This window comes from Salinisphaera sp. T5B8 (genome assembly GCF_040361255.1).
Lineage (GTDB): Bacteria > Pseudomonadota > Gammaproteobacteria > Nevskiales > Salinisphaeraceae > Salinisphaera.
In genome coordinates, this window is sequence record NZ_APNG01000013.1 from 1 (window position 1) to 57,671 (window position 57,671).

Consider the following 57,671-nt stretch of genomic DNA (forward strand, 5'->3'; position numbering starts at 1 on the left):
CTCCCACCGGCTCCGCTAAACGCGGCGGCCGTTGCAGCGGTATACAGACCTGCCTTTAGGTTTCCTCCACTCGCAGCAAACCCCGCACCAAAACCAACGCCCGTGGACGCGACCGCGCCCCACGGTGCGGCCGCTACTGTCATGAGCGACGCCGCGACCGCAGCCACCTCATCCTGATTCGTTCTCTTGGCAGTCACGAATACAGTCGTCAGCGCCCAAATAGTCGTGAAAGGATCATGGCCATCCGGATCGGTATACGACAACGGATTGTTGTAGACGTAGGTATAGCGGTTATACCCCTGGGTTGTCTCCGGCGAGGGTATGAGCGTGTCAGCGGATATAAACCGCCCGATTAGCGGGTCGTAATGGCGGCCTTGCATATTGACCAGACCGACGTTGTCCAACTGCTCGTGGCCGGTAAAGCCGATCTCGGTCAGGTAATCGCTGTTGTAAAGCAGATCCTCCTTTGCGTTATCGGCTTGCCAATCGATATTCCGGCGCTTACCGAAGGCGTCGTATGCCAATTGCTCGATCAACGCTCCGCTCGCGTCGTTAATAGCGAAAAAAAGGCGGACAAACCACGTTTTCGCAAGCACCGCGCCGCTCGGGCGCGGTCGCGCATCGCACTTGCGTCGGCGATAGAATATCTCGAATGCATCGCCTCACTCAGCACACCCGGCATCGTCGACCGTAGTCAACGATTTACCGCCGGTGTCGATCGCCCTCGACTAAAGTCGTCCGGCTACGAGAAACCGCCACGATCCACTGCCGGAGATCCCCACACTTACGGCCGCCCGTTCCGCCGGTGTACACAGAGGATCGCCGGCGATATCCCTACGCGAAGGGTTGGGCACGCAGCCAGTCCAGCAAGGGCACACGCCGAGGTTGCCAGCCGAGGGCTTGTCGTGCGTTTCGGGCCCGGACACGGCTGTTCGAGCCCAGCGCGAAGCGCGCCCAATCGCCCAGTTCCTCGATCGCTTCCTCGGCCGGCCAGGACTGGGTGCGGCCCTTGAAGCCCAGCGCGTGGCCAAGCACCGCTGCGATCTCGGCGTAACTGTTCTCGCCGTTTTCGGCATAGAAATAACTGCCCGCCGGGGCGGTTTCGATCACACGCTCATAGAGCGCGGCCAGGTCCGCGATATGCACGTTCGACCAGCGATTGACACCCGCGCCGACGTGTACGCCGGCCCCCACGGCGAGCGACTTTCTCACCAGCTTGGGCAACTGATCGCTTTCGGCGGGCAGACCCAAGGCCTCGCCATAGATCATGGCCGGCGCGATAACCGTTGCCCGTACGTCGTGCGTGGTCGCGGCCGCGCGAATCTGTGTATTGATCGCAACCCGGTCGCGACGAATAGCCATGGGTACGAACACGTCGTCGTCTTCATAAATCATGTCGGCCGTGTAATCGCCGCGGGCGTCGTCACCGACAACACTCGATCCCGACGTATGCACCAGACGCTTGCCGGTGCCCGCCAACACGCCAAGTAGCGTATCCACGGCCCCCTGGTGGTCGGAATCCGCGGCATTGATGGCGGCCTCGGCGATACCGGCCTCGCGCGCCAGCAACGCTGCGTCGTCGAGATCGCCCAGCACCGGGGTGATGCCGAGCGCCGTCAATGGCTCGACCTTGTCCGGGTTGCGGATCAAACCACGGACTGCGTGGCCACGATCGACGAGGTAACGGGCGAGCGAGCCGCCGATAAAGCCGCTGGCACCGGTGATAAATAGATTCATAACTGACCTCCTGCATATAAAAAAACATGAGTGCTGCATCCGCATCCCAGCAGGGCGTACGCTAACGACAGCAATGGTTATGATTGGCCTTGAGGCAGCCACGCGGTAGGCTCGGACGCTTCAACACGCCTGTGAACTGATTTCACATGTCGGAGCGCGGCACCAATCGGCTAATTCAGATGGACACATTCGTCCGCGTGTTCGAACTGGGCAGTTTCTCGGCAGCGGCCCGCGCACAGGGACGCACGCCGTCGACCGTAAGCAAACTGATCAAACGGCTTGAGGCGCGACTGGGCGTGCGCCTGTTTAATCGATCGACACGAGGGCTCGCCCCGACACAGGAAGCCGTCCAGTTCTACCAGCGTTCGACGCGGCTGCTGGCTGATCTCGAGGCGGCCGAGCGCGGACTCTCCGATCACGACGATGCGCGAGGCCATGTCCATATCAACACCAACGTGCCATTTGGCCATCATCGGTTGATCCCGCTCCTGCCACGCCTGCGCGAACGACATCCCGGGCTCACCGTCGCCCTGACGCTGACCGACCAGATTGTTGACCTGGTTCAGGCACAGGCCGATATCGCGGTGCGCGCTGGCCCCCTACCCAATTCAACGCTGGTCGCGCGCCACTTATGCCGCACGCCAATGCGGCTGGTGGCCTCACAAGACTATCTGCGGCGACGCGGTACGCCGCAACGCGCATCGGACCTAGCCGATCATGATCGGCTCGGGCCGACCTATATGCGGGCGACGGGCGGATGGCCAGTTGGCAACGGCCAACGAATCGACATCGTCACGCCTGATGGCCCGGTCCAGGCCAGCGACGGTGAATCACTACGCCACATGGCCTTGCACGGGCTGGGAATCACGCGCCTTGCCGCATTTCAGGTGGATGCCGATATTCGCACTGGTCGACTGGTACGAGTACTGGCAGCGGACACGGCCGAAGACTCCGAAGCCATGCACGCAGTCTATCTCGGCAAACGCCCCCTCGCACGAGTACCCGCTCGCGTCACCGCGGTTCTGGATTTCCTGACCGAAGCCCTACGCGATTGTTAATACACGCGAGCTGCGGCACCAGCGGTCATGTGACTACAAACGATACAGCCCGCCTCTTTACTATCTCGAAGCCATTGCTTTCATGAGCGACGAAAATTATCGACAACGCGACAAGTCTTTCGCGATTGCTGCTTGGGACCCAACACCGGTTCAGCGTGCTACTCGATAGCGGGGGATGGTCGGCTGGCGTGGCGCTCATTATCACTAGCCTGGTGATAATTACGGTGGCGGTCCCTTCGCGCCCGCGCTGGAGGGTGTTTCGAACCGGCAAAACCGGGTGAGTCCGCTTCTGGCCGATTGCCACCCGAAGCGGACCTATGCCGACAAGAGAACCTTAAAAGCCGCCACGCCAAAACCCAGAGCAAAAACGCCTGAGAAGAATCGACTGCTTCGTTTGTAGAACGAAGAGACTGGGGCATTCGAGAACAGCAGAGCGTAACCAAAAAAAATCAGGCTGCTTTGAAGCAGCAACGCCAATACGACAACGCCTAGTGCGACGACACCGGTGTTGGCGGGTAACGCAATCGCGTAGATCGACGCAAAGAACAGAATGGCCTTGGGGTTGGTCAGATGGATTAGTAGTCCGCGTCGGTACGCCTGCGATCCAGTCAGGCGATCCGTTCGAGCGTTGGCTGAAACGCCGCGGCCCCATATAGCGACCTGGGTTGCTTTGGCGGCCAACCAGAGTAGGTAGCCCGCCCCGAGGTATCTCACGATATCCAGTAGCCAAGGGTGCGCTTTCGTCAGCGTGCCAAGCCCGAAAGCCGCGCTGGCAGACCAAAACAACGAGCCGGTCACGATACCGGCGGCGAGTGCCAGCCCCGCACGTCGCCCCGACCCAAGCGACGTATCGGCAATCGACAACGACGCGGGCCCAGGGCTGGCCGTGACCATGAAAGCCGACGCGAGAATGAAAATAAGGTTCGATAACTGCATGGCGAAATGCGAATCGAGCGCGTCATGTCGTCACGAGCGCGACGCGATTCGGTGCCCAATCAGCTCAGATTCAGCGCATCGAGCACGTCGCCAAGCGCACGACGCTCCGCATCATCAAGCGCCTGCAATGGCCGCGGCAAACAGGCAGATCCCACAAGCCCAAGTTGTTCTGCTGCCGATGCGATCACCCGCAGGCTACCGCCGTGTTGCTTGTAGAGCGTCCAGAGTGGCGTCAGCGCATTGCAAAGTTGTGCCGCCTTGTCGACCTCGCCGGCCTGAGCGGCACGTGTGATCGCCAGTGAGGGTTCGGGAAACAGGCCGCCGATAACCGAATACCACGCGTCGCAGCCAGCGTTCAGCCCGCGTGCCGCGAAAGCATCGCCGCTGACACCGACAGTTACGTGGTTGGGGATTCGTGCTTTCAAGCGTTTGACCCGAGCAACCGACTCGGCCGGATCATCGGGAACACCCGGAATCTTGATCGACCCAATATGCGGTAGCCGAGCGATCTCGGCGTGTAGCGTGTCCGAGAACTCGAATCGCGTCGTCGTGGGATTGTCGTACACACAGAGCGGAATATCGGTCGCATGCGCGACTGTTTCGTAGAGGGTGAATACCTCTGCGTCTTGCAGCGGCTGATACGACATCGGTGGAAGGAGCAAACCCTCGGCCCCGGCGTTCTGCGCGTCTTCGACGTAGAAGAGCACCTCATCGGTTGTCAGAGCGCCCACGCCGATAATGACCGGAATGTTGTGGGCGTGCTCGACCGCCAGCCGCGTGATGCGCGCCCGCTGATCGGCATGCAGATACGCATAGTTGCCGGTTGATCCCAAAGCACAGATCGAATCGACCTCCGCGGAAACCAGGCGCGCCATCAAACGAATGAAGGCAGGCTCGTCGATGCCGTCGCTTCCGAGCGGGCTCAGTGGAAAAGCGCTTAGACCGGTAAACATAAAACTCTCTGCGTTGGTGGCGTCACTTATATCGATCAGCGATACCGCGTTGTTCATCGGGGTCATCATCGGGTCAGGTCTATCATCGTACTATTCAGCCGATTTACTGGCCCGCACGATCCGCCCCACCGTCGTGAAATGTACTCCGAAGTAGTCTGCAATCTGCGCGTAGCTGTATCCGCCGCTCGCATGGCACGCCGCAATCGCCTCGTCGCGCTTGGCGTGTCGGCGGGCAATAACATCTAGCGGTTGCGGTGGCGCCCGTCGCTGGGATTTTGGAATGTTGACGTCGTCCTGAACATTGACGTGTTTCAGGTTACGGGCGACGAATTCGTCATCGCCAAGAAACGCCTGAGCCTGCAGATCGCGCCAGATCGAGTCCGCGTCAATTCCGTCCAAAACAAAGGCCTTGTATCGTTGGCGAGCGACACGACGACGCTTTCCAAACGCGGCTAATAGCCCATCCGTTGCCAACCACGCGGGCGAGTACACGACGCCCATCATCGCGGCGTAACTACTCCAGGGCCATTCGCCGGGTCGATTGACCATACGTGCGCGAACCGGATTGAGCACAACATATCGCGACAGCTCCAGCAGATAGCTGTCACCGTCTACGAGAATGCCCTTGAAGCGGCCTTGAAACAGATGCCCCGTGCGTCGATGGCGACGGTTGCTGTACTGGGTATAGACGCCATTGAGTTGACGCATCCCCCGGGAGAGGTTCGCATCCGGTGTCTCGATGACCAGGTGGTAGTGATTGGTCATCAAGCAATAGGCGTGGCAGACCCAGTTGAAGTCTTGCACGACCTGGCCAAGAATTTCGAGAAAACGTGTGCGATCCGTGTCGTCTTCGTAAATCGCTTCACGACGATCACCGCGCGAAGTCACGTGATACAACGCGCCAGCAAACTCGATTCGGATGGGTCGGGCCATACGATCGACATTAGCTTGATTTGGAAATCAATGCTACTTAGCTAGACCTGACCCCGTCTCGCCGCTCTGACCCCGTCTCGCCGCGTCTCGCCGCGACTCGAATCGATGCCATCATCTCGACCTCCAGAGACAAAAACCGGGATCACCCGGCGTCTTGTCTATCTGGAAGCCACGGCCTATCGGCTGGCATCATCCTCGGCAGACGTGTCCGGATGATGCAGGTGACGAGGGCGGCAATTCAGAGTCGAGCATCCAGTTAAGGATGCGAACCCCACGAGCCACACCCTCGTCACCGGATCGAGTCTAGCCGATTTCTGCACCCTCGGTCGCCTGCAGAATCCGAAGATAGACCCCGACTTTTTCACGCGCTGCTGAGTTTCGGGGCTAATCAGGATGCGCGAAGCTTTTCTATCCTCATCACATATTGGGAAGACTAGTAAAATACACTATCAAGTAATAGCTCCTATTAGAGCAATCAGAACAACGAATATTAGCCCGTTAATAAACTGAAAAATAAAAAGTCGCCTGGTTGAAATTAAATTCTTGCGCAATAACTGGTCTTCTTCTTTTTGTATCTGTGTCGCAGAAAGCAGATTATTAAAAAATGAGATGTCTATATACAGTTCATATACAGTTTTATATTTGCGACCGAACAAAGTTAAGCCTTTTCGATGTGCGTACTCGACTAGTTTGCGAATGCGTCGAACGTATGCGAACAGGGCTACTACCTCAGCAAACAGAGACATTATAAAGATTAGCGTTAATAGCTCGATATCAATCATTTACCCCTCCCTGGAAATTTAAATTACCACTCGCCAGGATCGGCCGTATAGCCGCCGCCGACTGTGACACCGAACGCGGGCGGAAAGATGAGCTTGGTACCGAGCGTGTAATCGCCTTGGTAGTTAAATTGCGATCCAATACAAGTGACGAAGCATACTTCTACAGATTGATACGCGCCTGATATGCTGCCTGATTTAAGGAAATCCCCTTTGACGTAAGCACCACCCTTGAGCATATATCCTTTGACGTACTCAGCGGAGACTGCAGTATCCCCCTTGCCATTGAATGCACTTGATACACTTGTCCCTGGCCCGCCAGCGATCGTTAGCTCTGTCCCAAATTGGACATTTTCTCTAGCGCTTTCCCAAAAACCGGATACGAAATCACTGAAGTTCGACTTGAGTCGACCTATCCAGGACTCATTACTTTGTTCAACACAGCCGTCACGGCAACCCTCGGCGTTAAAAGCCTGCGAGAAAGCACCAGTCATAGCGCCGTTACCGAACTTCCCGCCCGACAACTCGGACGCGGTCCCACCGATAATAGCCGCAGCAAATACTCGAGCCTGACTAGTCGGAATTGCAAACTTTCCATTCGGGTTTATCACAGGGCTCACAGCCTTCGTGGCAGCAGCAGCAAAGAATCCTGATCTAAAGCTCCCGCCTTGCAAATCGCTGGATACGCCGCCTATCGCGCCATGTATCACCACCATCTTGGCGTAATATCCCGCTTTAGCCGCAGCGGAGGCGCCCTCCACAGGCCCTTGTATTTGCCCGGCACGCCCAAACGCGTAAGCGGTCGCAGCACTATACAGGCCCGCCTTGACATTCCCGCCGCTGGCTGCGAAACCTGCGCCGAACCCTACCCCGGCTGCTTCAACCGGCGTCAATCCGGGGCTAACTCCTGCTACAAGCAAAGACACACCGACCGATGTCATTTGCTTGTGGTCGATAATTATGCCGACCGTAGTTAAGTAAGTACCAGCAATTATGGCAAAAGCAGCAAATGGATTGTGACCATCCGGATCGGTATACGACAACGGATTGTTGTAGACGTAGGTATAGCGGTTATACCCCTGGGTTGTCTCCGGCGACGGTATGAGCGTGTCAGCGGAAATAAACCGACCGATCAGCGGGTCGTAATGGCGGCCTTGCATATTGACCAGCCCGACGTTGTCCAACTGCTCGTGGCCGGTAAAGCCGATATCGGTCAGGTAATCGCTGTTGTAAAGGAGATCGTCCTTTGCGTTATCGGCTTGCCAGTCGATATTCCGGCGCTTACCGAAGGCGTCGTATGCCAATTGCTCGATCAACTTTCCGCTCGCGTCGGTGATAGCGGTCACTGAACCCAGGTGATCCCGGTGCAGATAACGGGTCGCGTCATTGTTGCCATGGTCGACTTCGATCGCGATCGTCTCGCCGTTAACCTGGATATAGGCACGATGCTCTATATCGCCGTTGCCGTGGTCGTGGCGTTCATACAGGCCGCCAACATAGTTAATCTTCGTCTGCGTGAAGCCGTTCTTGGCGGTTTGATTGCGTACCTGCTGGTAGAGGCTGCGATCCGGCGCGTAGCTGAATGCCGATGCATCCGAGTATGTTAAAGCGCCGCCTTTGTAGAAACCGTCAGCCGGTAGTCTTGCGGCTCGAACGATCGCTCGCGGCTTGTTGAAGGATGTCCATTGCACGCGCCGGTTCGGCGCGGTGAGCATGTTGCCGTTGGCGTCGTATGTATACGCACCCGGCCGCGGGCCCTCATCTATGGACACAACGGCATGCGGGCGATTCGCATAGTGGTAGGAGCCTACATCGCTCTTATACGCAATATTCCCAATACTGTCGTATGAAAGGAACAGGTCGTTAAGACTACTTTCGCCATTACCGCCCTCGACTTGCACGAGCCGGTTCAACGCGTCGTACTGGAACTCCTCAATTAGCCCAGCCTGGTTTTGGTCGGTACGCGACAGGAGGTTGCCCACCGGATCCCATTCGTATGTCAGAGACTGAATTTCAGTTCCGATGGTGCTGCCGGTAATTACTTCTTGCAGATACCCTTTGGTCGGGTTGTAGAAGCGAATCGTGTTCAGACCGTTGCCAAGCTGGAAGTCGTTAACTCGGCCCGCAGCATCGTACTCGTTGGCGTTCCAATACATAACTTGGGTATCTGGATTAACGATATGATCCAGATAACCGCTGGCGCTATATTCGTGATCGACTCTTAGGCCGTTGGGGTAGGTCAGTCGCCAAAGTCGGCCTTGATCATCAAAGCTCTGAGAGACATCGAACTTTTCGCCTGCGATGATCGTACGCTTGCGAACGAGACGGCCGAGCGAATTATAAGCCAGTTGCTGCTTAAAACCGTCTGCAGCCGTTACACCGTCGAGCGCGCCAATCCACTGGCTATCGTACCCCCAGCGATCCGTGCCCTCGACACTTGTGCGCGAAGTCATGCGACCGAGCGCGTCATAGACCATCGTAACTTTCTGGCCTTTGTTGTCCGTCTGAGAGATCAGATCTCCATAGCCGTTATACTCGTATTGCGTGGTCTCCGTATCGTAGTCGTACATCTCTATTTTACGACCCGCCTCGTCATACCACACGAATGTCTTGTTATCTTTAGCGTCTTCTACACGCGTCAAATTATTGAAGGCATCGTAGTAGTACTTCGTGCTATTACCGAGCGCATCCGTAACCTGCGTCAGATTGCCGAGCGCATCAACTTGCTTGGTGGATTTTTTGCCGTTCGCATCAGTCGTTGTCGTGCTAAAACCACGGTAGCTCGTCCGCGTATAGTCCACAGCGTTCGAGCCGTCGCCCTTCGGCACGGCGACTGCCGTGACTCTATTAAGCGCGTCGTAAGTGGAGGTCGCGTAATAAACAGTATGACCACGATAGAACGGCATTGAGGCTTTGATGGGCCGGCCTTGTTTATCGTACTGCGTGATTTGATCGATCCAGTCACCGTCGGCGCCAAGCGTCGATTCGGAAACTGTTTTTTCCAAGACATTCACCGCCACAATCTTCTGACTGCCGTCGGAACCCGTGGTCTTGGTGGCGAATTTTCCGTTACCAGAAGGGCACATTTGGGCCGTACATGCCAAATATTCCTGGCGCGTATAGGTGCCGTCTGCTCGTATTTCTTTGGTGAGCCGGCCCATACCGTCATATTCCCATGTCGTCGTCAGACCGTTCGGCCCCGTCAACGATAGCTGCTGGCCTGTTCTCCCGTCGTATGTATAGGTTTCCGCATGACCGAGCGCATTCGTTTTCTTGATCGGGAATTGCCCGCGTGAATCGAATTGGGCTGAAGTCGTTCGGCCGGTCTGGTCGTCGACAGTCGTAATCGTCGACTTGATCTTATTACCGAAATTGTCGTATTCGTAAACCGTCGATGTCTCGCTGTCGGTTCCGACGTATGCCGATTCGCGCACCAGGAAACCAGTCGTCGCATCGTAGGCAAACGTGGACGTTCTCGTCGCAGGGTCGGAATCGCCCGACTTCGTCTTGCTTACCGTCGTAGACGTCAACCGGCCCAGCTGCCATTTACTAACGTTGTCGCTATACGCGTTTCGCACCATCGTCGTATAAACCGGTGCACTGGCTTGCGGAACGCCGTCCGCGCCGTTGATCTCTTCGACTTTCGAAATCATTTCCACAACAGAGCCGTAGCTGTCGTAGGTTGTATCGATCGTCTCTATGCTCAACAACAACGGCTTGCTTTGCCCGCCGGCCGACACTGTGGCCAAGCCGTCGAACGATTTGTTTTCCTGATGCTGTGCATAGACAAAATAGCGTGGCGCGCCTTTCCCGGTGGTTTTCTTACTAGCGAACGTCTGTGAGTTCACTGAGATCGGCGCCGCTGGCGCGTAAGGCGCCGAAGCATTTAGGCGATAAGTCGTAGTCTCGGAGGCGAGTCCTGTAAAGGGAAAATCAACACGGTAGTTTGTTTGCACGCCCACCTTGGCATCCAAATCCATCTTGAATATAGATTTGAAGCCTAAAATGCCGCGACCCGTGAGATCGGCAATGAGGTCCGTATACTTATAGCTAGTGGTAGACAAGCCACCGAGCGCATTCGTCTGCTTATAAGACTTGACGACGTAATTCGACGTCTGCAGCTTTTGCGTGCCCGCGCCAGCGATCTCGGCAGTACGCGTGTACACGGAAGAATCGGTCAACGGCGCATATTCGATCGATACAGACGCACCCAAGCCATTGGTGATCGTGCGCAGCATTTCATGCTCCGCACTATTATTCGTGAACCACCAAATTCGACCTGCACTTGGGTTGTACCAACTGAAATCGATAATGCCGTCGCCGTTCCAGTCGCCAAACTGAATATTACCCGTCTTATCGTTGACGCGCTCTCTGGTGACGCCCGGATCCCCGCATATAGTGAAATTAGCCTCGCCGTCGTTCAAGTACCAAATGTTTGCACCACTTGGCCGATAGAAAGCGACGTCTGTAATACCGTCGGCGTTCCAATCACCGAAATGGAGCTTTCCGTAGTTATCGAGCCTATCTCTCTCTAGAAGCCGCCTACCAAGCATCGTGTACTTGTTATCGCCGTTATTTATGTACCACGCGTTTTTGCCAGTCGCCCTATCAAACATGACGAAGTCGTCGATACCATCGGCGTTCCAGTCACCGATATAGAACTCACGCGAACGACCATTTCCATCGATTACAATTGCATCACTGTACAAATCGGATCGATCGATCGCATCCTGTCTTTTAATGGTGAAGTTTGGAAAATAGCTCTTCAGCGTGGAATCGTAGGTTATACCCTCGTTTACGTACCAAACGTTGTGCCCAGTTTTCTTGTTTACGAAGGCAACATCTTTGAGGCGATCGCCGTTCCAGTCTCCGAATAGCAACCGAGTGCTACGGAAACTGCTTTTGATTAAAGCAGGCTCCAGAATATTATCTTTTCGGTCCCAGCCCATGTTTTGATTTGATACAAACCACCGGTTTGTACCGCTACCCGTATCGTAGTAAGCGATATCCACATAGCCGTCGGAGTTAAAGTCTAGAAACTCCAACTGAGCATACTCCCCGGCTAATAAATTGCTGGGGATTGGGCTTGTATACTGCTCGGAGAAGGTTCCGTCTCCGTTATTCAACCACCAGTTGTTTGCCCCCGTTTTAGGCCGAAACCACATTACATCCGTTATTCCGTCGGCGTTCCAGTCGCCAAAATGGAGTTCCCCGTCCCCATTGCTGACACTGCCAGTGGGAAGAGGGCTCTGGGGCGCGTATTCGGTAGTTATTTTGGTCGCATCGCCTTTGTTCTGATACCAGACCTGAGTGCCTTTCTGATAGTTGTAATACAAGAAGTCGTGCAGGCCGTTACCATCCCAATCGCCAACATGCATTCGCGCGATGTCATTATCGAATATGTACTGCACATTTTCGGAATAAGTTAATTTCTGGCTCGTGTCATCCCAGACAAAACGCGTTGGCTCGAAGCAATTCCCATCATCGTCGCACTGCGAGATCGCAGCCACGCGACTTCTACCGGAGCCAAGGGAGGAATCCTTATATTCCACCTTGTAGCGCGCAGCAAGATCGAGGCCTGCGTATATTGCGACCGCAGCAAGCCGCTTGCTTGAAACGACTTTTTTGGAGCCAATTCCATCGTAGGCAGATGTCACATCCGGCCTGGCTTCGTATTCGAAAGCGACTCTGTTATATGGCGTTACATTAGCGGCTAAATTTCCAGTGTAATTGACGCTTTCTGGAACGGTTTCTCCCGTGCTCGCATCACGGCTGTATTTGAAGTCGATATAATTTCCGGCCGTGTCGCTTATGCGATTTACAGACCAAACACGTACGGGCCCGAACGTCCCATCGGCTTTTTCAATCCGAAACGCAGCGTTATCCCGATTACCGTATTCGTATATTTCGCCGCTCTTTGTCCACACTTTGAACCAAACGCCGTCCGCGTTTATGCTTCCATACTGCACAACTTTGGAGAACGTATCGATTTCAGTGCGGTATTCGGCCAGGTTGGTTCCGTAGGTGCCAGCGACCAACACAAGCCTTTTACCATCGAGACAAAGCTTGTCGTTCGTATCGTAGTCCACGCCATCTATAAAGCCATCCTGCACCAAGGTCGTCGCACAACGGCCGATTTGGGAGATGCCATCTATGCGCCAGTCGAGGCCAAGGAGGCCGTTACCCGAATTCGAGCTGAAAGCAAAGGCCAGCTTCGGCTCCATGCCTGCGCTTCCAGGCGGCATGTTGAGCGGGATGCTGTATGTGGCAGCGCCGCCGTCGGTGACCTGAAATGCCCCGGCGGTCGTTCCTGGCACTGTTGCAGCCATGGCGGCACCAAACCAAACGCAACACAAACATACAAACCACGACCGCGACACTTTCATAACGCCCTAGCCCCTGAAATATTGGCCGTGAAATCATAAGGCCATTAGAAGAGCGTTAGGTCTGCAAAAATACCCAAAACACTGCAGCGATTAGGTACATGGCAAGTTTGACGATTCACGCAACAGCGGATCCAGAAGCATCAGCACGTGAGTCTTTTATACGACGGCTCTATTTAACGACAGCGCGCGGCCGTATCGGCGAGTCAAGCAATAGAGCGCTAAGACTTCTGGCGACCCAAGTGACCTTCGATCAAGGGGTTCAAGCCGTTATCAATCTTCGGCTCAACGACTTATCGTTCTACGCGGCTTACGGGAGACTAAGATCGCTCTGTGACCTGCGGCGGGACCGTATATTCTCGCTCTCGGAGCTGAGCGCCATCGCTACGGGTATGAAACCGGGCATCCCGGCAGCAGTGACGTTGAGCGGAATAAGGGCGGAAAGACGGTTTAGACGGTCGATAGCGCCGCCGCCAGCGGATACCGAGAACCCTGACAGAAAGTGCATCGTTGCGTACGTCGAACCACACACCAGCATGATGCATATGCTGGTCCTTAACCGTCTAGACGATCAAGTATTTACAGAACTTGAACAGAGCCGCGTGATCTCATTCATGCCGCATCTTGTTTCACTAAAAATCAGGGCGCTGATCGCCGAAAATGCTCCGCCACGCGGTTCAGCCAAGCAATTCGCTATGGTTATCTGCGAGGCCGGCGGCGATATTTATTACTTACAAGAAGAAGCAAGGCACCTGCTCAAGTTAACTTTCCCCGGATGGAACTCGACACTTTTTCCGCTCCCGCTACCCGGTGAAGACAGGCCAATTAATCTGACGCATGGAAAGCTACAGATCAGCGGGCACCGTAATGCGGGCACATACCTTTTATACCTTCATTATGAGGATGCATTAAGTAAACTCTCAGAGCGAGAACGTAGCATCGTCGAGCTGGCTCAGGTAGGAACTGCAACCAAGTTAATCGCGCGCGAGTTAGAGCTTTCCCCTTCCACGGTTTCAAATCACCTCCAACGGGTGTACGCCAAACTGGGTATACAATCTCGCGCAGAGCTGGTGACCATAGCCCAGGCGGCACAGCTAGATACCAGGTGCTAATGCGCTTCAAGGTGAAGTATCGAATACGCGGCACACTGCAGCGTCACGACTCGTCGGCGTACTTGGTTTCGTCAGCGATAATGGAGGATGATCGAGGCACCCCTGAAACTCCAAAATTCTATAAACAGCAGGCCATGGCTGTCTTGGACGACGCTGCAGCACACGCCTCGGTGAACGCGTTATAGCGTAGTCAAGTGTCGATTGAACCAAAGGCTTGTTTTTTTTCGATTCCGCCACTGGTAAAGAACCCTCGGTAAGTAGATTAGACTCGTAGCCAGCACCCGATGAAGGCTGGTTGAGCCGTATGCGATCGTCCGAGCCTAAGACCGACTCGTTGTTCGCAAACCCATGCTCCTGAGCTGCTACAGCGGAGCGATATTTCTCTTTCGTATAGGCGCTGGCAGTATCTGCGTCCCGAATTATTACTGGGCGAATAAAAATCATGAGGTTCCGCTTGCGGTTCGTAACTGCCTGTCTACGAAACAACACACCGATAAGTGGTATATCACCTAGCAACGGCACTTTACTTTCAGAGCCTTGAAACTCTTGATCGATCAATCCGCCCAGAACTAACACGCGACCATCATCGACAGCGACCGTATTGCTGAGTGTCCGTTTGTTTGTAATCAAGTCGACAGCATCCGCTTGGGTGCCGCTGATACTCGATATTTCCTGAGAGATTTGTAGCTTTACGGTGTCCCCCTGGCTGATCTGCGGTGTAATCGTCAGCGTCAGCCCAACGTCTCGACGCTCGATCGTCTGGAATGGATTGACGGCTCCACCACCATCACCGTCGCCACTTACAGCAGTGGTAAATGAGCCCGTTAAAAACGGAACCTCCTGTCCTACAGAGATTTTCGCCTCTTCATTATCCATAGTGACCAGCGTGGGAGCGGACAGAATATTAGTGTTCTGATCAGTCGCAAGCGCTCGAATCAAACCAGCGATAGCACTATCACCACTGCGATTGATAGCGCCGAGGCTGCCACCTCTTCCGGCGAAGGCTGCGGGGTTAATCGTGCCACCATTAACACCACCTGACCCGATAGCACTTATCGTCGCAGGATCAAGCAGGCTCGCGAATGCGACATTATCACCCAACGCGGCGATATCCACTCCCAGCTCTCGCGTCTTGGTATCGCTGACCTCAGCGATTACGGCCTCTACCAGTATCTGCGCTCGACGGATGTCAATCTTTTTAAGCAACTGCCGGATTGCCTCAATCGTCTGCTCTGGCGCTGTAACGACGATTGCATTCAGCGACGTATCCGCGAAGACTCCAACCGCATTATTGACGTTGGAGCCGCGCTCCGACGTTTGATACCGCTGGCTTTCAATCTGGGCAAGCTGTTGCAACAGTGGCGCCACTGATTCAGCTTCAGCATTCTGCAAGTACAGAACTTCGGTCGTCGCATCACCGCTACTGATATCGACATCAAGACGACCAATAAGATTACGCAAGCGCTCGTTCGTAGGCGTATCGCCGCCCAGAATAATCTGGTTACTTCGGGGATCGGCGACGATAGGTAGCGCTGCGCGCGCGCCAGAGGGGCCTTGGCTCTGCTGTATCTGATTTAACGCGTTTACGACTTCAGTAGCTTCAGCGTATTGGAGTTTAACGATGTCCAGAGCCGTAGTTTTGCGCTGGTCTAGCGACGCGATGATTCGCTGCAAACGCTGAATATTGGCCCGGCGGTCGGTAATAATCAGGGTGTTACCGGCAGGATAGACCGCAATTTGCGCATCCTGTGGCATGAGCGGACGAAGAATACCTACTAGCTCGCTTGCGTCGACATTTTCCAGCTCGATAGTTCGAGTCACAACATCGCTATCGGTTTGTCCGCGCACCTCGGCCGGTTCACCATATTGCTTGGCCTCGCCTTCCGGTACAATTTGAACCGCAGTAGCGGTCGGGACGGCGGCGTAACCCAGCACATCCAGTATCGCCAAGAACGTTTGGTATACCGCCCTCTCATCTACCGAACTCGGCGTAAAAACGGTGACTTCGCCGCGTACTCTAGGATCCACGATGAAGTTCCGGCCAGTGATATTTGAGACGGCCGCGATCACCGCATTGATGTCCGCCTTTTCAAAATTCAGACTCGCCCCTTCAGCGTTAGCAGTATTTGTCGCAACTGCCGCCTCGGCCGACCGGGCATTTTGCGCAAATGCTGGTACGGCAGCGATAAGCAAGAACAATAAAGCAAATATTCTCAACACCAGCCCCGCTTATCGACCCAAGACATAATCAAGACGAGAGATCGAACTCGAAAACACGATTTACACCGCCGCGCTTGACAACAAAAGACAGCGTTTCGCCGTCGCTAAGCTGCGAAAGCACCTCCCCGTTTGCCGCCGTAGTGGAAGAAAAATCCATTCCATTGATACTTAGCACCAGATCACCTTTCTCGAACGGCAGCGCTTCGAATAAGGTCGGATCGCGACCGGGATAGACACGATATCCCCGTAACACCCCTTTCTCTGTTATCGCTTGTAGTCGAATGTATCTGGACACCGGCTGTTTTTTTACGAAAATCGCACGGCGAGCTTCGGCAATAAATTGACGTAACTCCGGTGTAATGGCGATTTTAGAGTCAACAGCCTGTTTAAAATCCGCGGCACTAATCGGGGCCACACTAACGGCTATGATTTGCTGATCGCGACTCGTGGGCTTGTCTCGGGGCAGCCATAGCGTTTCATAGGCCCCGGAACGCCTAATAACAATATACCGGGCACTGATTTGGTGAACTACGACATCGGGCGCGATATCATCGCCAACGGCATAGGTTTTCGCCGCGCCATCACTCAGCCGGATGATAGCTTGTGAGGCTCCCGACTGCCCGATTGAAAAGACGCCTTTGAGCTCCAAATCCAACGCAGTTTCGGGCACGAACTGCATCTCGACGTCGCCAGGGGGCGCATTGGAGGATGGCTCCGATACGCCAAACAGATTCGCCTTGGTAATCAACGCCAAGTCGACTGGCGTATTCTGAGATCTCGGCGGAGGCAACTGCGTTTCGGCGGCGGATGTCTGCTGCTCGAACATGCTGAAGAATTCGTAACTACTCCACACACTCCAAACAATTAAGCCGCATATAACGACGTTAACGAAATACGCAATGTAACGCGAGTTACGTAGCAGTGAGTCGAAAAACGTTGGAGCCATAGCCCTCAGAATCGATTGCGGACAGACTACAACGCTATCAGGCAGTAGAAGTATTACCGGTGATACCAGCGACAGCTTTGTCCTGAAACAAATATACCAGCCCGCTTTAGTCGCCACTGCAGAGAATTTACGCCGCCCTTAAAGGCACGTCGATCTCATTCTCGCAACGGCTTATACCGTAAATTCACGCAGCCTTATAGGCTTACAAGCGCGTATGCGAAATATAGCCAAAAGCGATTTATTTTTTGTAAAGCGAGCTTACGCTGATATTTCACGATGCAGCAAACTCTAGGGCCTCTCGAAGAGGCGAGTACTACTCGACGGTCACACTCTTGGCGAGATTTCTCGGCTGGTCGACGTCGGTGCCTTTGGCGACCGCGACGTGGTAGGCGAGCAGTTGTAGCGGGACGGTGTATGCAATAGGGGCCAGCGTTTCGTCGACGTGCGGCATGTCGAGCACGGTGATGCCGGGGCCGGTATCCAGGCCGGAGGCGGCGTCGGCGAACACGTAGAGCTTGCCGCCGCGGGCGCGGACTTCCTGGAGGTTGGATTTCACCTTTTCCAGCCAGTCGTTCTTTGGCGCGATGGCGATGACGGGCATCTTTTCGTCGACCAGCGCGAGCGGGCCGTGCTTGAGTTCGCCGGCGGCATAGGCTTCGGCGTGGAGATAGGAGATCTCCTTGAGCTTGAGCGCGCCTTCCATGGCGATGGGATACATGGGTCCACGCCCGAGGAACAGGGCGTGGTTCTTGTCGACGAATTCTTCGGCCAGATGGCGAATGGCGTCGTCGAGTTCGAGCACGCGTTCGACCGAGGTGGCCAGCTGATGAATATCTTCGGCGAGCGCCCGCCGATCGTCGGCGTTGCGTTCGAGCATGCCGGTAAGCAACAGCAGACACAGCAGCTGGGTGGTGAAGGCCTTGGTGGAGGCCACGCCGATTTCGGGGCCGGCGTGGGTCATCAGCACCAGATCGGACTCGCGGGTCAGCGAGCTTTCCGGTTTGTTGCAGATGGCCAGTGTGGCCAGATAGCCGCCGTCGCCGCTGCCCAGCGATTTGGCATAACGCAATGCGGCCAGCGTGTCGGCGGTTTCGCCGGATTGGGATAGCGTGACGAACAGGCAGTTCTTGGGCACCACCGGATCGCGATAGCGGTATTCGCTGGCCAGCTCCACGTTGCAGGGAATACGCGCCATGGCTTCGAGCCAGTAGCGCGCGACTAGCCCGGCATGGTGGCTGGTGCCACAGGCCACGATATGAATGTACTCGACGCCGTCGAGCAGCGCGCGTGCTTCGGCGCTGATGCTCGAGGCGAAGATATCGTCGGCGGATACACGGCCCTGCCAGGTTTCGGCCAGCGCGCGCGGTTGCTCGTAGATTTCCTTGAGCATGAAGTGGCGATAGCCGCCTTTTTCGGTCGCCGCCAGGGACAGGCCGGACTCTTTGACCGGCCGGTCGACCTGGGCGCCGCTGCCGTCGATGATGGTATAGCTTTCGTGGGTGAGCACCACGAGATCGTCTTCTTCGAGATAGACGAAATCGCGAGTGACCGGCAGCAGGGCCGCCACGTCCGACGCTACGAAATGCTCGCCGATACCCACGCCCAGCACCAGGGGCGAGCCGCTACGCGTGGCGACCAGGGTATGCGGATCATCACGACAGACCACGGCCAACGCATAGGCGCCGTCGAGTTCTGCGACGGTGGCACGCACGGCGGCGGCGAGGTCGCCACTGTCGCCCAGATGGCTGTCGACCAGATGCGCGATGACTTCGGTATCGGTCTGCGAGGTGAATGCGTAGCCAGCCTGTTTCAGGCGCTCGCGCAGCGGTTCGAAATTCTCGATGATGCCGTTGTGCACCACCGCGATGCGATCGGAAGAGACATGCGGATGGGCATTGGTTTCGGACACGCCGCCGTGGGTCGCCCAACGCGTATGGGCAATGCCGAGCACACCCGGGCGCGGCGCTTCGGCCAATTTGTCGGCCAGCGCCTGAACCTTGCCAACCGCACGGATACGATCCAGCGACCCGTCGTTGACGAGCGCCATGCCGGCCGAATCATAGCCGCGGTACTCCAGCCGCCGCAGGCCTTCGAGCAGGATGGGTTCGACATTGCGCTGCGCACTGGCGCCGACAATTCCGCACATGGCGCTGATTCCTCTGGTCGATCGATCGCGCCGCCGCCCGCGGCCCGATAGCAAGCGTATGGGTTACGAGTGGCCGGGGTTGTTCTTGCGCGGGCGCTTCCAGCCGTCGATGCTGAACTGCTTGGCGCGCGAGAGCGTGAGCGTATCGGGCGGCGCGGTCTTGGTAAGCGTGGTGCCGGCACCGATGGTGGCCCCCCGCTCGACGGTGACCGGCGCCACCAGCTGGCAATCTGAACCGATGAAGGCATCGTCGCCGATGGTGGTGACGTGCTTGTTGGCGCCGTCGTAGTTGCAGGTGATCACGCCCGCGCCGATGTTGACGTTGGCGCCTACGACCGCATCGCCGACATAGCTCAGGTGGTTGATCTTGCTGCCCGCGCCCAGCCGGAGCTTTTTGGTTTCCACGAAGTTGCCGATCTTGGCGCGATCGGCCAGCTCGGTGTCCGGACGTAAACGTGCGAACGGACCAATCTGGCAACGTGCGCCCACGGCGGCGTGCTCGATGACGGTATGCGAAAGCACCTGGGTATGATCGCCGATGGTGCAGTTGCGCAGCACGCAGTGCGGGCCGATATGTACGCCCTCGCCCAGCACCACCTCGCCTTCGATCACCGCGTTCACGTCGACTAGGCAATCGCGCCCGACGCGCAGCGAACCGCGCAGGTCGAAACGCTCGGGGTCGCGCAGGGTCAGGCCCTGATCCATCAGCGCATCGGCCTGGCGGCGTTGGAGCAGCCGCTCGGCGGTGGCCAGGTCGCGCTTGTCGTTAATGCCCTGGGTTTCTTCCACGCTGCCGGCCTGGCCGGCGACGATCTGTACGCCGTCACCGGCGGCCATGGCGATGCAGTCGGTCAGGTAATACTCGCCCTGGGTGTTTTCGTTGGTCAGCCGCGACAGCCAATCGCGCAGATGGCGGGCCTGGGCACAGATCAGCCCCGTGTTCACTTCGCGGATATAGCGCTCGTCGCCGCTGGCGTCCTTGTCTTCGACAATGCCCACAACACGGTTGTTGTCGTCACGCCGAATCCGCCCGTAACCGCTCGGATCGTCGAGCACCACCGTCAATAGCGCCAATGCGTCGCTGCCGGCGGCATCCACCAGATGCGACAGCGTGGCCGCGCGTACCAGCGGCACGTCGCCGTAGAGCACCAGCACGCTGGCATCGTCGGGCACATCGTCGATGGCCTGGCGCACGGCATGGCCGGTGCCCAGCTGCTGCTCCTGATAGACCCAGTTGACCTCGAGATACCCCAACGCCGATTGCACCTGTTCGGCGCCGTGGCCGTAGACCACGTGAATTTGCTGCGGATCCAGCGTTTGTGCGGCCTCGACCACATGCTTGAGCAACGGCCGGTCGCCCAGCGGTTGCAGCACCTTCGGCAACGCCGAACGCATGCGTTTACCCTTGCCCGCGGCCAGGACGACGATATGCAGACCCATAACTAAAGACGATTCGACGGTTTGACGTGGGACTATACAGCCCGCGGCGATTCCTGCGTAGATGCTGCGGCCGGGCGCTCGGCCAGCCAGCCCTGCCAAGCGCTTGGCGCCTGAGCCCAGACTTCGCGATGCAGCCAGCGCATACGCTGCGGATCCGCCAGTAGACGACGCTGTTCGTCGGTATCGAGCACGTCCGGGCCATTATCCAGCGCCCGTTCCGCTAACAACTGACGATACTCGGCAATCGCCGCGGTGAGCGAACGGTCACGCCCCTGCATGCCGGTATGCAGGGCGTTGATAACCGGATCCACCACGGCCTGCGCAAAGCCGGCCTCGGCCGGCGCGCCCGCCTCCAGTTCGACCACGCGGGCCAGTTCCGGCGGCGCGTGGCGCTCTTCGGGGATGAGCTGCAGATCGTGGCGGCGCAACCAGATACCCAGATCGGCGCGCGCGGTGAGTACGGTAATCGCCGGGGCAATAAGCAGCGGCACGAGAATCGGTGCCAGCCAGGGCGCAAAACCCGGCGTATACCACAGCAGCAACGCACCCCAGCCCAGCGCCAGCAACATGCCCCAGATATGAAAACGCAGTGCGCGCGACCACGGCACCTGGGCATCGGCACGCTGCTGGGCATTCCATTTCACCTGCTTGCCGATGAGCGTGGTGAACACGAAACGCGTATGCGCGAGCATGCGAATAGGCGCCAGCAATGACGTCAGCAGGATTTCGATCAGAGTCGAGGCGACCAGATTGCCCACGCCACCGAACTCGCGCTGCTTGCGCTTGGCCACGATCATGACCACGCCCAGAATCTTGGGCAGAAACAGCACCACGAGCGTGGCCACGAACAGACTCACCGCCCATATCGGCTGCCATACCGGCCAGGCCGGGAACAACGCCCCCGCAACCGGGAAATAGTCCGGCGTGCGCACCGCCTCGAGCACCGCTTCGGTACTCGACAGCAGCAGGAATATGAACCAGATCGCAGCCGAGGTGTAGGCCATCACCCCGTTGGCGAACAGCGCCCGATGGGCCGGCGCGAGGTTGTCGGAGAACAACAGCCGGATATGCTGGATATTGCCCTGGCACCAGCGCCGGTCGCGGCCCAGCTCGTCGAGCAGGGTCGGCGGCACTTCTTCATAGCTGCCGGGCAGATCGTAGGCGATGAACACGCCCCAACCGGCACGGCGCATCAGCGCAGCCTCGACGAAATCGTGGCTGAGAATATCGCCCGATAGCGCCCCACGCCCGGGCAGGCGCGGCAACGCACAGTGGGCCATGAACGGCTCGATCCGGATGATCGCGTTATGCCCCCAGTAGTGGGCATTGTCCAGATGCCAGAAATGCAGGCCGGCCGCGAACATGCGCCCGTACACGCGGGTGGCGAACTGCTGCACCCGCGCGAGCACGCTGTCGCGATTGACCGCCGTAGGCGGTGTCTGGATCAGCCCCACGCCGGGGTTGGCCTGCATGCGATCGACCAGCGCAGTCAGCGTATCGCCGGCCATGATGCTGTCGGCATCGAGCACGATCATGTAGCGGTAATGCCCGCCCCAGCGACGACAGAAATCGGCCAGATTGCCGCTTTTGCGTTTCACGCGGGCCCGGCGGCGCCGATAGAACAGCCGGCCGAAGGCATCGAGCGTGCGGCACGTCTCGGCCCAGGCGTTTTCCTCGGCGATCACCGTATCCGGCTTGACCGAGTCACTGAGCACGAAGAAATCGAACTCGTCGAGCCGGCCCGTCGCCTGTACCGATTCATAAATCGCGCGCAGACCGGCAAACGTACGGGTGACGTCTTCTTCGTAGATCGGCATGACGATGGCGGTACGTGCCGCGCCCTCGACCGGCGGCTTGCGCGGCGGTGGGCCGCTCGGCGCATCGCTGCGTACGAGATACCGATCACCCCGCCAGAGCACGAAAAAACCGGACAACGCCGTCCAGAAACCCACCAGAATCCAGGCAAACAGCAAAAACGCCGCGCCCAGAATGAAGGCTTCCAGCACGGTCGCACCGCGATGCGGCAAGACCGTGGCCATATAGGCTGCCGCGCCGGCTGCGGGAAAGGCCACCATCAGCGCCAGCAGCGTCTGGCGCCAGCGCACCACGCCCTTGAGCCGGCTGGGTACCGACTTGGGCAACGCATTACTGCCTCGGCCAAGCCAGGGCAGAATGCGCCACGGCCGGCGATCGATATCCGCCGGCGACATGGGCCAACGGTTGAGCGGCGGCATGGCGGCGGTACGCAGTGCCCCGGCGGTCGGCGCGCGCGTCTGCGACGCCTGCCCCATATCCGGGTAACTGTCGTGCAAGCGGCCCATCAGCGCACGGTCGTCGGCCTCGAGCTCCGGCTGACCGTAAGCGTTTTCGAGTTCGGCATGCAGCAGGTCGAGCGCGGCACGCCGGTCTGCCGGCTGGGCATCGAGTACGCGGGCGCGCAGGCGGCGGCGTTTGTCGTCGGCCAGATCCAGATGCGAAAGATAGCCATCGATCGCCTGGGTGACCTCGGCGGCTGGGTTGGTATCGCTCACGGTGATAACGCGTAGCTCCAGGTCTCGGTTAACGCACCGCCATCGGCGCCGGCGAGATAGGCGCGCAGCTCAAGCGGCGTCTTCAACGAATCCGTGGGCACGAGAAAGGTCAATCGCCAGCCACCGGTATGCGGGTTGCGAATGGCCTCGATGTTGTTGATGGTCGCATCGCGCATGGCGTTCACACGCGGTTGCACACTGGCCGGATCGGTGAGCTTTTCGAGTTCGCCGCCGACGAAATCGATCGCCACACGAATGGTATTGCGCGGCTGGCCCGGGGTGACGGCGGCCCGGCCGATACGCGTAGCCGCGGTATGCGCCAACGACGCGGGACTGGCCAGTTCCATACCCCATTTGATCGTGTAGGCATAGTGCAGGCGCTCGCCGGCCGTCACCGGATCATTGGGTACCCAGTACAGCGCGACGTTGTCGTTGACTTCGCTTTCCGAGGGGATCTGGACCAGTTCCAGATGGCCCTTCCCCCAATCGCCTTCGGGCGTAATCCAGGCGCCCGGGCGTTTTTCGTATTCGTAGTCCAGATCCTGGTAATGATCGAAATCACGATCGCGCTGGAGCAGGCCGAACCCGCGGACGTTGTCGGCCGAGAGCTGGTTCATCGTCAACCGCTGCGGGTTGCGTAACGGGCGCCACAGCCATTCGCCGTTGGTCGCGGAGATGAGCAGCCCATCGGAGTCGTGCGCCTCGGGGCGATAATCGTCGAGGCGCGCAAGACTGTTTTCGCCCCACATGAACATGCTGGTGAGCGGGGCCACGCCCAGTTTCGTGATCGCCTTGCGCGTGAACAGCGTCGCCTCGACACGCGTAAGGGTGGAATCCCCCGGCGTAATCTCGAAGCGGTAGGCTCCGGCTGCACTGGGCGAATCCAGCAGGGCATAGGCAGTCACGGTCTTGTCCTGCGGCTTGGGCCGGACCAGCCAGAAGCTTACGAACGCGGGAAATTCCTCGCCCTTGTCGCTGCCGGTATCGATGGCCAGCCCGCGTGCGGACAGGCCATAGTGCTGATCGCTGCCGAGCGCACGAAAATAGGACGCGCCCAGAAACGAGGCGACTTCGTCGAGCTTGCCGGGGGTGCCCAGTTCGTGCAGAAACTTCAGACCGGCATAGCCGAGATCGTCGGGAATGCGGTTACGCAATTCGTCGTTGGGGTACTGGAAACGGTTCTTGTCGAACCGAAATTCGCCCACGTCCCCATCGTTGACCAGATTGATGCGCACGGCATGCGTGTAGTACGAGCCGGGGTGATAGAACATCACCTCGAACGGCAGCTGCATGTCGTGCCAGAGCGCGCTGTCGGATTTGTAGCTGATCTGCTCGAGGGTGGAAAAATCGAAATCCTGCAGGAACTGCGGGATCTGGGCCGGCGCTTCGTAGGGCTTGCCCGCCAGCGCCTGGGCTTTGGCGACCACGGTGTCGTAGCCGAAGGCGCTGCGCTTTTTAGCCGCGTCGCTGCCGTCGGTGGTTTGCTGGGCAGCGTCCGGCTTTTTAGCCGGGGCAGACGAATCCTGTGCTGTCGCCGGCAGCGCCAACGCTGCGCCGAGCACGACGAAACCGGCAAGCATGCCGGCAGGCCAATGCCTTGTCATGTATCACTCCAATGTTGGCCGGCCACCCCGCCCTGCTGCTACCGACCGGATAACGCGGGCGAGTTCCCCCTCGTCTACGCGTCATAATAACCCATCAAAACACGTGCCAGTTACACGCGGCCGCCGGAATCTAGCGCCGGCGCTGCCACGGCAGGCGCAGCGTTTCCGCCATGGTGCGAATACCCGGCAGGAGCGCGCCGGTACTCTGAGTGAAATTGAGCGTCATCTGCAGGTCGTCGCCCAACTCCGGCGTGGGCGACCAACCGGCCGACAGATAATTGACGCTAAAATCGATACGGTCGCTCAGCTGCGACAGCCCCAGGTTCAGACCTGCGCGCGCGGCACTGCCATGAAGCTGATAACGGCTTTCGCCGAGGGCGAAGGTCGGCGACAACTCAGCCTCCAGGCCCGCGATGGTCAGACCGCGACTTGCCGACAGCCGCCAGAGCCGGCCGTCCACGGGCAGATCCAGCGGCGCGTCCATGCTCGCGTCGTACCAGCCGAGGCTGCTGTTCATGCGCCAGTCCCGCCATTGCAGCGTCTGGCTGGCCAGCTCAAGCGCCAGGGGCGTGCCGCTGTCCGCCCGGGTATCGATGGGCGCCCCCAGTTCCGCCCGTAGCTGCCAGGGCCGGCCGATATCTGTCGCGCTAGCATTGCGTGACAGTAGAAAAGTCTGGGCCAGGGCCGCCTCCTCGCGCAACGGCGATGGCTCGTGCAGACGCACGTCGTGGGACAACTGCCAACTGTCACCCAGCGGGCGGCTGGCCTGAAGGCCGAAACCACGATCGCCCGCAACCACCGAACTGCCCAGCGCATCGAATTGGGCATCGGCCTGGAAATACCGCAGCGTCAAATCGTTGGCACCCAGCGACTGGGTCAGGCCGAGGCTGGCCGCACGCCCCGTGCGCACCGTGCCGTTATCAGCGGTGTTGTTCACCTGGGCGACTTCGGTGGCCAGATCGGGCATATACCAGCGTCCGCCCAGATCGAACCGGTTTTCGGCCCGCAGCAATGTCTGGCCGCCCGCAAGGGCGGTGCCCTCGCCTTCGGTACGCAAGGCCGATAGATGCAAGCGCGAGCCATCGCTCGCGCCACCCTGCCACTGCAGGCCGCTGGTCAGATAGCGTTCGTCGCGGGTGCTCAGCGCATCGACGCCGAAGAAAGCTTCCGCGCGGCCCAGCCCCTTGCGCATGCTGGACAGATCCACTTCCCGTTCTTCACCGTGGATGGTGCGCTCGAACGAGGACGACATGAATGGGGAGATGGATTCCGTGGGTCCGGCGAGCGCCACTAACGGGCTCGCGAGCAACAAACCCAGCGCGAGCCGAATAGCGGTTCGAATTGCGAGGCCGTCCGACGGCATGCCGTATACCGAAACAGTAATGGAGTGTCGCAGTGCAACAACCTAGACGATTGTTGCGCAGCCGGCAAGTTAACCGTTATATCTCGCCTGATTTATTAGGTACCGCCGCGCCAGGCGAGCGGTACGCCCAGCCGGCTAGTGGTTCGAACGCAGCTTCTTGACGATGCTCAGGCGCGCGGCCGCTTCGGCCAGTTCGGCCTGGGCCTGGGCAATATCCATCTTGTCCTCGGCCTTGGCAAGCTCTTCTTCGGCGCGCTGCTTGGCCTTTTCGGCCGCAGCCTCGTCGATATCCGCGGCCCGCTCGGCGGTATCCGCCAGCACCGTGACCAGATGCGGCTGCACCTCGAGCACCCCGCCCGAAACAAAGAACTGCTGCTCGTCCTGGCCTTCCTGCTGGATACGAACCTGGCCGGGGCGCATACGCGTGAGCAGCGGCGCGTGGCGCGGCGCGATCCCGACTTCGCCCAGTTCGGCGGCGACGAACACCATGGTCGCCGAGCCGGAATAGATCTGGCCTTCGGCACTGACGAGGTCAACGTGTAGTTTCATATCGCGGCTCTAGGAGAGGAAGAAGACCGATGCCACCGGGCATCGGTCATGCCTTGCAGTTCAGGCGCCGATCAGGCCGCCTTCTTGCCCATATCTTCGCCCTTCTTGACGGCCTCGTCGATGGTGCCAACCATGTAGAAGGCCTGCTCGGGCAGGTGATCGTAGTCGCCGTCGACAATGCCACGGAAACCGCGGATCGTTTCGGACAGCGGCACGTACTTGCCGGGCGAACCGGTGAACACTTCGGCCACGAAGAACGGCTGCGACAGGAAGCGCTCGATCTTACGGGCACGGGCCACCGACAGCTTGTCTTCTTCGGAGAGCTCGTCCATGCCCAGAATGGCGATGATGTCCTTGAGCTCGCGATAGCGCTGCAGCGTCTGCTGCACATCGCGGGCCGTCTGGTAGTGGTCGTTGCCAATGACGTTCGGATCGAGCTGACGCGAGGTCGAGTCGAGCGGATCCACCGCCGGGTAAATACCACGCTCGGCGATACCACGGGCCAACACGACGGTCGCGTCCAGATGCGCGAAGGTGGTCGCCGGCGACGGGTCGGTCAAGTCGTCCGCGGGCACATACACGGCCTGCACGGAGGTAATGGAACCGGTCTTGGTTGAGGTAATACGTTCCTGGAGCAGGCCCATTTCCTCGGCCAGCGTGGGCTGGTAACCCACCGCGGAGGGCATACGACCCAACAGCGCCGAAACCTCGGTACCGGCCAGCGTGTAACGATAGATGTTGTCGATGAACAACAGTACGTCACGGCCTTCGTCACGGAAGAACTCGGCCATGGTCAGGCCGGTCAGCGCAACACGCAGACGGTTACCCGGCGGCTCGTTCATCTGGCCGTAGACCAGGGCCACCTTGTCGATAACGTTCGACTCCTTCATTTCGTAGTAGAAGTCGTTGCCTTCACGGGTGCGCTCGCCGACACCGGCAAACACCGAGTAGCCCGAGTGCTCGGCCGCGATGTTACGGATGAGCTCCATCATGTTGACGGTCTTGCCCACGCCGGCACCGCCGAACAGGCCGACCTTGCCGCCCTTGGCGAAGGGGCAGAGCAGGTCGATGACCTTAATGCCGGTTTCGAGCAGCTCCTGGCTGCCGGCCTGGTCCTCGAACGTCGGCGGCGCACGGTGAATCGGCGCGGTTTCGTCGGCGCCGATGTCGCCGCTGTTATCGATCGGATGGCCCAGCACGTTCATGATGCGGCCCAGGGTCTTCTGCCCCACCGGTACCGAGATCGGCTTACCGGTGTTCTCGACCGTGGCGCCGCGGGACAGACCTTCGGTCACGCCCATGGCAATACAGCGCACCACGCCGTCGCCAATCTGCTGCTCTACCTCGAGTACGAGATCTTCGCCGCCCTCGACCTTGAGGATCAGCGCGTCGAAAATTTGGGGCAACGATTCGCGATCGAATTCCACGTCCACGACCGGGCCGATGATCTGTACGACTTTACCGCTACTCATATCCGATTCCTCACCTGGGCAGCGCTCGCCGCTGCCGATCTGTGTCTAGGGTTTCGTCTGTTCGGGTCTTACGATACCGCGGCCGCGCCGGCCACGATTTCCGACAGCTCCTGCGTAATTGCCGCCTGGCGCTGCTTGTTGTATTCGAGCTGGAGGTCGTCGATGATTTCGCCCGCGTTGTCCGAGGCGGACTTCATGGCGACCATACGTGCCGCCATCTCGCAGGCGACGTTCTCGACGACGCCCTGATAGACCTGGGCCTCGACATAACGCACCAGAATCGACTCCAGCAATTCGGCCGGCTCCGGTTCGTAGATATAGTCCCAGTGATCGGGCAACTCTTCGTCGTCGTCCTCGGGCACCGGCAGCAACTGCTGGGTCTCCGGCCGTTGCGTCATGGTATTGACGAACTCGTTGCCCATCAGGAACAGCCGATCGATATTGCCTTCCCGATAATCGTCGAGCATCACCTTGATGGTGCCGATCAAATCCTCGAGATGCGGCCGATCGCCCAGGTCCGTGACCTCGGCCTTGATGTCCTTGATACGGCGAAAGAAGCTGGCCGCCTTGCGGCCAACCACGACGATCTCGACCGGGACGTTCTTCTTGTCCCACTCGCGCAGTTCGCCGAGCACCTTGCGGAACAGGTTGATGTTCAGGCCGCCGCACAAACCGCGATCAGTCGAGATCACGATCATGCCCACGCGATTGACCTCGCGCTCGACCATGAACGGATGCTGGAAGTCCGGGTTGGCCTGGGCCAGATGGCCGATGGTGCGCCGGATCTTCTGGGCATAGGGACGCGCCGCCTCGACACGCTCCTGGGCCTTGCGCATCTTCGACGCCGCGACCATTTCCATGGCCTTGGTGATCTTCTGCGTATTTTCTACGCTCTTGATCTTGCTCTTGACTTCCTTGCCGCCGGCCATCAGTTGACTCCGTTGGTGGACTCAGGAACGCGCGGTGTTACCACGTATGCGTTTCCTTGAATTCCTTGAGCGCGCTGTGCAGTTCCGACTTGATCTCGTCGTTGTAGTCGCCGGTGTCGTTGATCTTGTCGACCAGCTCTTTCTGCTCGTTTTCCATGTACTGGTGCAGCGCGGCCTCGAAGTCGGTGACCTTGTCGGCATCGACATCGTCGAGGTAGCCCTCTTCAGCCGCGAACAGCGAGGAAGCCGTCAACGCCACCGACAGCGGGTTGTACTGCTTCTGAATCATCAGCTTGGTGACACGCTCGCCGTGCTCGAGCTGCTTACGCGTGGCATCGTCCAGATCGGAGGCAAACTGTGCGAATGCCGCCAGCTCACGGTACTGGGCCAGCGCCAGACGAATACCGCCGCCCAGCTTCTTGATGATCTTGGTCTGGGCCGAACCACCCACACGCGAGACCGACAGACCGGCGTTCACGGCCGGGCGGGTGCCGGCGTTGAACATATCCGTTTCCAGATAGATCTGGCCGTCGGTGATCGAGATCACGTTGGTCGGCACGAAGGCAGACACGTCACCCGCCTGGGTTTCGATGATCGGCAGCGCCGTCAGCGAACCGGTCTTGCCCTTGACCTTGCCTTCGGTCAGCTCTTCCACGTAATCGGCGTTGATACGCGAAGCGCGCTCGAGCAGACGGGAATGCAGGTAGAACACGTCACCCGGATAGGCTTCACGGCCCGGCGGACGACGCAGCAGCAGCGAAATCTGACGATAGGCGACAGCCTGCTTGGACAGATCGTCATAGACGATCAGCGCGTCTTCGCCCTTGTCGCGGAAGAACTCGCCCATCGAGCAACCGGCATAGGGGGCGATGTACTGCAGCGCCGGCGAGATCGCCGCACCTGCAGCAACCACGATGGTGTGATCCATCGCGCCTTCCTGCTCGAGCTTGCGCACCACGTTGGCGATCGAGCTGTTCTTCTGCCCGATGGCCACGTAGATGCACTTAATGCCGGTGTTCTTCTGATTGATGATGGCGTCGATCGCGATCGCGGTCTTGCCGATCTGGCGGTCACCAATGATGAGCTCACGCTGGCCGCGGCCGATCGGGATCATCGCGTCGATCGATTTCAGACCGGTCTGGACCGGCTCGTCCACGGACTGGCGTTCGATCACGCCCGGGGCGACCTTTTCGATCGGCGAGGTCTGGCTGGTGCCCAGCTCGCCCTTGCCGTCAATCGGGTTGCCCAGCGGATCGACCACGCGCCCGAGCAGCTCGTCGCCGACCGGCACTTCCAGAATGCGGCCGGTCGTCTTGACCTCGCAGCCTTCCGAAATATGCGTGTACTCGCCCATGAGCACCGCGCCCACCGAATCCCGCTCGAGGTTGAGCGCGATACCGTAGGTGCCGCCCGGGAATTCGAGCATTTCGCCCTGCATGGCATCGGCGAGGCCGTGGATTTTTGCAATCCCGTCGGCGAGGCTCACCAGTGTGCCGACATTGCGCGACTCGGTCACGGAATCGAAGTTTTCGATCCGTTTCTTGATCAGGTCTGAAATTTCCGACGGATTGAGTTGCATTGACCTTATTCCTCTATATCCATGTCGCTGCGGCGAGCTGCCGCCAGCGGATGATCGCCTGTGGGTCGAGCTATTGCGCGAGCGACTGACGCATGCGCTCAAGCTGTGCGCGCAATGAACCGTCGATCACCAGGTCGCCGGCGCGGATCACGGCCCCGCCGATCACGTCTTCGTCCTGCTCGAACGTCAGCCGCACGCTGCGACCGAGCCGTTTTTCCAGCGATTTGGCCAAGGCCGCACGCTGCTCTTCGGAAAACTCGACCGCCGATGTCACGTTGACATCCACGCGGTGTTCAGCCTCGGCCTTGCGCTGCTCGTAGAGCGTGGCAATGGCGGGCGCAAGACTCAGACGCCCATTGGCCACGAGCAGCCGCACGAGGTTGGCACTGGATTCGTCCAGATCGTCGCCGCCAATCTCGATGACCAAATCGGCCAGCCGACTGTCGGCGATTTCCGGATTATCCAGCAACAGGGCCACGTCCGGGTTCGAGACGATGGCCGAAAGCGCATTCAGCGCCTGCGACCATTCATCCAGCCGGCCCTGGCCATCGGCCAGTTCGAAAACGGCCTCGGCGTACGGCCGTGCGAGCGTCTGCGTCTCGGCCATGGCTAACGAATCTCCGCGACGAGGTCGTCGATGATGTCGTTATGCGCCTTGGCGTCGATCTCGCGCTTGAGAATGCGCTCGGCGCCGACAACGGCCAGCGAGCCCACTTCTCGACGCAGATCTTCCTTGGCAGAGGCCACGGCCTGATCGACCTCTTCGCGGGCGGCGGTGACAATACGCTCGCCTTCGGCGCGCGCGTCCTCCCGTGCCCGTTCGAGGGTATCGTCGGCCTGACGCTGCGCATTGGTCAGGATTTCCTGAGCCTGCGTACGCGCCTTGGCGACCATTTCCTCGGCCTTGGCGGTGGCTTCGTTGAGCTCGCGGGCGCCGCGTTCGGCAGCCGCCAGCCCTTCGCTGATCCGCTTCTGGCGATCACGCATGGCGTTCATGATCGGCGGCCATACGAACTTCATTGTGAACCAGACGAAGACCGCGAAGACGATCATCTGGGCCAGCAGTGTGGCATTGATGCTCATGGGTTACCCCTGGCTTTCGTAACTCGACTTAAGCGACTAGGCGAAACCGGGTGTTAGCCGCCACCGGACTGCACGGCCGCCAGGAAGGGGTTGGCGAACGTCAGGAACAGGGCGATACCCACGCCGATCATCGACACGGCGTCGAGCAGGCCGGCGATCAGAAACATACGGCCGGTCAGCATCGGGGCCATTTCCGGCTGACGAGCCAGGCCTTCCAGGAATTTGCCGCCCAGCAGACCGAAGCCCAGTGCGGTACCGATGGCGCCGAAGCCGATCAGCATCGCAACGGCAATGGCGGTCATGCCCTGGACGTCAGCAATTGCTTGTTCCATTTTCTACTCTCCAGTTTACGAGTCAGTGGGGTCAGTGGTCAGTGAATGCGTCGATCAGTGGTGCTCTTGCGCCATGCTCAGATACACGATGGTGAGCATGCCGAAGATATAAGCCTGCAGTGTGATCACCAGAATATGGAAGATCGCCCAGCCGACGCCGAGCAGTATCTGCAGGATAAACATGGGCACGGCCAGCAGGCTGGCGCCCGCGCCGAGCGTAAACACGGCGATCAGAATGAAGATCAGCTCGCCCGCGTACAGGTTGCCAAACAGTCGCAGCGACAGCGATACCGGCTTGGCGACCGTTTCCACCACGAACAACATGAAGTTGAAAGGCGCAAGCCACGGGCCGAATGGGTGGGTAAGCGTTTCCTTGAGAAAGCCCAACCCGCCCTTGATCTTCACGCTGTAGAACATCATCAGCAAAAAGACCGAGATCGACAGCCCGAAGGTAATGTTCAGATCGGTCGACGGCACGACCTTGAGGTATTCGATGCCGCTGGCATGGGCCGCGGCCGGCAGCGCATCCACCGGAATCAGGTCCATGAAGTTCATCAGAAAGACCCAGACGAAGATCGTCAGCGCCAACGGCGCGATCAGCTTCGACTGACCGTGATAGATGTCGCGCACCTGGGTATCGGTGAAATCGACGACCATCTCGACGAAGTTCTGCAGCCCGCCCGGCTCAGTCGCGGTGGCTTTTTTGGCGGCCATGCGGAAGAAGAACAGAAAGAACACGCCCAGGATGATCGAGAAGAACAGGCTATCGACGTTGAGCACCCAGAAACCGCTGGCGTGCCCGTCGAAGGACATGCTGCTCAGATCGAACTTGAGGTTCGTCAGATGGTGCTGGATGTATTGGGTAGCGGAGCCTCCGCCTTCGGCACTGGCCATACGATTTGTCCTCGATGAAAGCCTATGTCGAACCCGCTGCCATTTGTGCCAGCTAGCGCGTCAATATGAGGGCGAGCCAGTAACAAGCCAGGCAAGCCACGTACGTTCCCAGCAGTACAAGAAACTGCTGGCCAAACAAAAGGGCTGCCGTGAAAAACAGCCCTACGGTCAATCCCAGTTTTCCCAACTCGCCCCAATAGAAGGCGCGAGCCATTTTAGATGCATCCACCTGACGGCGGCGCGGCAACATCCACAGTGCCATCCATAATCCCGGCACTGCCGCCACGACCGCGCCGAACAGGGCAGCGCCAGCCGATGCCGGACCGATCATGAGGCCGACAAGGCCAGCCATGATCAGACCGATTGCGACTTGCGCGCCAAGCACAGCCCAGGCGAGGCGCATATTACGCAGACGTGGTCGGGATATCACAACAGCAATCCCCCACCGCGACCCCGGACTGACACGCGATTTTCTCGCGGCATGCCCGGCGCTCGGCGGACTATAGACAAAGCGAAATGGAAGGTCAATCGCGTCGAAAACGCCTGTTATTTACAACAAAAGGCGTTCGCGCCGCGCTCGTGGCGCTACTTGAGACGGTCGAGCAGGGTATCGAGTTCGCCCGCGTTCGGGTAGTCGATGACCACCCGCGCGCGCCCGCCGCGCTGTGAGCGCACCGTGACCTTGGCCCCAAGGGATTCACCCAACTCGCGCTCGAAGCGCACCAGCCGGTTGCTCTGGCGCGGCGCGGCGTCGACATCCTTTTCGGCCATCGCCGAGGCGACCAGCGCCTCGGTCTGGCGCACAGTCAGCTGACGCGCGGCCACGCGCGCGGCCAGATCGGCCTGCAGCGCGCTGGGCGCGCCCAGCAGCGCGCGTGCATGGCCCATCTGGATATCGCCCGCGCGTAGCAGCGCCTGCGCCTCGGGCACCAACTCGGACAGCCGCAACAGATTGGACACGCTCGCGCGCGAGCGCCCTACGGCCTGGGCACAGGCCGCATGGGTCATGCCGCATTCGTCGATCAGACGACGCAGCGCCGCGGCCTCTTCCAGCGGGTTGAGGTCCTCGCGCTGAATATTCTCGATGAGCGCGACCGCCATCGCCGCTTCGTCGGCCATCGGCCGGACCACCGCGGGCACCGTAGCCAACCCGGCCAGACGCGCGGCCCGCCAGCGCCGCTCGCCGGCGACGATTTCGTAGCCGCCCTCGGCTTCGCGCACGACCAGCGGCTGAACCACGCCCTGGGTACGAATCGATTGCGCGAGCGCCTCCAACGCCTCAGCGTCCATATCGCGACGCGGCTGATAACGCCCTGGACGCAGGGCATCGAGCTCGAGCTCGACGAGTTCGCTTGCGCTATCCGGGGTATCGTCGAAATCGTTGGAGAGCAGCGATTCCAGGCCGCGCCCGAGTCCGCGTTTTTTTTGTGCCATAGCCCGATCTTGGTTGAGAGGTGCGCTCAGCCAGCGCTACGACGGCGCCGGCCGAACAACGACGACACCGCCCGGCGCGCGCCCTTGCGCGGCGCGTCGATCACTTCGCTGTCGTCGCGCCCGAGGATTTCGGCGGCCAGCTGACGATAGGCCACCGCGCCCGATGCCGTATTATCGTACTGCATGATCGGCAGCCCGTGGCTGGGCGCTTCGGCCAGGCGCACATTGCGCGGAATACAGGTTTCGTAGACCGCACTGCCGAAATAGTCGATCAGCTGGGCCGAGACATCGCCGGTCAGGCGATTGCGCGGGTCGTGCATGGTGCGCAGCACGCCTTCGATGATCAGCTCCGGATTCATCATCTTGCGCACGCTTTCGATGGTTTCCAGCAGATCGGACAGGCCTTCGAGGGCGTAATACTCGCACTGCATGGGGATGATCACCCCGCGCGCGGCGGCCAGCGCGTTGACGGTGAGCATGGACAGCGCAGGCGGACAGTCGATGATCACGTAATCAAAGCTGTCGGAAATCTCGGCCAGGGCCTGCTTGAGCGCAAGCCGGCCGTTCTTGCGATCGCGCAGGCCGACTTCGGCCGCGGTCATGTCGCCATTGGCCCCGAGCAGGAAGAACTGCCCGTCGAGCACCACCTGCAGCGCTTCGGAGACACCCTTGTCGCCGAGCAGAAAGTCGCAGACCGTGGCTTCGAGGGCGTTCTTGTCCACGCCCACGCCCATGGTGGCGTTGCCCTGCGCGTCCATATCCACCAGCAGCACGCGCTGTTCGGCCTCGGCCAGCGCGGCCGCCAGGTTGATACTGGTGGTGGTCTTGCCGACCCCGCCCTTCTGGTTGGCAATGGCGATGATGTTGCTCATGGCCGCTCAGTCTAATGGACTCGTGAATCGGATGTTATGCCTAACGTAGACTAGATCAGCCCCGGCTCCAGAATGGCCAGATGCCGATCGGCCTCCAGACCGGGTACGCGCAGCGCTACCGTGTCCACCGCGCGAAAATCCAGCGGCAGATCGGCCAGTTCTTCGGCAGGATCACGCCCCTTCATCAACAGAAAACGCCCACCCGGGGCGACCAGATGCCCGGCCAGGCGCGCGCAATCGCCCGCCGCGGCAAAGGCCCGACAGATGACGGTATCGAACTTGTCGGTGCTTTCCACGGCCTCGACGCGCTCCTGGATTACCGTGACGTTCTCCAGCTCGAGCCGCCGGCGCACGTGGCGCAGAAACGCCGCTTTCTTGCGGTTGGATTCGATCAGGGTCAGCGCCATGCGCGGGCGCGCGATCGCGATCACCAGCCCCGGCAGGCCCGGGCCCGTGCCGATATCGGCCACCGACGCGCCGGTGACGAAATCCAGCACCGACAGGCTGTCGAGCAGATGGCGGGTGACCATCGACAGCGGGTCGCGTACCGCAGTGAGGTTGTAGGTCGCATTCCAGGTCGACAGTTCGCGCAAATACGCGATCAATTGCGCCTGCGCGGCGGCTGTTACGTCCACCCCCAATGCGTCGATGCCCTCGGCCAGCCGCTGTTCGCAGGCGCGCCAATCCGTCATCGCCATGCTGCTCCCATCGTGATCCATCCCCTTGTCTGCCGTGCAGGATAGCGATTTTAGCCGCATGCTTGGTCGCCATGAACAATAGGCGTGTCGCACGGCGGTGTTTTACGCTGACCGCCCGCACCCGAATACGCCCCTTCGTCCAGCCCGCCTATGACCGACCCCCATGCCCGTACGCGCGATAGCGCCCGCCCCGAGGCCGTGGCCAAACGCCACACGCTGGGCAAACGCACCGCCCGCGAAAACATCGCCGATCTGTGCGATGCCGACAGCTTTCTGGAATACGGCGCGCTCGCGATCGCCGCGCAGCGCAGCCGACGCGCGCTCGACGAACTCGAACGCGACACGCCCGCGGACGGGCTGGTCGGCGGCGTCGGGCGCATCAATGGCGATTGTTTCGACAAGGCGCGCAGCCGCTGCGTTGTCATGAGCTACGACTACACCGTGCTCGCCGGCACCCAGGGCTATCAGAACCATCGCAAGACCGATCGTCTGGTCGAGATCGCCCGGCGCGAAAAACTGCCGGTGGTGTTCTTCACCGAAGGCGGGGGCGGGCGCCCGGGCGACACGGACGCCGCACTCGTGGTCAATTCCGGGCTCGAGGTGACCAGCTTCTATACCTTTGCCCGCCTGAGTGGCGAAGTGCCGCTCATCGGCATCAACGCCGGGCGCTGTTTTGCCGGCAACGCGGCCTTTTTCGGCTGCTGCGATATCACCATCGCCACCCGCGATGCCAATCTGGGCATGGCCGGGCCGGCCATGATCGCCGGCGGTGGTCTGGGCGAATTCGCCCCCGAGGACATCGGCCCGGCCGACGAACAGGCTGCGATCGGCGTGGTCGATATCGTCGTCGACGACGAGGCCGAGGCGGTGACCACGGCCAAGCAGTGTCTATCGTATTTTCAGGGCCCGATCGCCGACTTTCGTGCCCCGCAGACAACGAACATCGGCGATCTCATGCCGGCCAACCGGCGTATGACCTACGACGTACGCCGTATCATCGCCGCGCTGGCTGATAGCGACTCGATGACCGAACTGGGCGCGACCCATGCGCCCAATCTGGTGACGGCCTTCATTCGTATCGCGGGCAAGCCGGTGGGCGTGATCGCCAACAACCCGCGCAGCCTGGCGGGCGCGATCGACAGCGCGGCCGCACGCAAGGCCGCCGCATTCATGCGCCTGTGCGATACCCACGGCATCGCGCTGCTTACGCTGTGCGACACGCCCGGCATCATGGTCGGCCCCGAGGCCGAAAAGACCGGCACGGTCGCCCATGCCGCGCAGCTGTTCATCGCGGGCGCGAAAGTCCGCGTGCCCTGGTATGCCATCGTGCTGCGCAAGGCCTACGGGCTGGGCGCCCAGGCCATGCTCGGCGGGCATCTCAAGCGGCCCGATTTCACCGTGGCCTGGCCCAACGGCGAATTCGGCCCGATGGGCGTGGAAGGCGCGGTGACGCTGGGCTTTCGACGCGAACTCGCCGCAATCGAAGACGAAACCGAACGCGCAGCGCGTTATCAACAGCTCGTGGATGGGCTCTACGAACAGGGCAAGGCCGAAAACGTGGCCAGCTATTTCGAAATCGACGACGTGATCGACCCGGCCGAATCCCGCCGCTGGCTTGCGGGGGCGCTTGGCAGCTAGCTTTCTAGTCCGCGAATGAACGCCAATAAACGCAAATAAGGCATCCGTTTAGTTGGCGCCACCGGGCTGGGTTTTATGAAAGAAGTGTCCGCAGATCGACGCCGATCCACACAGATGAAAAGCGGGGCGCGTCCTCGACGCTCGCTCAAGACCGGGGCGCCGCGCAAACCCGGCGCCGCCAGGCACTCGACCTGGATCTGTGTTGATCTGCGTCGATCTGCGGACAGTGCTTGTCCCGAATGCGCCGTACCGGGGACGCCGCGCTGAGTCGCGCTCTAAATCTGCGGATAACCCTACGTACAAAGCTCAGCACGCGGTGTGAATATCGGACCACCCGGCCTCGCGCGATCCGTCTTTCACCTTATTCGCGTGTCTTCGCGTCCATTCGCGGACTGGTTTACGAGATCGAAGCCCGTCAGCCGCCCGCTTCGATCTTTGCCCAGGTATCGCGTAGCGGCACGATCCGGTTGAACACCGGCTGCCCCGGCGCGTGATCGAAGCGATCGGCGACGAAATAGCCGATACGCTCGAACTGCACACGGTATTCGGGCTCGACCATGGCCAGATCCGGCTCGATCGTGCAGTTTTCGTACACGGTGAGCGAATCCGGGTTGAGGTCGTCGAGCATGTCGCGATCGCCGCGGCCGGGGTGTTCGGCAGCAAATAGCCGGTCGTACTGGCGCACGGTGGCTTTCTTGCCGTGGCTGGCCGATACCCAGTGGATCACGCCCTTGGGCTTGATGCCGTCGGCGGGATTGTCGCCCAGGGTGTCCGGGTCGTAGGTGCAGTGAACCTCCACGATCTCGCCGGCATCGTTCTTGATTACGTCGGTGGCTTCGATGACGTAGGCGTTGCGCAGGCGCACACGCTTGCCGAGCACCAGGCGCTTGTATTTCTTGTTCGCCTCTTCGCGGAAATCCTCTTTCTCGATCAGGATTTCGCGGGTGAACGGCAGGCTGCGCTCGCCCAGATCGTCGCGATTCGGATGGCCGGCGGCGACCAGCTGTTCGACGCCGTCTTCAGGGTAATTGGTGATTACGAGCTTGAGCGGGTCGAGCACGCACATCGCGCGCGGCGCGTTATTGTTCAAGTCGTCGCGGATGGCATGTTCGAGCATCGCGGCATCGACCACGCCATCGGTACGCGCCACGCCAATCGTTTCACAGAAGTTTCGGATCGCCGCCGGTGTATACCCGCGTCGGCGAATACCGGCGATCGTGGGCATGCGCGGATCGTCCCAGCCGTCGACGACGTGCTCGTCGATCAGCCGTTTGAGCTTGCGCTTGCTGGTAATGGTGTAGTTGAGATTGAGCCGGCCGAATTCGGTCTGTACCGGACGGGCCGGCACTGGCAGATGCTCGATGAACCAGTCATAGAGCGGGCGATGATCGGCGAATTCCAGCGTGCAGATGGAATGGGTCACGCCCTCGATCGCGTCCGACTGGCCGTGGGCGAAATCGTAGGACGGGTAAATGCACCACTTGTCGCCGGTTTGATGATGCGCAGCATGCCGGATGCGATAGATCACCGGATCGCGCAGGTTCATGTTGCCGGCGGCCATGTCGATCTTGGCGCGCAGCGAGGCCTGGCCTTCGCCGAATTCGCCCGCGCGCATCTGTTCGAACGCGGCGAGGTTTTCTTCCGGCGTGCGATCGCGATAGGGGCTATTCGTGCCCGGCGTGTTCCAGTCGCCGCGGTATTCGCGTGCCTGCTCGGACGTCAGCTCGTCGACATAGGCATCGCCGTTTTCGATCAGATGCAGGGCGTATTCGTAGAGCGTATCGAAATAGTCCGAGGTAAAACGAACATGCCCGTCCCATTCGAAGCCGAGCCAGTGCACGTCTTCCTGAATGGAATCGATATAGGCCTGTTCTTCTTTTTCCGGGTTGGTGTCGTCGAAACGCAGCCGGCAGCGCCCGCCGAAGTACTCGGCCAGGCCGAAGTTCAGACAAATGGATTTCGCATGGCCGATATGCAGAAAGCCGTTCGGCTCGGGCGGGAAACGGGTCACCACCTCGCCGACGTGGTCACCGCGCTCGATCTGCTCGGCAATCATGTTGCGTACGAAATTGTTGCCCCCGGCGTTGGAAGAATCGACTTCTTTGGGCATCGGTATCGGCGCTGGTGGTGAAAAAGCGCCCCTAGTATAGCGACCCGGAACAATCGATAAAGCTTGAACCCGGCAACGATTTCGCGCCGTGACCACACCCGGGCGCCCGGCAATGGGGCGAAACCGCCCGAGACCGTCGATCCGGCGTGAGCCCGGCTGAGGGCGGCATGGCACATACGCTTTGCGCAATGGCGCTTGGCCCCGGCGGCAGCGCCGGTTGGGCATCGATAACGGGAGCGGCCAGGGCCAATCGGCAGACGGTTCGTTCCACCGAGGCCAACAGCGCACATGGGCGCAAGCAGCCGCTATGATCGCGACTGTAGTCGAACAGCCGGGCGGGCGCCTGGGTGGCGGTCCGCGACCATACGTTGCGAACCGCGACCGCCAACGTGGCTGAGCAGGCCGCGCCGTGCGCTGATCGTCTATTCATTTGCCGGGCCGGCCGCCGCTGCGCCAAACCGGCACAGCTGACGGGGGCGACGCGTGAACAAAGCGGCCTGGGTCTTTGCAACGTTATGGTTGTGGTCGCTTTCGCTGGCCGCGCTCGCGACGCCGCTGCAGATCGGCCCGGATATCGCCTATACCGTGGTGGCGGACCCACACGGCCGTTACGACCTCGATAGCGCACGCCAGCGTCTACTGGCACCCGCCAGCGTGCCGCAACGACAGGTATTCGCCCGCGATTACACCACGGCTGCCTACTGGCTACGGTCGGTGCTGCCGCGCAGCGCATTCCACGGATCGGCGCTGTGGATGGAAATCAAACCCAGCTTCGTCGACGACGTTCAGTTATTTTATCGCCCGCTGGGCAGCGACGGCCCCTGGCAACATCGCACCACCGGCGACAACGCCCGCATGCCACGATCCGACCTGGACTATCGGTTTCCGGTATTCGTGATTCCGGCCTTGCCGGCTGACGCATCCGGTTACGAGATCATTTTTCGGGTGGCCAATCGCGGTCCGTTGCTGCTGCGCCCGACGCTCTGGCAGCCCGCGGCCTTTGTCAGCGATGCCGCACGCTCGAGCGCCTGGCAAGCCTTCTATTTCGGCCTGGCATTCTTCTCGACGCTGGCGGCCGTGACCTTGGGACTGGTCTTCAAAAGCCGGTTATTCTGGTCGGTCGCCGCACTGGCCGGGCCATATCTGCTGCTGGCCTGCCTGGAAGGCTATGCCGCCTGGCTCGTGCCGCAAGCAGGGCGCTGGCTACAGGACATGCTCACCGCGGCGCTCACCTTGTTGCTGTACCCGTGCCTGCTCTGGGCGCCGGTCGAGGCGCTCGATATCCGGCACCGCCGGCCACGGCTCTATCGCCTGTTCGGCATCACCTGCGGCTTGTTCGCGTTGTTGCTGATCTTTTCCATTGGCACGGATTTCTATCCGAACGCGATTCGTATCCAGACCGTGGTGTTCGCTGCGACCTCGCTGGCCTTGTTCTGGGCGGCGATACACATTCTGCGCAACGAACGGCCCGATCTGTCGACCGTGCTGCTCAGCCTCGGCCCCTTCGCCATGCTCGCCGTGTCGTTTCTGGGCATGCTCTCACTGCGCGAAATCGTGCCTTACCGGCTGACCCTGTATACCGTATGGCAGTACGTGCTCATGGCGAACATGCTGTTGGTGATGGTGGTGGCCTTGATCCAGGTTCGTAAACAACGCCAGCAGGCGCTGGCCAGCCAGCGCCTGGAAGCGGATCTGCGTATCGAGCGCGAAGCCCGTTTTCGTCAGCGCCAGTTCCTGGGCATGGTCGCCCACGAGTTTCGAACCCCGATGGCGGTGATTTCGGCGTGTCTGGCCAATCTGAACGCACAAACCGACGATCGCGCGGCGTTGCGCAAACGCCATGAGCGCATTGCACGGGCAACCGAACGGCTGGTCCAACTCACCGACACCTGTCTGGCCGATGCGCGTCTGGCCGCCGACCGGCTCTTGGTCGACCGGCGCGACGTGTCGCTGACCGCCCTGATGACCTCGGCGGCCTCGCTGGTGGACGTCAGCGACCGGCATAGCTGGCGCCTGAGCTTTGCCGGCATCGATATCGACGAGGCCGCGCCGGTCAACGACCGCGCCTTCGTGGACGACGCGCTGCTGCGTATCGCGATTTCCAATGTCGTCGACAACGCCGTGAAATATACCGCGGGTGGGCGAATTCAAGGCGACGTGTCGCGGGCGAACGGCCACTGGCGGATCGCCATCGCGGACAACGGGCACGGCATTGCCGCACAGGCCGTGGCCACGCTATTCGAGCGCTTCAGTCGCATGCCGCAACCCGAACATACGGTGCGTGGCTTCGGCCTCGGCCTGCACGTCAGTCGCCAGATCGCACGCGCGCATGGCGGCGAGCTGGCACTGGAGAGAAACACACCGCAAGGCTGCCTGTTCGTGTTCACCCTGCCCATTGTCGATTCGAGTCGTACCCATGACGCCCTCGGCTGAAACCCGTCTGGCGATCGTCGAGGACAACGAAGACCTGCGCGAGGAGCTGCTGTATTTCCTGCGCCATCGCGGCTTCAGTGTCTGGGGCGCGCACAGCGCGGAAGCGTTCTGGAAACAGCTGCACCGCTCGCCGGTCGATATCGTGCTCATCGATCTCGGCCTGCCGGGCGAGAACGGCTTCGGCATTGTGGAATATCTCTACGAACTCGGCGGTTACGGTCTGATTGTGGTCACCGCGCACGGCGCCGAGCGCGACCGGCTGCGCGCACTCAACCTGGGCGCCGACTTTTTTCTGGTCAAGCCGGTGAATTTCGCCCAGCTCAGTACACGCATCGACGAACTGGCCAAGCGCCTGGCCCTGAGCAGCGCCGAACACGACACGCCCGGGCTGGCGTATTCCCTGGATGCAGGCTGGGCGCTGGCGGCGGTCGAATCGCAGCTGCGCTCGCCGGCCGGGCGCTCGCTCGACCTGTCGCCCAAGGAGCTGGAGCTGCTGCGTATTCTCCTCGGCGGGCCCCAGCAGGTGGTAACCAAACAGGCGCTGCACGATCTGTTGTTCGCCCATGCACCCGATGAGGATGTTCACCGAATCGACGTCATTCTCAGCCGGCTGCGGCAAAAAGCCCGCGAACAGGGCATGCAACTGCCGATTCGATCGATATTCGGCCAGGGGCTGGTTTTCGCGGCGTCGGCGACGTTTTACGAACCCCCGAATTAACCCGGCCCGGATAGACGATTTTTCGGGGTGCACCCGCGTAGGCGACCGCTTGCGCGCCGCCGTGAACAGCGTTGAAAACAGCTGACCCGGGCCGCTGTTTTGGTGCCGCACGACTAATAGCCTGAAGCCGGTGCGCGTGGCGCACCGGCCTATCGACATCGAGGCGATGCGTTATTGGCTGGTCTGGCGTTTCGCGGGCGATTTGCGCCGCTGGGCGGTGCTTTTTTTCTTCGCCGGCGCCTTGGCCTCGTCCTTGGGCTTGTCTTTCGCCCCGGTATCGCGGTTGCCATAGGTGTCGCGCAGCTCATCGAGCGTTTCGCCGGCGTAGACGGCCAGCCGCTGCATCGAAGGTAGCGTCTCGCGACAACCGATGAAGCCGAAACCCAGCGTATCGGCATAGCCATGGACAGTGATATTGAGCGCTTGCCCGTGGGTGACCAGCGAGGTGGGGTAGAAGGCTTCCATTTCCGCGCCGTGGATATACAGCGGGCCTTCCGGTCCCGGCAGATTCGATACCGTGACATTGAACACCGGCCGCGTACGCCCGCCCATGCCGGTGACCAGCGACAGTACATAGGGCGCCATGAGCGCGATCGTGTACTGGGTGATGGCGGCCGCCGAGAGCTTGCCGAGTTCGGTCTTGGCCCGCCGGGTCGAGCGCGCGACCGCTTCCAGACGCTGGGCAGTGGATTCGATATCGGTGCCCAGATTGGCCACGATGAAGGTCAGCGCATTACCGGCCTCCTGATCGTCGGCCGGGCGTATCGATACGGGGATACCCGCGGTCAGCGGCTTGTCCGGCAGTTCGCCGATCTCGCGCAGATAACGGCGCAGTGCGCCGCCGCAAATCGTGAGTACGATGTCATTGACCGTCACCCCGGCATTCTCGGCCAGACTGCGGAACTCGGTCAGCGAATACAGCTGGGTGGCATAACGACGCTGGGATTGAATCCGCGTATTCAGAATCGACGAGGCCGAGGAAAACGGCAGTCCCGCGGTGCCGGTTTCCGAGCGCGCACTTTTGAGCATGCTGCGCACCACGCGCGCAAAACCCGGCAACGAGCCGACCTGCTCGGCCGCGCCGCCCATCAATTCCGCAACCGCGCGGTACAGGCCCGGCCGCGTTTCGCCGGGCGAACGCTTGCGGCGTTTTTTCGGCGGCAGCGCCCAGAACGGGGGGCGTTCGGTGTCGTTCGGATCGTCGGTCAGCGCCTTGGCCAACTGGCGCATGCCGGCCACGCCGTCGATCAGCGAATGATGCAGCTTGATATAGACGGCAAAGCGATTGCCCTCGAGGCCTTCGATGAGATGCGCTTCCCACGGCGGACGCTTGAAATCCAGCGGGTGGCTATGCAGACGCGATGCCAGCTCACCGAGCTCGCGTTCGCCGCCGGGCGCGGGCAACGCCGAGTGGCGAAAATGGTATTCGACATCGATTTCGTCGAGCAGCTCCCATTCGGGGGCGACCGTACGCAGCGCACCGGAGCGCAACCGATGATTCCAGGGCGAATAGGCCTTCGAGAACTGGTGATAGTGCTCGACGATACGCCGCGGCAGATCCTTGGGTGCCCCCTCGGGGATCTGGAAGGTCAGCAGGCCGCCGACCTGCATGGGCGCGTTTTCCGTTTCCACATTGAGCCAGGCCATATCGACCAGGTTCAGGCGTTTTGTCTCCATCAACGTGTCTCCTTTTCGCACGCAATGCCGGGCATCTATATCACTGCGGGGATGCCTTGCCGGCCGCGACTCAAGTCTACGCCGTCGCGGAATGTGAAAATAGATATTTTTATTATCGGCACTGCATCGTTACGCCTGGCCGCCGGACATTCGGCGCCCGGCCCTACTGTGCGCTCTTTTCAGGGCTTTCGCATCCGGATGATTGCATACGCGAAAAGGCGCGCGACGCCATCGCAGCATCGCGCGCCCGTCACGTTCGCAAAAGGTTGCCGCGGTATGCGGCACGCGGGTCATCGCCGGGTGATCAGCCGATGGCAGCAACGATGAACAGCGCCAGCACACAGGCCAGACCGCCAAACCACACCATGCTGCGCAACGTGGCCCGGTCGCTGATATAGCACCAGCCGTAGACCAGCCTCAGCACGATGAACAACACCGCGAAGAAGTTGATCGCGCCAATCGAGCCGCCGGAGATCACGGCGATGATCACCGCCGCAGCAAACGGCGGAAACGCTTCGAAAGAATTCAGCTGCGCCCAGTAGGCGCGTTTCTGTGCGCCGTCGCTGAGCTGCTCCAACCATTGCCGCGGGTAGCGATTCTCCTCCAGCCCCATCTTGTTGCGGCCGGCCAGCTTGGCATAAAGCACGAAGCCGAACGGCATGAGCGCGGCAACGAGCACGCACCAGTAAGCCAGAACCATCGTCATCTCCTTTCGTTATTGTCGATCGATGCTGCACCAGCCTACCGGCGCATGCCGTGCATGCGTCTAGGCGCCCCGCTGGTCGATGGGCCGGAAATCACGCACTTCCGGGCCGACATATTCCGCATTCGGGCGGATCAGGCGGTTGTCGGCACGCTGTTCAAAGATATGCGCCCCCCAGCCGGTCAGCCGCGAGATCACGAAAATCGGCGTGAACAGCTGGGTGGGAATGCCCAGGAAGTGGTAGGCCGTCGCATGATAGAAGTCGGCGTTGGGGAACATGCCCTTCTCGTCGTGCATGACCTGCTCGAGACGCTCGGAGATCGCGTACAGGTTCTGCTTGTAGGGGTCATCGCCGGCGAGCTTCTTCGACCATTCCTTGATGATGCCGTTGCGCGGATCGGCCTTTTTATAGACACGATGGCCGAAGCCCATGATCTTTTCCTTGTTCTCCAGCATCTTCTTGAGACCGGCTTCGGCGTCGTCCGGGTCCTTGAAGGTCTGGATCAGTTCCATGGCCTTTTCGTTGGCGCCGCCATGCAGCGGCCCGCGCAGCGCGCCGATCGCGCCGGTGACCGCCGAGTAGAAGTCCGACAACGTCGCGGTGATCACGCGGGCAGTGAACGTCGAGGCGTTGAACTCGTGCTCGGCATAGAGGATCAGCGACGTCGACATGCACTTGATGGCGTCTTCGCTGGGTTTTTCCCCGTGCAGCAGATGCAAAAAGTGGCCGCCGATCTTGTCGTCGTCGGTATCCACATCGATGCGTTTGCCGGATTCCACGAAGTGATACCAGTACATCAGCATCGACGGAAAGCTCGCCAGCAGCCGATCGGCCACGTCGTTCTGCTGCTTGGCGGCATCGTTTTCCTGTTCGATGGTGCCCAGCACCGACGCACCCGTGCGCATGACGTCCATGGGATGGGTGTCGCGCGGCAACACCTCAAGCGCGGTCTTCACGCCATCGGGCAGGCCACGCATGCCGGCCAGCCGCTTTTTGTAGTCGTCGAGCTGGCTTTGCGTGGGCAGCTCGCCGTAGAGCATGAGATAGGCGACTTCCTCGAATTCGGCCTTGGCGGCCAGATCCTCGATCAGATAGCCGCGATAGGTCAGGCCAACACCCTTCTTGCCGACCGTACAGATCGCCGTCTTGCCGGCGGTGACACCGGCCAGGCCGGCCGTATTTTCAGTCTTGCTCATTGCCCGAAACTCCTGGGATTGTTCTTGAATCGACGTGTGGCTTGCGCCGTTGTCATGCCTGGATATCGACGACCGTACGGCCGGTGTTTTCACCCGCCATGATGGTGTCGCACACGCCGTGAACGTCGGCCAAGCCTACGGTTTGTGTCGCGATCGTGTCCAGATGTGCCGGCTTCTGGTTGCCCGAGAGCATGCCCCAGATTTCTTCACGCCAGGTATTGGGGCATTCCACCGAATGAATGCCCAGCAGCGATACGCCGCGCAGGATGAACGGCATCACCGTGGTCGACAGCTTGGGCCCGCCGGCCAGACCGATCGCGGCCACATTTCCGTAGGGCTGAACCTGGGCCACGATATTGGCCAGCAGATCGCCGCCGACTGCGTCGATTGCGCCGGCATACACCGGCTTGCCCAGCGGCTTGCCGTCGAGATCGAGCGCGTCCGGGGTGATCACATCAGTCGCGCCGAGCTTCTTGAGGAAGTCGCCTTCGGCGTCGGCCTTGCGCGATACGGCCACGACTTCATAGCCGGCCTGGGCCAGGATATCGATCGCGAACATGCCCACACCGCCGGTCGCGCCGGTCACCAGCACCGGCCCGTCCTCGGGTTTCTGGAAGTTGTCGGTCATGCGCTTGACCGCCATGCCGGCAGTAAAACCGGCCGTGCCCAGCGCCATGGTCTGCCACAGCGTCAGCCCGTCGGGCTTTTTGACCACGCACTCGGCGGGAATACGCACATATTCGGCCAGGCCGCCGTCGCGGGTTTCGCTCATGAACCACCCGGTGACCACCACTTCGTCGCCGGGCGAGAAGCGATCGTCGTCGCTGGATTCGACCACGCCGGCGACATCGATGCCGGCATTGAGGGGGCGTTTGCGCGCGATCTTGCCCTTGCCGGTGATCGCGAGCGCATCCTTGAAGTTGAGCGAGGAGTAGTGCGACTTGATGACGACATTACCGTCGCTGAGCTCGTTGAGCTCCATGTCGGTGATATCGGCGCTTGTGCCGTTGTCGGTATCGACGATGCGCAGTGCTTTCATTTTTGGCCTGTTCGTGACTAAGAACTCAGGCCGCCGTTTGTATCATATTGAACGACTGTTCGCCGTCGCTTGAGGCCTTGCGGACTCGGGCGTAGGCTTGCCGGGGTTTAATTTCCAACGAGAACGATTCATGAGCGATAACGTATACAAATCCGTGGAACTGACCGGCTCCTCGGAAACCAGCCAGGAAGACGCCGTGCGCAAGGCGATTGCCGAAGCCTCGAAGTCGATCGCGAACATGCGCTGGTTCCAGGTCACCGGCGTGCGTGGACATATCGAAAACAACGAAGTCGCCCACTGGCAGGTGTCGGTGAAGGTCGGCTTCACCCTCGAAGACAAGGCCGGTTAACCGCTGCTACGGGAGTTGGGGCGTGGATAGAGGATCCGACTCGATGACTGACGACGCTCCAAGCCCGTGGCAGGGCGAGCTCGACCGGCGCGATCTCATCGAAGAGAACGCGCCGGTCGATCCGCTGGCCCTGTTCGACGACTGGTATCGCCTGGCCCAGACAGCGGCCATGGTCGAGCCCACCGCCATGACCCTGGCCACGGTCGATGCCAGCGGCCGGCCTTCGGCGCGCATCGTGCTGCTCAAGGGCTTCGATGCCGATGGGTTTCGTTTCTATACCAACTACCTCAGCCGCAAGGGCGAAGCGCTGGCCGCGAATCCGCAGGCCGCGCTGGTGTTCTGGTGGGAAGCGCTGGAACGCCAGGTGCGTATCGAAGGCCGGGTGCACAAGCTCGATGCCAGCGCATCGGATGCCTATTTCGCCCGTCGTTCGCGCGGTAGCCGCCTGGGCGCGCACGCTTCACCGCAAAGCCGTGTGATTGCCGACCGCGCCGAACTCGAACAACGCGTGGTCGATGTCGAAGCCCGGTTTGCCGAGCAGGACGTCCCGCGCCCCGATCATTGGGGTGGCTATGCGCTCGTACCGGATATGTTCGAATTCTGGCAGGCCCGGCGCAGCCGCCTGCATGACCGGCTGCGTTATCAGCGCAGTGCCGAGCACTGGCATATCGACCGGCTCGCCCCCTAAAACGACACCGCGAGCGTGCGCGACCGTCACCCTGCGAATTGGGTACAGTCTGTGTGCTTGAACCGTCGCCGATACCGCTCGCCCTATGGAACCGATGCTATGACTTTGCGCATGCGCGTGCCCCGTTTCGTACTGCTCGCTTTCGCAAGCGCCATGCTGGCGCTCGCCCTGGGCACGGGCGCGGCACAGGCCGCGATCTACAACATGCCGCCCGAAGGCTCGGACATCGTCGGCAAGTTGCAACACATCAAGACCTCGGCCGACGACACCTTCGTCAAGCTCGCGCGGCGCTATAACGTCGGCTATCGCGAACTGCGCCTGTCCAATCCCGATGTCGATCCCTGGCTGCCTGGCGAGGGCACGCCGATGGTGATTCCCACCCGCTACGTGCTGCCCAACGTGGCGCGCAAGGGCATCGTCATCAACATTCCGGAAATGCGGCTGTACTACTTCCCGCCGGCGGGCAGCGAATATGCGGGCAAGGTGGTGACCTACCCGCTGGGTATCGGTCGCGAGGGCTGGTCCACCCCGCTGGCTAAGACCACGATCGTGCGCAAGAAAGCCGACCCGACCTGGACGCCGCCGGCCTCGATCCGTGCCGAACACGAAAAAGCCGGCGATCCGCTACCGGCAGTGGTGGCCGCCGGCCCGGACAATCCGCTGGGCCAGCATGCGCTGTATCTGGGCCTGCCGTCCTACCTGCTGCATGGCACGAACAAGCCGGCCGGTATCGGCTTGAAGGTCTCGCACGGCTGTATCCGGCTTTACCCGGAAGATATCGCGTCACTGTTCGCGCTGGTGCCCACCGGCACGCCGGTCAACATCGTCAGCGAGCCCTACAAGATGGGCTGGGAAGGCAATACGCTGTATATCGAAGCACACCCGCCGGATGCCAACGGCGACGCGCCGGTGCGCTCGTTCACGCCCTGGGTGGAAAGCCTGATCTCGGCGACGGCCGATCACCCCAAGGCGCCGATCGACTGGGATCGTGCCCAGGCCGTGGTCGAAAAGGCCGACGGCATGCCCGAACCGATCGGAATCAATATCGACGGGCGCTGACGTACGCCTTACCGGCCGATCTCACAGCCGGCGACCAAAAAAAACCCCGCACAAAGGCGGGGTTTTTTCGTGCGACGGCGCGAACGCCGTCAGCGCTCGCGCGCTTACTTGCGCTGCGAGGACTCGAACATACGCTCGATGCGCTGCGAGTTCGCCTGGGCGGCGGACTTGGCTTCCTGCGCGGTCTGCATGGCGCGGTTGGCCGTGCGCTGCGCTTCATTGGCAGTCGACTGGGCGGATTCGGCCTTGCGCATGGCCTGATCGACCTGCGACTGCATGCCGTCGGTGTTGCTCGCGCAACCGGCAGCAGCAGCGACAACGCCAACAACAAACGCGGATTTCAGCAGCGTCTTGGTCATAGTAAGACTCCTGTCTTTCATTTCTTGCATATAACGTCAGGCCAACCGCCTGACAAGGCGCGTATAAGCTATCACAGCCATACACTTTTGTAGATTACATTGTACAGCTGGAAAAACAATTTCTTGTGCATGGCGGCGTTGCGCGCGAGCATGCGCGCCAGACCTGCACGGCAACGAACTCGCCCATGACAGACTCCGCCATTATCTTCGATGAAGTCGTGAGCACCAACGGCAAGCGCATCGGCCATGTCACGCTCAATAATACCAGCGCACTCAATGCCTTGACGCTCGACATGCTCGAGCCGCTACACAAGCAGCTCACGGCCTGGGATACCGATGCCGAGATCGCGGCGATCTTCATCGATGCCAACGGCGACAAGGCCTTCTGCGCGGGCGGCAATATCGTCGCGCTCTACAAGGGCATGACCGGCCAGGGCGATCCCGATTATCCCGACCGTTTCTTCACCCTCGAATACCGGCTGTGCCACGCCATCCACATGCTGGCCACCCCCTGTATCGCCTGGGGCAATGGTCTGATCATGGGCGGCGGCATGGGCGTGTTTTCGGCGGCCTCGCACCGTATCGTGACCGCTACATCGACCCTGTCGATGCCGGAAATCAAGATCGGCCTGTTCCCCGACTGCGGTGCGACCTGGTTTTTCAACCGCCTGCCCGGCCGGCTCGGTCTGTTCGTGGCCCTGACCGGCGCCAGTCTCGAGGCCCAGGACGCGCTGCTGGCCGGCCTGGCCGATCGCGCCATCGATCACGACGCCAAGGATACGGTCTTCGATGCGCTGACCCGGATTACCGACTGGAACCAGCCCCATGCCGCGGTCGACCGCGTGTTGCGCCAGCATGCCCGCGAATACCCGGCCGCACTCGGCGAATCGAAGCTGCTCGAACACGCCATGACCATTCGCGAGGCCACCGATGCCGCCACGCTGGCGGGCATCGTCGCGGCCATCCGCAAACTCGCCGAGGCGGACGACCCGTGGCTGGTCGAAGCCGCGACCAATCTCGACGGCGGCTGCCCGGTCACTGCCCATCTGATCTATCGCCAGCTGCGGGATGGGCGCTATCTATCGCTCAAGCAGGCCGTGATGCGCGAACTCAAGATGGCACTGCAGTGTGCTCGCCATCCCGATTTCGCCGAAGGCGTACGCGCGCTGCTGGTGGACAAGGATCGCGAGCCGCAGTGGATTTTCGAATCGGTCGCCGCCGTACCGGCCGACTATATCGACGCGCATTTTCGCGCCCCCTGGGACGGGGACCACCCGCTGCGTGATCTGCCCGACGTCAAACCCTGAGACGAATCGATCGAATCGTTCTCGAGAGTGGACGCGGCTTTGCAGGTGGCGTGGCCGCGGCTCGTGGGTCGAACGGTTCGGTTTTAACCGCAGATTTAGGCAGATCGACGCAGATTAAGAAAGGGCTTGGTGCGAGGCCTTGGACGTTCGGGCAGCGGCTGGCCACCGTGAGCATCGCGGCGTTAGGCTAGCCGCTTGTGATGAATCAATCACCGAAGCCGGCTTATCGGCGTGTCTTTTATGACACGCACGGAATCAGGCTGGGTCGAACGGTTCGCTTCTTTAAGCTGCAGGATTGACGCAGCTCTAGCATCGTGGGTTTGCGGCCACGGCCGGGGTCGGCGCTCCCGGTTGGCTGGCAGGGAAAGACCGGCAAGCACCTTGTCGGCGTCGCTTATCCGATCTGCGACCATCTGCGTCGATCTGCGGACAGATGCCTGCCCAGTCGGGCGGTAACTTCGCGTAGACCTCATGTTCGGGCGGCTCTTCGAACGGGCGCCGCAGGATGGCGGGCAGACGCTCGATCTCGCTGTAGTCGCCTTCGTCGGCGCGGGCGGTGGCGCTCTGGGCCAGATAGTTACGCAGCACGTACTTGGGGTTGGTCAGGCGCATACGCTCGGCGCGGGCGGCTGTCGTGGGCGTCGGTGTGACCCAGGCGCTCGCGACTCCGCGATCGACAAATTCGTCGACAAACGGTGCATTGCTCGCGCCGGGCGCGGCCTAAACATGGCCCAGCGCACGAAATATGCGCATGAAACCGGCGCCGTCCGCGGCCCTCGGGCGTAGCAGCTCGGCGACGAGTTCACGATCGCCCTGGCGGGCGGCAACTGGCACGCGCCGGCACGGGCCTACGCGCTCGACGCGAACAATCGTCGCGCGGGTGCCGGCTTAATCGCGTTCGTCGTCGCTCGCCGGTTCGCAATAGGTCGCATTCGGGTCGCCACTGCCATCCTGGATCGGCACTTCGCGCGAGTCAGCACGCGCACGGCATTCAGCCTGACGACGCGAGGCCTCGACGCGCCGGCGTTCGCGCTCCAGCTCGTAGGTCTTGCGTGCGTTTTGCAGCCGTTCGATATCGGTGGAGAGCGTATCGTCTTCGCGATTGCTGGCCCCGCCCGGGCGCTGTGGCTCGCCCACGGCCTCGAAGGCATCGACGGGTTCGTCCAGCGGATTCGGCGGTGGCGGCTCGGGATCGCTGGCGCAGCCACTCAGCCCGATGCAGGCAACCGCAGCCACCAGTGCCAGCGCAGGTAAATACGGAACGGCCATCACGTTTCCCCCAATAAGTATTTGTGGATAAAAGTCTAGAACAAAACGCGGCTTACAGGGGGCAATGCGCTCGTCATCCCGCGCGCATGCCGAAAAACGATAAGATCGCGTTTCGAATCGAGCCCGCGAGTTTTCATGCAGAAGCTTCATGTCGCCCAGGTCTTCGCCGTCGATGCCGGGACCGCTTTCGATGTCATCAGCGACCATGCCGGCTATGCCAGCCTGCCCGGCGTACGCCGGGCCTGGCTGCGCCGCGAAGGCGATGCGCACCGCGACGGCGTCAACGCCGAACGGGTCATCGATCTGGGGCTGGCGCGTATCGTCGAGCGTATTACCGAATACGAGCCGGGGGTGGCACTGGGCTATCGCATCATCGCCTCGCCGTTGCCGATCGTGCATCACGGCGCGCGCCTGACCTTCGAAGCGCTCGAGGGCGCCACGCCGCGCACGCGGGTGCACTGGCATTCGACACTGGAGGCGGTCACGCCGCTGGTAGGCCGCGGCGTGGAGTTCGCCGTGGCCCGACAGATGGCCGTGGCCTATCGACTGGCACTGATGATCTGGGCACGGCGGCTGCGTTGAGCCGCCCGGGCTTTATCCCCGCGCATTGCGCTCGCGCAGGGCATCACGAATTTCGGTGAGCAGGGTTTCCTGCACCGAGGGGGCGGGTGGTGCGCTGGGCGCTTCGGCTTCCTTGCGCTTGAGCGAGTTCATGGCCCGCACCACGACGAACATCGCAAACGCCACGATCACGAAACTGATCACCGTCTGTACGAACGCGCCGTAATTGAGGGTCACTGCCGGCGTTTCGCCCACGGCCTGGCGCAGGGTCACACTCAACCCGGAAAAATCCACGCCGCCGATCAGCAGCCCCAGCGGCGGCGAGATGATGTCGGCGACCAGCGACGACACGATCTTTCCGAACGCCGAACCGATCACCAGCCCCACGGCCAGATCGATGACATTGCCGCGCACGGCGAATGCCTTGAACTCAGTCAACAAACCCATGATTCGCCCCGATGTTTGCAACGCGTATGCGTCGCTGCGAATCATAGTCCGTGCGCTGTGCCTGCGGCAGTATTATTCCCAGCCAATCGGCTCGTAACCCTGTTCGGCCAGGCAGCGATTCACATAGCCACGATAGACCGGCGCCGGATCATTACGGTCGAACATGCCGCGAATCAGCCCGGCGGTGGCACCGCCGGCCGCCCCGGCGATCGCGCCCCGAGTGGCGCTGCCATAGATCGCGCCGCCGACAGCACCGCCCGCACCGCCGATCGCACCGCTTTCGGCCGTGCGTCGGGCGACATCGCCGTGGGAATAATCCAGCCCGGCCGCATCGGCGCGTCGCATGCAGGCCTCGATGGCCTGCTGACCGGCCGCCTCACCACGTTGCTGCAGGGTGGCGTTGGGATAAAGCACCGGTTTCTGGCTGGCACAGGCCGTCAGCGCCAGCAGCGCCGCCGTAGCCAGTCCGAAACGCCATGATCTTGCTTGCATCAGTTTTGCCTCGCTTGGCTGGCGTAGGTCGTATGCAGGTAGCGCACGATATCGTCCGATTCGTACATCCGCGTATCGGTATTGGGGTCGATCAGGTACGGCACCTGCAAGCGCCCGGTCTGTTCCATCATCTGCTTGCGATTACGCCCTTCGACCGGCGTATCGGCAAAGAACTTTTCGCGCACCCAGGGCGGGCCCATATCGGCATTCACCGCCTTGCCCATATTGCGCAGTACATAGGCCAACTCCAGTTCGCACAGCGTTTCGCGCACGATGCGCGAAAACGGGCTGGATTCGAAGCTGTAGAGCTCCAGCGGCTGCGCCGGGCCGTCGCCGCCACCTTGCGCACGCGTGCCGGCAAAGCCGCGCAGTGCGCTGGCCGCGCTGGAGCCCAGTTGTGCGCGCCGACCCGGCGCGCTGGCCTGACGGCGATGTCCCGTGCCGTAGTGCGCGCGCAGATGGGCGATGATATCGGCCGATTCGTAGAGCACGTCGCCGGTGTTGTCGTCGACGAGCAAGGGGAACTGCATGCGCCCGCCCACGCGTTCGGCTTCGGGCCGCCAACGGCTGCCACCGCGCGGACAGGGATAGATCACCGCATCCAGATCCAGCTCGGTGAGCGTTTCGCGCACCAGCCGACAGAACGGGCAACCTTCGTATTCGTAGAGTTTGAGCATTGTTTCCGGCTGACGCGATGTGCGTGCCGCCCTAGGGCGTGTCGTCATGAGATAAGGCGGCGCATCGGCGGCCAAGCCGCGGCAAGACAAGGCATCGCGAGCGTCGCGTGGTTGTTCCACGTAAGCGAGCGATAACGCAGGATTGCCGGGGCTTGGCCGTCGACCCTCCGGGTTGTCCGCGCCGGACGCGCCATGCGGCGTTGCGGGCCTTGACCGTGGCGGGCCACGCTCGGCGGCCCGCGCCTTGCCTGACACGCCCGGCGCGGGCAATGCGACGTCATATCTCATGATGACACGCCCTTGTACCACGCCAACCGCGGGCCGTGCTCGCGAGCGTGGACGTGAGTGCATTGATCAACTGCATCCCGGCGTCTCGTTGCATCGAAAACACGTAGTTTACGCGTGCTTTCGTGCGCCAGGCTGAACGCCGCGACTTGTCCGCGCGCGCGCATCTGGCCAGAATCCGCGGCCCGCGCCACTCTTTGCACGAATCGGGCCGAAACGATGGACAAGCACGACTTCGACTACCACCTGCCGGCCGAGGCGATCGCCCAAACGCCGCTGGCCGAGCGCAGTGCCTCGAAGCTGCTCACCCTCGACCGGCACACGGGCGCGCTCGTCGATGGCCGTATCCGCAACCTGGTCGCGCGTCTCGCGCCGGGCGATCTGCTGGTATTCAACGATACACGCGTGCTCGCCGCGCGCCTGTTCGGCCACAAGGCCAGCGGCGGCGCGGTCGAGGTGATGCTCGAGCGTATTCTCGATTCCAGGCGTATTTCGGCCAAGATCCGGGCCAACAAACCGCCGCGGGCGGGCACCGTAATCGAAATCGGTGAGACCACGCTGCAGGTCGAAGCGCGCGAAGGCGAGCTGTATACGCTCGTTCAGACGAGCGGCGCGTCCATCGCCGACATGCTCGACCGCCACGGCCACGTACCGCTGCCGCCGTATATCCGGCGCGAGGACACGCCGGCCGATCGCAGCCGTTACCAGACCGTCTGGGCACGCCACGACGGCGCCGTGGCCGCACCGACCGCCGGGCTGCATTTCGATGACGCCCTGCTCGCCGCACTGAAAGCCCAGGGGGTGGAATTCGGCTATGCCACGCTGCATGTCGGCTCGGGTACCTACCAGCGCCTGCGCGAGGGCGATCTGGCCGATCAGCGCCTGCACGCGGAACGCGTACACGTACCTGCCACGCTATGCGAACAGATCGCGTCCGCGAAGGCGCGCGGCGCGCGCGTGGTCGCGGTCGGCACCACCGTAGTGCGCAGCCTGGAAAGTGCGGCCCGCCAGCCGGGCAGCGAAGGGCGTATCGCCCCCTTCGAGGGCGAAACCGCCCTGTTTCTCAAACCCGGCGACGCCTTTCACGTGGTCGATGCCATGGTCACCAATTTTCACGAGCCGCAATCGAGCCTGCTGATGCTGGTGAGCGCCTTCGCCGGGCGCGACAACGTATTCGCGGCCTACGAACACGCCAAGCGATCAGGCTACCGGTTTCTCAGCTACGGCGATGCCATGTTCATCGGCTAGCTACCGACGGCCCTGGCCTAGACGGCGCGCCCGAGCCCCACGCGGCGTACCCAGGCTTCGATCAGGCTATAGGCACCGAAAGCGAGCACGCCCAGGCCCAGCGCGCCGAGCAGCAGCCGGCCATAGCTTTGTTCCTGCACCCAGAGCATGACCCCCTCGATACCGCGTGCTTCGGAGGCATCGAGGGTGAGCGCGGCGTTGATCACGAACGCGCCGATGCCCACGAACAGCAGCCCGCGTGCGATCAGCCCCACCCGGCTGACCGGATCGATCCAGCGCATCGCCGCAGCCGGGGCATCGAACCAGCGCCGGAACCCGCCGCTCCAGCCCTTGTAGATATGCGCGATGCCGGCGCCGGCAATAATCACCCCGCCGATCACCACCAGCGTCGGGCCGAACGGCCAGTCCAGGGTGCGCGCCACCGCGCTCTGCACGGGCTTGCTGTTGCTGTCGCTCAGGCGCATGGCGATCTCGACACAGGCAAAGGCCAGCGAGGCATGCATGATCGCGCTCACCAGCAGGCCGATACGCACGACCAGACCACCCGGCTTCCAGCCGTGTTCATCGACATCCAGGGTGGTTTGCACCAGCCGCCACACGCTATAGGCGGCCAGCCCCACGGCCAGGCCGATTAAAGCGATCTGACCGCCGGAATGGGTACTGATTTCCTGCATCGCGCCGCGCACATCGCGGGCCTGTTCGAACTCCAGCGCCGCATTGATGGCGAGCACGCCAACGGTCACATAAACCAGCCCGCGTGCGGCGTAGCCGATCCGTGCAATCCAGCGCACGCCGGAACGTGTGTAAGTCATTCGTTCGCCCTTGTTTGGCCGGATGATCGTGGCCGTGTCACATGCCTGCAACAGCGTGGGTATACTCGCGCCAAGCTTTGATTCCCGGTATTACCATGGCGCCCTTGCCATTCTGGCAACTATTGCTCGGCTTTGTCGGTTTATTGGTCATAGGCCATTTCGTGGCCTGGTGGCTATGGCGGGCGCTCGCATTTTCCGGGCCACGCCTGGGCCGCGGCATCAGCGGGCTGGCCTATCGCCGCCGCCTGCTGACCACCTTGCAACGCCGTGCACCGAAAACCACGGCGGTCGTCGGCGCGCGCCTGAGCGTCGAACGGTTCACCGGTCTGCCGTTGACCCTGTTCGTCGGCCTCGCACTGTATCTGATCGTGCTCGCGGCGGGACTGCTCGAAGACCTGTTCGAAGGCGAGGAACTCGTTGCGTTCGACCAGCACGTCAACGAGGCCCTCGCGGTGCTGCGCGACCCGCACTTTCTCAAGCTCGTCAACGGCATCACTTCGCTGGCCAATCTGGAAACCCTGGTCGCGATCACGATCGTATCCATCGGTTTTCTGTGGGCCCACCGACGTTTCAGCTATATCCCGGGGCTGCTGCTGACCGTGATCGGCTCGCAATCGATC

The 57,671-nt window shown here is 61.0% G+C and carries 50 protein-coding genes (1 of these 50 running past the window's edge); 12 read left to right on the forward strand and 38 right to left on the reverse strand.

Going from position 1 to position 57,671, the window contains the following annotated elements:
- Positions 1–536: RHS repeat-associated core domain-containing protein (locus tag T5B8_RS12410; RefSeq protein WP_353179174.1), on the reverse strand; the 536-nt coding region annotated here is incomplete at its 3' end.
- A gap of 298 nt (positions 537–834) precedes the next feature.
- The gene (locus T5B8_RS12415; protein WP_353179176.1) at positions 835–1,737 is read right to left on the reverse strand and encodes an NAD-dependent epimerase/dehydratase family protein; all 903 of its coding nucleotides are present in this window, start codon (positions 1,735–1,737) and stop codon (positions 835–837) included.
- 146 nt (positions 1,738–1,883) lie between these two features.
- Here T5B8_RS12415 and T5B8_RS12420 point away from each other — a divergent pair, with 146 nt between their 5' ends.
- Positions 1,884–2,795, forward strand: coding sequence for a LysR substrate-binding domain-containing protein (locus T5B8_RS12420; protein ID WP_353179178.1), 912 nt, complete (start codon positions 1,884–1,886; stop codon positions 2,793–2,795).
- Between the two features lie 315 nt (positions 2,796–3,110).
- Here T5B8_RS12420 and T5B8_RS12425 read toward each other — a convergent pair whose 3' ends face one another.
- The 5 genes from T5B8_RS12425 to T5B8_RS12445 form a co-directional block, all read right to left on the reverse strand.
- The gene (locus T5B8_RS12425; protein ID WP_353179180.1) at positions 3,111–3,731 is read right to left on the reverse strand and encodes a LysE family translocator; all 621 of its coding nucleotides are present in this window, start codon (positions 3,729–3,731) and stop codon (positions 3,111–3,113) included.
- A 59-nt stretch (positions 3,732–3,790) separates the two neighbouring features.
- Positions 3,791–4,684, reverse strand: a complete 894-nt coding sequence (locus tag T5B8_RS12430) for a dihydrodipicolinate synthase family protein (RefSeq protein ID WP_353179371.1) — start codon at positions 4,682–4,684, stop codon at positions 3,791–3,793.
- A 90-nt stretch (positions 4,685–4,774) separates the two neighbouring features.
- Entirely contained in the window at positions 4,775–5,617 is an 843-nt protein-coding gene (locus tag T5B8_RS12435) for a transposase (RefSeq protein WP_353179182.1), read from the reverse strand.
- A 449-nt stretch (positions 5,618–6,066) separates the two neighbouring features.
- A complete protein-coding gene (locus T5B8_RS12440; RefSeq protein ID WP_353179183.1) occupies positions 6,067–6,399 on the reverse strand; it encodes a hypothetical protein in 333 nt (110 codons plus the stop codon).
- 23 nt (positions 6,400–6,422) lie between these two features.
- On the reverse strand, positions 6,423–12,725 hold the full coding sequence (locus T5B8_RS12445; protein ID WP_353179185.1) for an FG-GAP-like repeat-containing protein: 6,303 nt from the start codon (positions 12,723–12,725) through the stop codon (positions 6,423–6,425).
- Positions 12,726–13,315: 590 nt separating this feature from the next.
- Here T5B8_RS12445 and T5B8_RS12450 point away from each other — a divergent pair.
- Positions 13,316–13,891 (forward strand): helix-turn-helix transcriptional regulator, encoded by a 576-nt coding sequence (locus tag T5B8_RS12450; protein ID WP_353179186.1) that lies wholly within the window; start codon positions 13,316–13,318, stop codon positions 13,889–13,891.
- 6 nt (positions 13,892–13,897) lie between these two features.
- Here T5B8_RS12450 and gspD read toward each other — a convergent pair whose 3' ends face one another.
- The 19 genes from gspD to rsmG form a co-directional block, all read right to left on the reverse strand.
- A complete protein-coding gene (gene gspD / locus T5B8_RS12455) occupies positions 13,898–16,108 on the reverse strand; it encodes a type II secretion system secretin GspD (protein ID WP_353179188.1) in 2,211 nt (736 codons plus the stop codon).
- Positions 16,109–16,139: 31 nt separating this feature from the next.
- Positions 16,140–17,057, reverse strand: coding sequence for a type II secretion system protein N (locus T5B8_RS12460; RefSeq protein ID WP_353179190.1), 918 nt, complete (start codon positions 17,055–17,057; stop codon positions 16,140–16,142).
- Positions 17,058–17,370: 313 nt separating this feature from the next.
- Entirely contained in the window at positions 17,371–19,203 is a 1,833-nt protein-coding gene (gene glmS, locus T5B8_RS12465; protein ID WP_353179192.1) for a glutamine--fructose-6-phosphate transaminase (isomerizing), read from the reverse strand.
- A 63-nt stretch (positions 19,204–19,266) separates the two neighbouring features.
- Positions 19,267–20,643, reverse strand: coding sequence for a bifunctional UDP-N-acetylglucosamine diphosphorylase/glucosamine-1-phosphate N-acetyltransferase GlmU (gene glmU, locus T5B8_RS12470; RefSeq protein WP_353179194.1), 1,377 nt, complete (start codon positions 20,641–20,643; stop codon positions 19,267–19,269).
- A 32-nt stretch (positions 20,644–20,675) separates the two neighbouring features.
- Entirely contained in the window at positions 20,676–23,174 is a 2,499-nt protein-coding gene (gene mdoH / locus T5B8_RS12475) for a glucans biosynthesis glucosyltransferase MdoH (protein WP_353179196.1), read from the reverse strand.
- Positions 23,171–24,778 carry an OpgD/OpgG family glucan biosynthesis protein gene (locus T5B8_RS12480; protein ID WP_353179198.1) on the reverse strand — a complete coding sequence of 536 codons (1,608 nt, stop codon included), beginning with the start codon at positions 24,776–24,778 and terminating at the stop codon, positions 23,171–23,173. The genes mdoH and T5B8_RS12480 overlap by 4 nt, the downstream gene beginning before the upstream one ends.
- 130 nt (positions 24,779–24,908) lie before the next feature.
- Positions 24,909–26,030 carry a hypothetical protein gene (locus tag T5B8_RS12485; RefSeq protein ID WP_353179200.1) on the reverse strand — a complete coding sequence of 374 codons (1,122 nt, stop codon included), beginning with the start codon at positions 26,028–26,030 and terminating at the stop codon, positions 24,909–24,911.
- Positions 26,031–26,276: 246 nt separating this feature from the next.
- Complete coding sequence (locus T5B8_RS12490) at positions 26,277–26,690, reverse strand: F0F1 ATP synthase subunit epsilon (RefSeq protein WP_353179202.1); 414 nt, start codon at positions 26,688–26,690, stop codon at positions 26,277–26,279.
- A 71-nt stretch (positions 26,691–26,761) separates the two neighbouring features.
- Entirely contained in the window at positions 26,762–28,162 is a 1,401-nt protein-coding gene (atpD, locus tag T5B8_RS12495; protein WP_353179203.1) for a F0F1 ATP synthase subunit beta, read from the reverse strand.
- Between the two features lie 68 nt (positions 28,163–28,230).
- Entirely contained in the window at positions 28,231–29,091 is an 861-nt protein-coding gene (gene atpG, locus T5B8_RS12500; RefSeq protein ID WP_353179204.1) for a F0F1 ATP synthase subunit gamma, read from the reverse strand.
- A 37-nt stretch (positions 29,092–29,128) separates the two neighbouring features.
- The gene (gene atpA, locus T5B8_RS12505; RefSeq protein ID WP_353179206.1) at positions 29,129–30,670 is read right to left on the reverse strand and encodes a F0F1 ATP synthase subunit alpha; all 1,542 of its coding nucleotides are present in this window, start codon (positions 30,668–30,670) and stop codon (positions 29,129–29,131) included.
- A 70-nt stretch (positions 30,671–30,740) separates the two neighbouring features.
- Positions 30,741–31,277, reverse strand: a complete 537-nt coding sequence (locus T5B8_RS12510; RefSeq protein WP_353179208.1) for a F0F1 ATP synthase subunit delta — start codon at positions 31,275–31,277, stop codon at positions 30,741–30,743.
- Positions 31,278–31,279: 2 nt separating this feature from the next.
- Positions 31,280–31,753 carry a F0F1 ATP synthase subunit B gene (locus tag T5B8_RS12515; RefSeq protein WP_353179210.1) on the reverse strand — a complete coding sequence of 158 codons (474 nt, stop codon included), beginning with the start codon at positions 31,751–31,753 and terminating at the stop codon, positions 31,280–31,282.
- A 53-nt stretch (positions 31,754–31,806) separates the two neighbouring features.
- Positions 31,807–32,085: a F0F1 ATP synthase subunit C gene (gene atpE, locus T5B8_RS12520; RefSeq protein ID WP_353179212.1), complete on the reverse strand. Its 279-nt coding sequence runs from the start codon at positions 32,083–32,085 to the stop codon at positions 31,807–31,809.
- Positions 32,086–32,139: 54 nt separating this feature from the next.
- On the reverse strand, positions 32,140–32,979 hold the full coding sequence (gene atpB, locus T5B8_RS12525; RefSeq protein WP_353179214.1) for a F0F1 ATP synthase subunit A: 840 nt from the start codon (positions 32,977–32,979) through the stop codon (positions 32,140–32,142).
- Between the two features lie 52 nt (positions 32,980–33,031).
- The gene (locus tag T5B8_RS12530) at positions 33,032–33,382 is read right to left on the reverse strand and encodes an ATP synthase subunit I (protein WP_353179216.1); all 351 of its coding nucleotides are present in this window, start codon (positions 33,380–33,382) and stop codon (positions 33,032–33,034) included.
- 182 nt (positions 33,383–33,564) lie between these two features.
- Positions 33,565–34,413, reverse strand: coding sequence for a ParB/RepB/Spo0J family partition protein (locus T5B8_RS12535; RefSeq protein ID WP_353179218.1), 849 nt, complete (start codon positions 34,411–34,413; stop codon positions 33,565–33,567).
- A 26-nt stretch (positions 34,414–34,439) separates the two neighbouring features.
- Positions 34,440–35,285, reverse strand: a complete 846-nt coding sequence (locus tag T5B8_RS12540; RefSeq protein WP_353179219.1) for a ParA family protein — start codon at positions 35,283–35,285, stop codon at positions 34,440–34,442.
- Positions 35,286–35,335: 50 nt separating this feature from the next.
- Positions 35,336–35,983, reverse strand: coding sequence for a 16S rRNA (guanine(527)-N(7))-methyltransferase RsmG (gene rsmG, locus T5B8_RS12545; protein ID WP_353179221.1), 648 nt, complete (start codon positions 35,981–35,983; stop codon positions 35,336–35,338).
- A 150-nt stretch (positions 35,984–36,133) separates the two neighbouring features.
- On the opposite strand from rsmG, the gene T5B8_RS12550 reads away from it, so the two are divergent.
- A complete protein-coding gene (locus tag T5B8_RS12550) occupies positions 36,134–37,621 on the forward strand; it encodes an acyl-CoA carboxylase subunit beta (protein ID WP_353179223.1) in 1,488 nt (495 codons plus the stop codon).
- 415 nt (positions 37,622–38,036) lie between these two features.
- Here T5B8_RS12550 and T5B8_RS12555 read toward each other — a convergent pair whose 3' ends face one another.
- Positions 38,037–39,731, reverse strand: coding sequence for a glutamine--tRNA ligase/YqeY domain fusion protein (locus T5B8_RS12555; protein ID WP_353179225.1), 1,695 nt, complete (start codon positions 39,729–39,731; stop codon positions 38,037–38,039).
- Between the two features lie 483 nt (positions 39,732–40,214).
- On the opposite strand from T5B8_RS12555, the gene T5B8_RS12560 reads away from it, so the two are divergent.
- Together T5B8_RS12560 and T5B8_RS12565 are read left to right on the forward strand one after the other, a co-directional pair.
- Positions 40,215–42,164 (forward strand): sensor histidine kinase, encoded by a 1,950-nt coding sequence (locus T5B8_RS12560; RefSeq protein WP_353179226.1) that lies wholly within the window; start codon positions 40,215–40,217, stop codon positions 42,162–42,164.
- Entirely contained in the window at positions 42,148–42,882 is a 735-nt protein-coding gene (locus T5B8_RS12565) for a response regulator transcription factor (protein WP_353179228.1), read from the forward strand. The genes T5B8_RS12560 and T5B8_RS12565 overlap by 17 nt, the downstream gene beginning before the upstream one ends.
- Before the next feature lie 171 nt (positions 42,883–43,053).
- On the opposite strand, the gene T5B8_RS12570 is transcribed toward T5B8_RS12565, so the two are convergent.
- The 4 genes from T5B8_RS12570 to T5B8_RS12585 form a co-directional block, all read right to left on the reverse strand.
- Positions 43,054–44,559 carry a WS/DGAT/MGAT family O-acyltransferase gene (locus T5B8_RS12570; protein ID WP_353179229.1) on the reverse strand — a complete coding sequence of 502 codons (1,506 nt, stop codon included), beginning with the start codon at positions 44,557–44,559 and terminating at the stop codon, positions 43,054–43,056.
- 304 nt (positions 44,560–44,863) lie between these two features.
- Positions 44,864–45,259 carry an MAPEG family protein gene (locus T5B8_RS12575; protein ID WP_353179231.1) on the reverse strand — a complete coding sequence of 132 codons (396 nt, stop codon included), beginning with the start codon at positions 45,257–45,259 and terminating at the stop codon, positions 44,864–44,866.
- A 66-nt stretch (positions 45,260–45,325) separates the two neighbouring features.
- On the reverse strand, positions 45,326–46,459 hold the full coding sequence (gene prpC / locus T5B8_RS12580) for a bifunctional 2-methylcitrate synthase/citrate synthase (RefSeq protein ID WP_353179232.1): 1,134 nt from the start codon (positions 46,457–46,459) through the stop codon (positions 45,326–45,328).
- A 52-nt stretch (positions 46,460–46,511) separates the two neighbouring features.
- Positions 46,512–47,498: a YhdH/YhfP family quinone oxidoreductase gene (locus T5B8_RS12585; RefSeq protein WP_353179234.1), complete on the reverse strand. Its 987-nt coding sequence runs from the start codon at positions 47,496–47,498 to the stop codon at positions 46,512–46,514.
- Positions 47,499–47,628: 130 nt separating this feature from the next.
- On the opposite strand from T5B8_RS12585, the gene T5B8_RS12590 reads away from it, so the two are divergent.
- From T5B8_RS12590 to T5B8_RS12600, 3 genes are all read left to right on the forward strand, one after another.
- Positions 47,629–47,847 (forward strand): dodecin, encoded by a 219-nt coding sequence (locus T5B8_RS12590; RefSeq protein ID WP_353179236.1) that lies wholly within the window; start codon positions 47,629–47,631, stop codon positions 47,845–47,847.
- A 43-nt stretch (positions 47,848–47,890) separates the two neighbouring features.
- The gene (pdxH, locus tag T5B8_RS12595) at positions 47,891–48,535 is read left to right on the forward strand and encodes a pyridoxamine 5'-phosphate oxidase (RefSeq protein WP_353179237.1); all 645 of its coding nucleotides are present in this window, start codon (positions 47,891–47,893) and stop codon (positions 48,533–48,535) included.
- A gap of 99 nt (positions 48,536–48,634) precedes the next feature.
- The gene (locus T5B8_RS12600; RefSeq protein ID WP_353179239.1) at positions 48,635–49,594 is read left to right on the forward strand and encodes a L,D-transpeptidase family protein; all 960 of its coding nucleotides are present in this window, start codon (positions 48,635–48,637) and stop codon (positions 49,592–49,594) included.
- Positions 49,595–49,698: 104 nt separating this feature from the next.
- On the opposite strand, the gene T5B8_RS12605 is transcribed toward T5B8_RS12600, so the two are convergent.
- Entirely contained in the window at positions 49,699–49,953 is a 255-nt protein-coding gene (locus T5B8_RS12605; RefSeq protein ID WP_353179241.1) for an Lpp/OprI family alanine-zipper lipoprotein, read from the reverse strand.
- A gap of 185 nt (positions 49,954–50,138) precedes the next feature.
- On the opposite strand from T5B8_RS12605, the gene T5B8_RS12610 reads away from it, so the two are divergent.
- Positions 50,139–51,260 carry an enoyl-CoA hydratase/isomerase family protein gene (locus T5B8_RS12610; RefSeq protein WP_353179243.1) on the forward strand — a complete coding sequence of 374 codons (1,122 nt, stop codon included), beginning with the start codon at positions 50,139–50,141 and terminating at the stop codon, positions 51,258–51,260.
- A gap of 306 nt (positions 51,261–51,566) precedes the next feature.
- Here the strand turns inward: T5B8_RS12610 and T5B8_RS19990 are convergent, their stop codons facing one another.
- Both T5B8_RS19990 and T5B8_RS12620 read right to left on the reverse strand, forming a co-directional pair.
- Entirely contained in the window at positions 51,567–51,872 is a 306-nt protein-coding gene (locus tag T5B8_RS19990; RefSeq protein ID WP_502950798.1) for a hypothetical protein, read from the reverse strand.
- Between the two features lie 276 nt (positions 51,873–52,148).
- Positions 52,149–52,529, reverse strand: a complete 381-nt coding sequence (locus T5B8_RS12620) for a hypothetical protein (RefSeq protein ID WP_353179245.1) — start codon at positions 52,527–52,529, stop codon at positions 52,149–52,151.
- Positions 52,530–52,664: 135 nt separating this feature from the next.
- Between T5B8_RS12620 and T5B8_RS12625 the strand changes: the two genes are divergently transcribed.
- Positions 52,665–53,111, forward strand: a complete 447-nt coding sequence (locus T5B8_RS12625) for an SRPBCC family protein (protein WP_353179247.1) — start codon at positions 52,665–52,667, stop codon at positions 53,109–53,111.
- Between the two features lie 12 nt (positions 53,112–53,123).
- On the opposite strand, the gene mscL is transcribed toward T5B8_RS12625, so the two are convergent.
- The 3 genes from mscL to T5B8_RS12640 all read right to left on the reverse strand — a co-directional run bounded on the left by mscL (position 53,124) and on the right by T5B8_RS12640 (position 54,706).
- A complete protein-coding gene (gene mscL, locus T5B8_RS12630) occupies positions 53,124–53,537 on the reverse strand; it encodes a large-conductance mechanosensitive channel protein MscL (RefSeq protein WP_353179248.1) in 414 nt (137 codons plus the stop codon).
- Between the two features lie 72 nt (positions 53,538–53,609).
- On the reverse strand, positions 53,610–54,029 hold the full coding sequence (locus T5B8_RS12635; protein WP_353179250.1) for a hypothetical protein: 420 nt from the start codon (positions 54,027–54,029) through the stop codon (positions 53,610–53,612).
- On the reverse strand, positions 54,029–54,706 hold the full coding sequence (locus tag T5B8_RS12640) for a glutathione S-transferase N-terminal domain-containing protein (RefSeq protein WP_353179251.1): 678 nt from the start codon (positions 54,704–54,706) through the stop codon (positions 54,029–54,031). The genes T5B8_RS12635 and T5B8_RS12640 overlap by 1 nt, the downstream gene beginning before the upstream one ends.
- Positions 54,707–55,210: 504 nt before the next feature.
- On the opposite strand from T5B8_RS12640, the gene queA reads away from it, so the two are divergent.
- Entirely contained in the window at positions 55,211–56,239 is a 1,029-nt protein-coding gene (gene queA, locus T5B8_RS12645) for a tRNA preQ1(34) S-adenosylmethionine ribosyltransferase-isomerase QueA (RefSeq protein ID WP_353179253.1), read from the forward strand.
- Positions 56,240–56,256: 17 nt separating this feature from the next.
- Here the strand turns inward: queA and T5B8_RS12650 are convergent, their stop codons facing one another.
- Positions 56,257–57,051 carry a DUF1206 domain-containing protein gene (locus T5B8_RS12650; protein ID WP_353179255.1) on the reverse strand — a complete coding sequence of 265 codons (795 nt, stop codon included), beginning with the start codon at positions 57,049–57,051 and terminating at the stop codon, positions 56,257–56,259.
- A 95-nt stretch (positions 57,052–57,146) separates the two neighbouring features.
- Here T5B8_RS12650 and T5B8_RS12655 point away from each other — a divergent pair, with 95 nt between their 5' ends.
- Positions 57,147–57,671 carry the 5' portion of a phosphatase PAP2 family protein gene (locus tag T5B8_RS12655; RefSeq protein WP_353179257.1) on the forward strand. It continues 333 nt past the right edge of the window, so 525 of the gene's 858 nt are visible here — the first part of the coding sequence; the start codon lies at positions 57,147–57,149; the stop codon falls past the right edge of the window.

Coding starts and splice junctions, on each gene's coding strand:
- T5B8_RS12460 (WP_353179190.1), bottom strand. CDS start 17,057: ATGGCTCCAACGTTTTTCGACTCACTGCTACGTAACTCGCGTTACATT.
- T5B8_RS12420 (WP_353179178.1), top strand. CDS start 1,884: ATGTCGGAGCGCGGCACCAATCGGCTAATTCAGATGGACACATTCGTC.
- T5B8_RS12440 (WP_353179183.1), bottom strand. CDS start 6,399: ATGATTGATATCGAGCTATTAACGCTAATCTTTATAATGTCTCTGTTT.
- T5B8_RS12535 (WP_353179218.1), bottom strand. CDS start 34,413: ATGGCACAAAAAAAACGCGGACTCGGGCGCGGCCTGGAATCGCTGCTC.
- rsmG (WP_353179221.1), bottom strand. CDS start 35,983: ATGGCGATGACGGATTGGCGCGCCTGCGAACAGCGGCTGGCCGAGGGC.
- T5B8_RS12415 (WP_353179176.1), bottom strand. CDS start 1,737: ATGAATCTATTTATCACCGGTGCCAGCGGCTTTATCGGCGGCTCGCTC.
- T5B8_RS12445 (WP_353179185.1), bottom strand. CDS start 12,725: ATGGCTGCAACAGTGCCAGGAACGACCGCCGGGGCATTTCAGGTCACC.
- T5B8_RS12565 (WP_353179228.1), top strand. CDS start 42,148: ATGACGCCCTCGGCTGAAACCCGTCTGGCGATCGTCGAGGACAACGAA.
- T5B8_RS12620 (WP_353179245.1), bottom strand. CDS start 52,529: ATGGCCGTTCCGTATTTACCTGCGCTGGCACTGGTGGCTGCGGTTGCC.
- T5B8_RS12490 (WP_353179202.1), bottom strand. CDS start 26,690: ATGAAACTACACGTTGACCTCGTCAGTGCCGAAGGCCAGATCTATTCC.
- T5B8_RS12480 (WP_353179198.1), bottom strand. CDS start 24,778: ATGACAAGGCATTGGCCTGCCGGCATGCTTGCCGGTTTCGTCGTGCTC.
- T5B8_RS12450 (WP_353179186.1), top strand. CDS start 13,316: ATGATGCATATGCTGGTCCTTAACCGTCTAGACGATCAAGTATTTACA.
- atpB (WP_353179214.1), bottom strand. CDS start 32,979: ATGGCCAGTGCCGAAGGCGGAGGCTCCGCTACCCAATACATCCAGCAC.
- atpE (WP_353179212.1), bottom strand. CDS start 32,085: ATGGAACAAGCAATTGCTGACGTCCAGGGCATGACCGCCATTGCCGTT.
- T5B8_RS12510 (WP_353179208.1), bottom strand. CDS start 31,277: ATGGCCGAGACGCAGACGCTCGCACGGCCGTACGCCGAGGCCGTTTTC.
- T5B8_RS12625 (WP_353179247.1), top strand. CDS start 52,665: ATGCAGAAGCTTCATGTCGCCCAGGTCTTCGCCGTCGATGCCGGGACC.
- T5B8_RS12540 (WP_353179219.1), bottom strand. CDS start 35,285: ATGAGCAACATCATCGCCATTGCCAACCAGAAGGGCGGGGTCGGCAAG.
- pdxH (WP_353179237.1), top strand. CDS start 47,891: ATGACTGACGACGCTCCAAGCCCGTGGCAGGGCGAGCTCGACCGGCGC.
- T5B8_RS12650 (WP_353179255.1), bottom strand. CDS start 57,051: ATGACTTACACACGTTCCGGCGTGCGCTGGATTGCACGGATCGGCTAC.
- T5B8_RS12555 (WP_353179225.1), bottom strand. CDS start 39,731: ATGCCCAAAGAAGTCGATTCTTCCAACGCCGGGGGCAACAATTTCGTA.
- queA (WP_353179253.1), top strand. CDS start 55,211: ATGGACAAGCACGACTTCGACTACCACCTGCCGGCCGAGGCGATCGCC.
- T5B8_RS12550 (WP_353179223.1), top strand. CDS start 36,134: ATGACCGACCCCCATGCCCGTACGCGCGATAGCGCCCGCCCCGAGGCC.
- atpG (WP_353179204.1), bottom strand. CDS start 29,091: ATGGCCGGCGGCAAGGAAGTCAAGAGCAAGATCAAGAGCGTAGAAAAT.
- glmS (WP_353179192.1), bottom strand. CDS start 19,203: ATGTGCGGAATTGTCGGCGCCAGTGCGCAGCGCAATGTCGAACCCATC.
- atpA (WP_353179206.1), bottom strand. CDS start 30,670: ATGCAACTCAATCCGTCGGAAATTTCAGACCTGATCAAGAAACGGATC.
- T5B8_RS12515 (WP_353179210.1), bottom strand. CDS start 31,753: ATGAGCATCAATGCCACACTGCTGGCCCAGATGATCGTCTTCGCGGTC.
- T5B8_RS12570 (WP_353179229.1), bottom strand. CDS start 44,559: ATGGAGACAAAACGCCTGAACCTGGTCGATATGGCCTGGCTCAATGTG.
- T5B8_RS12430 (WP_353179371.1), bottom strand. CDS start 4,684: ATGTTTACCGGTCTAAGCGCTTTTCCACTGAGCCCGCTCGGAAGCGAC.
- T5B8_RS12530 (WP_353179216.1), bottom strand. CDS start 33,382: ATGCGCCTCGCCTGGGCTGTGCTTGGCGCGCAAGTCGCAATCGGTCTG.
- T5B8_RS12575 (WP_353179231.1), bottom strand. CDS start 45,259: ATGGTTCTGGCTTACTGGTGCGTGCTCGTTGCCGCGCTCATGCCGTTC.
- T5B8_RS12605 (WP_353179241.1), bottom strand. CDS start 49,953: ATGACCAAGACGCTGCTGAAATCCGCGTTTGTTGTTGGCGTTGTCGCT.
- glmU (WP_353179194.1), bottom strand. CDS start 20,643: ATGGGTCTGCATATCGTCGTCCTGGCCGCGGGCAAGGGTAAACGCATG.
- T5B8_RS12590 (WP_353179236.1), top strand. CDS start 47,629: ATGAGCGATAACGTATACAAATCCGTGGAACTGACCGGCTCCTCGGAA.
- T5B8_RS12635 (WP_353179250.1), bottom strand. CDS start 54,029: ATGCAAGCAAGATCATGGCGTTTCGGACTGGCTACGGCGGCGCTGCTG.
- T5B8_RS12585 (WP_353179234.1), bottom strand. CDS start 47,498: ATGAAAGCACTGCGCATCGTCGATACCGACAACGGCACAAGCGCCGAT.
- atpD (WP_353179203.1), bottom strand. CDS start 28,162: ATGAGTAGCGGTAAAGTCGTACAGATCATCGGCCCGGTCGTGGACGTG.
- T5B8_RS12435 (WP_353179182.1), bottom strand. CDS start 5,617: ATGGCCCGACCCATCCGAATCGAGTTTGCTGGCGCGTTGTATCACGTG.
- T5B8_RS19990 (WP_502950798.1), bottom strand. CDS start 51,872: ATGCGCCTGACCAACCCCAAGTACGTGCTGCGTAACTATCTGGCCCAG.
- T5B8_RS12640 (WP_353179251.1), bottom strand. CDS start 54,706: ATGCTCAAACTCTACGAATACGAAGGTTGCCCGTTCTGTCGGCTGGTG.
- T5B8_RS12425 (WP_353179180.1), bottom strand. CDS start 3,731: ATGCAGTTATCGAACCTTATTTTCATTCTCGCGTCGGCTTTCATGGTC.
- T5B8_RS12600 (WP_353179239.1), top strand. CDS start 48,635: ATGACTTTGCGCATGCGCGTGCCCCGTTTCGTACTGCTCGCTTTCGCA.
- T5B8_RS12485 (WP_353179200.1), bottom strand. CDS start 26,030: ATGTCGTCCTCGTTCGAGCGCACCATCCACGGTGAAGAACGGGAAGTG.
- T5B8_RS12610 (WP_353179243.1), top strand. CDS start 50,139: ATGACAGACTCCGCCATTATCTTCGATGAAGTCGTGAGCACCAACGGC.
- prpC (WP_353179232.1), bottom strand. CDS start 46,459: ATGAGCAAGACTGAAAATACGGCCGGCCTGGCCGGTGTCACCGCCGGC.
- mscL (WP_353179248.1), bottom strand. CDS start 53,537: ATGGGTTTGTTGACTGAGTTCAAGGCATTCGCCGTGCGCGGCAATGTC.